The organism is Bacillus cereus group sp. BfR-BA-01381 (assembly GCF_022663555.1).
GTDB classification, from domain to species: domain Bacteria; phylum Bacillota; class Bacilli; order Bacillales; family Bacillaceae_G; genus Bacillus_A; species Bacillus_A pacificus.
This window is the reverse complement of sequence record NZ_JAKUFR010000007.1, coordinates 57,672-102,152: the sequence shown is the minus strand read 5'-3', so window position 1 is coordinate 102,152 and position 44,481 is coordinate 57,672. Positions and strand designations below refer to the sequence as shown.

Here is a 44,481-nt window from a genome sequence, read left to right as displayed (position 1 = left end):
GTTGTGGTGGTTGTGGCAGCTGTGGTAGTTGCTCTAATTGTTTTAATGGTACTTCTGATGCTATTGTAATATATGAATATTGACTACGAATATTCATATAAAATATTAGCTTTATATATGTACATGTCGACAAAGAATATAGCGCCATCGCTAGTGGATATATTCAATCATTCAAGTAAAAGAGTAAATCGTACCTTACTCTTTGTTCATATAGTATAGGATTGTTAGCGGAAATCTAAGACTCTTTATATTGAGAAATCAAGAAGAATCATCTTAAAGAGTCTTATCTTTTTTTCATATATTAAAGAGAAGCTAGAAAAAGCTAACTACTCGACCCTGGGGTATGAAGGGAATAAGAAACTGTATTCTTTGTTATATCCAGAATATTCCTTTTTATTGAAGGGGTAGATATTCATATTAAAATATCATCCAATCAGGAGCATTTTCAAGAGAGTATATTGAAGATGTTATGGGAGCATTGACATCGTTAAAAATGACAGCTCAGTTCATTTTACAACCTGATGGATTAGCATATTTTATTTCTGATCCAACTTCAGATGCTCAATTAAATGCGATGAAGGAGTACCTTGATCGTAGAGATTGGTGGTATAAGTATTTGAAGTAAAACAAAAGGATAGCTTAATCAAAAATAACAGCCGACTCGTTATAAATGATTCAGCTGTTATTTTTTTACTATGACAACAATGCCTCTACTCCGACACCATCTATTAACAATGCTTTTAATGAAGGAGCTATTTTAATTGCTTCTTCAATATCTAAATCTCCAAAATCCACTGTATATAATCCGAATCCTTCTTTTCCATCTACATATAATAATGCTTTTCCGCCCTCATCATCACCGATTGCCAGTGAATTTGGTATATATTTTTGAATATCATGTGCTTCATTCATCTCTATGCAATCAGTAGGGCCCCAAATACGTATGTAAAGTTCATTTTGTACATTAATCTCTGCGTTTGTACAATTTTGGATTACTTCTAAATAATCTAATGGTACATCTATCGATGAGAACTTTTGTAATTCTTGAATGGCCTCTTTACTCGCTGGTGATTCCTGAGCTTCTAAAGTGAAGGCCTCGTTTAATTTTTCTAGAATATTCATTAATGATTAATCCTTTCATACTTTACCTTTAATTTATCAAGCATTTTATACTACTGTTCTAAAGCTTCTGAAATATTTTCTTTCGAGAATCCGGCGTGTTCAAAAATATTTTTTTATGTCTGATGCTTTATCAGCTTTTCTAATAGTATTAGCAAGCTTGAACTGCATTTGTAGTCATTTTAACCCCTTTGCCAACTTTTGCAATTTTCCCAACTGGTGTAAGACCAGCTACTGCCATTCCGCCTGCGAAAATTCTTTCCCAAGTAGAAAGTTTTTCGCCAGTAGAGGGGGCAATACCGTTCCAAGCGCGTCGGATATCATATTCCCCACTTAGTTCACCAGCTATATCCCTAGCTAATTTTTTACCATCAAATCTTTTTTCCTCTGAAGAAGGTCTCCACACATTGCACCTTCTTCCATTGTAACATCTTGATTATCTGCATTGCGGAATTTTTCAGCAATTCGTTTCAAAGCCTCTTCTACTTGTATAATTGAATTGATAGATGTAAAAGCTTTTGGTCTCGCATCATTGAACAATGGAGGAGATATAAAAAAGTGCTAACAAGTTTACAAACGAACTTGCTAACACCTATAAGAAATATACATAAATTATCGCTGAAAAAGTGACAGAGTCTGACCGCAAAGGAATGAAACAGCATTTTATTATTAGCATTCAATATGAATATTCATTTTGGGAAATGACTTATACATTAGAACAGTGGTCGGTGAATAAAGAATCGAAAAAGGTAATAGGATAGTGAAAAGAGGTATGAATATACATATGTATGGTCAATACCTCTTTTATAATCTTTTGTAAAATTATTGTAAATCCCAAATACAATACGTTACTTATATTGTATAATCTTAATGTATTGTATTTATAATATAAAAGGAGGGCTATGTATGAAAATTTCTTTTAACTTTTATCAGAGTCATGTCATTAATATATAAGTCGGATAAGCGGTATTTGCTTCTCTTTTTAAATAATTAAATTATGTGATGATACTTTAGTTTTTTGAGATCAAGAAAAATGAAGAAAGGAAGTAATCATTTTATGGAAAATTTAAAGTTGTTAACATTTGAAAATATAATAGAACCTCTTTTAAACGAAAGCGTATCATTTATATATTTTCCTATTGAATGGCTCGATATTGTAGAGATACATTATAAGACATTTTTATTAACGAGTAAGTTGAAACGATTGAATGAAAGATTATATGATATGTTTTCTGATATATTATTTATTCAGCATAATCCATATGTATTAAATGAAAATACACCATGGATTGTATGTAAAGAACCTATTAGAAAAGAACAACTTGATTATATTTTTCAAAGTTGGTATGAGATTATTCATGATTGGAAACCTAATAAATTAATAGATTCACCAAAATATGAATGGCATTACGATTTAATTTCTAATTTAACAGTATTACATGATAATGAAGTATATTCTAGGTGGGTGCCCGCTTTAATTTCACATATTTTTTGTGAACGGCCTTTACAGTTAGAAAACATACACGAAGAAGATATATATTTTTCTCCTCTTAGATCACAAAATATTTGCGAGGCTATGTCGGAGCCTATTAAAGACGAAAAAACACAAGATTATTTCGCCTATGTATATCGGTTCGAATATATAACGCGCGGAGGAGAGAACATTCCATTATTAAATGTTTCAATAGGAATTCGGAGGTTTTATCAAGAATATAACCATCCAGACATTCCTTTGCTTTTAAGACGAAAACGAGGCATGATTTTAATTTCTACTCCAGAACTTGCATCGAATAATAAAAAAGTTCGGTTTGTAAAACTAAAAGTACAACAAGCTACAAATGGTATAAAGTGGATAAAGATATTTAGAAATTTAAAAGATGATTTTCATATAGGTGGAGAAGTTGAATTGGAGCATATTCTTCAATATCCGAAAGATTATATGCTGGGAGAAAATCTTAGGGTGTTGCTTCCATACAATGAAAGAATATATAAAGTTCAAGGTACTAAAATAAAACCTGGTATAAAAGTAGAGGAAAGAGAGTATTTATTTAAAGGGGTTCAGCAAAAATTCACTTATTTCACATTACTACCAGAATGTAAAAAACTAGCAATAAATAATAAAAATGAAGTATTCCCTTTAATTGCACCAAAAGGATTAGAGACTATAACGTTAGAAATATGGTCTGAAAAAATATCGATGGAAGTAGAACAAGCGTTATTTGAAAGTGAAATTGTGTTAGCTCAAATTAGTGAGTCATCATATATATTAAATGCAGATTCGCCAGTGCTGTTAAAAATAGTAAGATGTAATATTGAAAAGGTATTGCAAAATCCATATAAAATGCAATATTGCCAAAAGTATAAAACGAATTTAGTAGAGGATGTTATGAAAGCGGTTTATGCTACTGCAGGTGAGCGTAATGATGCGACATTGGCGTTAATTGCAATGAAAAATTGTGATGGACGTGAAAAAATTGATCCAAAGCAAATTGTTAGAGAAGGATTTGCACGAACAAACCGTATTTCAGCATTTATTAATTTATTTATAGGTCAAAGTGTATCTCGTAAAACAATTATAAATTGCCTTCTTAGTTTATTAGAACAAAAAGGATTTTTGAAACGTAGTTGGAATAAGATAAATTTACCTTGTACATATGTTAGTTTATCAATTGAACGAATCTCGAAATTTGATTTCTTACCTATTATTTCACAAATAAAAGGTAAAGAAATTTCATATAAATTATATGGGAATACAGATTGGCAAACGATTGATCGTTTATTATTACATGTAAATAAGCATAATACCTTTTTACCACAGCCTTCAAAGCGAAATGATATGGGGATGCAATTTAAACAATTTGTTTCTGAAACATTAAGAGGAATTTTACAACATGCAAAAGAAAGAAGTGAACAAGTATATTTCATTATAGATGCGAATGTAAGAAAACATTGGATAAAAGAGTTACAAAATAAAAAAATTGATATAGATACTTTCCCTGAATTTTTTCCAGATGTGTTAAAAGTCCCAAACTTAAATATTATTAGAATAAATACATCTTTTGATGTGCCAAAATATGGTGCAATAGAATGTGACGATATACTGGATGGTACGAGTTTATATGTAGATGAAAAAGGAATGTATTATAGCACTGGTGAATATTCGCTTAATGGTAGTGAAACATTGCAGCGATACATACTTGAAATTCTACCGCTAGGTATAAAAGCAGTAGAAAGGAATTATATTGCCAAAATGATACATTACATGTGCTGTAATACAAGTATGCTGTTGGAAAAGGATGTACACATGCCGTATTCCATGCATATGGCGAAAGTAATAAAAGGGTATATGACTGATATAGATGCAAGAGAGTTTAAAGAGTTTGATGATGAACTGGATGTAGATATAATAAAGATAGAAAAGAAAGATTCAATTATTCTGCTGTAAATAATAATAGACAAATCCTGTTCCTTATATCGGTCAGGATTTGTCATTTTTTCATGTAAATAAGGATATCATTTGTCATGTATCTTCTCTTTTACGTATTTACTTTATTTGCATACAGGATTAAGATGTTTTTTAGAAATAAAAAACATCTTATTTGGAAAAGTAATATGAATTGATTCAAAAGAAATTTGAAAGGAATGAGGAATTGTGAAGAAGTTAGATGTGCTATTAATGCTATTGAGCGGCCTCTTTCCAGTTGCAGGAATTATGAAGCAAATCCCATTAGAACAATCTTTATATATTGGAGGCCTTTTATTTTTTACTAGTTTCGGTAGTTATTTTGCGAAAAAAATATATTCACGTATATGTAGTTGGATAGCTTATGCGCCATTTATAACATTACTGCTAGTAATTTGGCATCAAGATATTTCAACAAGTTCAATTATAGCGAACGCGAAAATTGCCGCTTGTGTCGCTTTAATTCCATGTTTATTCCGTTTTCGTACATATGGACTTACTTTCGGTTTATTCGCATTATGGGCCGCTTTATTATGGGATATTAAAGAAGTGCAGTCGTTAGTTATACTTGAACGTATGTCGAGTTTAATGACAAGTCATTTCAAATATCTTATGCTTTTAGTTGGTGGACTTATATTAGGTGGATTAATTGCTATGTTATTACACCGTAAAGAAGAGGATTATAAAGAAAATATAACTTTATTTCAACAAAAAAAGAAACGTAAAAAGCGATCATTTAAGATTCCGATCCCAAGATTACCGAAATTTAAGTTAAAATTATTTAAGTTCGGTGGAAAAGTATCGAAACAAAAAACGCCTGAAAAAATACGTGAGCATAATTACGAAGAACCAACTGCAGTTGCAACATATGAAATGACAGAGCAAATACCTCAATATAAAGAAGAGACTGCTCAAGGTCAAACGAGGATGGAACGTCGTAGAAATCGGTATAATGCATAATGAAGTTAAAAGCCCCTTAATGATTAATCAATTTTAAGAAAAATCATTAAGGGGTTTTTATGTTATTAAAAATTGATTGCTAAGGTGAAATTTATAGCATACTCTAAAGTTGAGGGCTTAAATAAAATAATAGGAGGATAAAATGCTTATTATTACATATATTTCTGTCTGTATATTATTTTTAGTTAGCTTTTTACATGTTTATTGGGCTTTTGGAGGTAAGTGGGCGACAAATAGTGTCATTCCAACAAAAGCTGGAGAAAAGGCATTTACACCAGGTACAGGGATGACTTTGTTCATTGCGTTATTACTAAGTATGGCCGCAATAATTTTATTACAACAAACAAATATTATTCATTTTTCATTTCCTACTATTATTGTTCAAATCGGATCTTGGGTTTGTATGATTATTTTTTTCATTAGAGTAATAGGTGAGTTTCATTATTTTGGCATCTTTAAGCGAAAAAAAGATACGCGTTTTGCTAAAATGGATACTGTTTTATATATACCGCTTTGTGCATTTTTATCTTTATCATTCTTACTAGCAATTATTACGTGAACATTAAAATAGTACCTGTTTTCTTGATAATGAATATAAACGTAAAGTGGCAAGTGTAAAAGTGAAAAATCTAGTAGTAAATAAAAAGGATGTAAGCGCCTTTTTATCGAATTATAGATTATTATGAAAGGCGGGTGCACGATGAAGTATGTAAAAGTCAGTATGAATGGTGGAAGTGAACATAAATTTTCGATGACTTTAGAACGGTTTGAAGAACTTATTACGACAGAGAATGGACTATTAGAAAATAAATTAGTTAGTATTGAAAATGTAATGATTAATCCTACTAATATATCCTCTGTAGTTGAAAAAATTGGTGTACCGGCAAAGTTTATGGAAGCTTAAAAATCGGTACATAAAAAACATCCAAGGGGGATGTTTTTTTATGTATAAATATGTTAATTGTACAATGAATTTATGAAGAGAATGTATAGTGATACTTCGTACATGCACAAAAAATAAGTACAAGCATATATTAGATAATGGGACAAGACCTTCGTGTCCTACTTAATACTCAGAAAAAACCTCTATCACATGAGAGCATCTGATTACAGGGTGCTCTTTTTTATTGAGTTCTTTAACTTTCAATTTTAAACATGTCCTTGATGTTAATAAATATTAAAAATAAAATAATAGCAAAAATTAAGTTAGATAAATAGAAATCTTGATGAAATAGTAATTCAAAGATGACATCAAAAGCATATAAAAAGGCGATAGTAGGTAATATACAAATAAATATAAATCTCCAATTTTTTAGATAATGTTTATAATTAGGAAATAATTTCTCCATATACATAGCTCCTATAATTTTTATTTTCTATATAATTATACATTTAAATAAAAAGATTTACAAAAGGTTATTTAGCAATCTTTTTAATACATGATTTGACTAAAAAACTTTTAAAGAGTAACACTTAAATGATACACTATAATCTACGTTATTTTTGAAATGAATAGAGGGATTTACATGATAGATAAAATTAAAAATGCTGTAGAGGATATGCACGAAGATGAAGCAAAACATTTACTTCAAAGTATTCTAATCCAATTAAATTTATTAGAAGAAAAGTATAGTGAAGATACTATTAAAAATTTGATGGATATTTCTAAGCAACTAACGAGTAATACATCTTATAAAAGAAATGTAAAAGAAAGCTTACACGTACATATTGCTTTTGATGATTCAACAGCTGGATGTTTAAAGCATATGCTTGGTCAAGAAGAACGATTGGAAGAGATGGTCGTTGCTTTTTCTGAATTCTTTTCAATTGGGCCGATAAATAAGTTACATATGAATGAAGGGCAACTAGCAAGACAGAAATGGTTAGTAAACAACTTAAATGCTTATGAAAATTATTTTGAAGAAGAGTATTTACCAAGGTTTTTAGAAACTATAGAAGAACTACACGCTATACCTATTGAAACCCCTATTACAATTTGGAAAGCCGATAACGCACATGAACATGTAGGTCTATGTTTTGTAATGGCGCAATTAAAAGATAAGAAAAATATTCGCGTTATGAATACATCTGATGCAAGTAAAAAAATATTAAAACTAGAGTATGCGATTCGTGGAACTGGAGAGTTAGCACCTGAAAGTTTAGCTCTAATTCAAAAAAGTTTTGTAAAATTGCCGTATTTAACTGTAGAGAAACGTACGCAGTTTGAACATGAGTGGGATAGTCTATCGAAAAGTACGGAATTTTTAAGAGTTTGGACAGACAATGAAGTACGTTCTGTACAAGAAAATTATTTTGATCAATTTATTATTGAATGCGCGAAAAGTATAGGTGCTGATCAAGAATTCCTAAAAGCTCCTAGAGTAATTGGTGAAGCACTTGGTCTTGTAGAACAATCAGTTGGCGATACGTTTTTAGAATATCGCTTAAAGGAATTAATTAAACAAGAAGTATTTGAATTTGAAGGTTCATTAGATGAAATGCGTTTCTATAGTGTGAAATTAAGAAAATAATACATCTATTTCGTTTATGAAGAAGCTCGTATTTTTAAATACGAGCTTTATTTTTTGTTGAATTTAGGCTATACATAAGCTTCCCAGAGAGGGCATATCACATATGAATGGTAAAGGAAATGAATGAAAAGAAGGTGATTTATTAATATGTATAACCAGCAAAATTATCCATATGATCAAGCGATGTATTATAATCCACAAAACTACGGGTATGAACCTACAAATGAAGTGAGAGATATTGAACAAGAAGATTACAGACCAGATGATGCGGAAGATGCTCCAACGTCACCACCTCCGTCACAAACGCCGTCGTTACCGTCTACATTTGCTTCTCCTGCACAACCAGGTAATATGAAATCCTGGATGTGTAACTGTCTAGGAAGATGGGGCTATTTACGCTTACATCGTCCTGGTCCTTTCGGAAGGGATTTATGGTTCTTCCCGACTGAAGTGAGAAGAAATGGAGTATCAGGTTACACGTGGCAAGGTGGTCGTCGTCGTAAAGTAAGTTATCGCTATCAACAAATTAGTAATTTTATGTGCTTCGCATAAAGAGAAGTGAGGGAGTGAAACGATTTTACTTTCTCACTTTTTATTTTTCAATATACGAAGTAAGATTTTGATTAAAAATTTACAATATTCTCGTTTTTATTAGAGTATAATGCATATGTTGGGTTGGTTTTCAACAACAAATGAGAGTGAGGGAATACAATGTCAATGAAAAATAAAGTTGGGTTAAGCATAGAGGATGGCATTAATTTAGCTTCAGCTCAGTTTAAAGAAGATGCGTATGAAATTTATAAAGAATCGAGAAAAAAACAACCAATATTATTTGTAAACCAAGTTGAAATCGGTAAAGAATGGCTTATTACTAGATATGAAGATGCTCTGCCACTTTTAAAAGATAATCGTTTAAAAAAAGATTGGACAAATGTGTTTTCTCAAGATACAAAGAACATGTATCTTTCCGTTGATAATAGTGACCACTTAACAACACATATGCTAAATTCAGATCCACCTAACCACAGTCGTTTACGATTTTTAGTTCAAAAAGCTTTTACACCGAAGATGATTGCACAATTAGACGGAAGAATTCAGAGAATAGCAGATGATTTGATAAGTGATATAGAGCGAAAAGGTACATTAAATCTTGTGGACGATTATTCATTTCCATTACCAATTATTGTGATAAGTGAGATGCTCGGTATTCCAAAAGAAGATCAAGCGAAATTTAGAATTTGGTCTCATGCTGTTATTGCATCACCAGAAACACCTGAAGAAATAAAAGAAACTGAAAAACAACTATCTGAGTTTATTACATATCTTCAATATTTAGTTGATATGAAACGAAAAGAGCCAAAAGAAGACTTGGTGAGTGCTTTAATACTTGCAGAGAGTGAAGGGCATAAACTGAGCGCTCGGGAACTATATTCAATGATAATGCTATTAATTGTAGCAGGACATGAGACGACAGTGAATTTAATTACAAATACGGTATTAGCACTTCTTGAAAATCCAAATCAATTACAGTTATTAAAAGATAATCCAAAACTAATTGATTCGGCTATTGAGGAAGGATTACGTTATTATTCTCCAGTTGAGGTTACAACTGCAAGATGGGCAGCAGAACCTTTTCAAATTCACCATCAAACAATACAGAAAGGAGATATGGTTATTATCGCATTGGCTTCAGCGAACCGTGATGAAACTGTGTTTGAAAATCCAGAAATATTTGATATTACACGGGAGAACAACCGTCACATTGCCTTTGGCCATGGTAGTCATTTCTGCTTAGGAGCTCCACTTGCGAGGTTAGAAGCAAAGATTGCTATTACTACTTTGTTCAAACGAATGTCTGACCTACAAATAAAAGGCGATCGTAAAGACATTAAATGGCAAGGTAACTATTTAATGCGTTCTTTAGAGGAATTGCCTTTAACTTTCTAGAATAGTTAAAGGGAGACATGCATACATTGAAAATGTTTTACATAGAGTATGTATGTGTAATTTAAATTCGAAACGGAAGGGTGAAAACATCCCAATGATCAACTAATTCTATTTATAAGAGATCTTCGTTAAAAAACGAAATATTCTTCTGAATAGGGTTAGTCTGTACATTTATAGAAAAGGGATGTATTTCGCTCTGCGAATATATAGTCTTTTTATATGATTTGTGCTGCCTCCTGTTCAGAACATGAAATAGGAGGCTTTTTTATGTCGACAAATGTAGTAACGAAACAAAACAATGGGGTATCACAAGTATTAAAAAATCGGTTTGTGCAAGGGATTTTAGCATCAGCATTATTTTTACAAATTGGAATATGGGTTCGGAACTTTGCGGTATTACTTTACGTAATGGAAATGACAAAAGGTGATGCTTTTGCTATTTCGATGATTTCAGTGGCGGAGTTTGCTCCAATTTTCATCTTTTCCTTTATTGGCGGTACTTTTGCTGATAGGTGGAAGCCGAAGAGGACTATGATATGGTGTGAGACTTTAAGTTCTTTATCAGTATTTGCAGTATTAATTACTCTAATGTTTGGAACGTGGAAAATCGTATTTTTTGTAACGCTCATTTCTGCAATTCTTTCACAGTTTTCTCAACCATCTGGAATGAAATTATTTAAACAGCATTTATCGGCAGAACAAATTCAATTAGCGATGTCTATTTATCAAACAATATTTGCGATATTTATGGTGTTAGGACCGATTCTTGGAACATTTATTTTTCATAGTTTTGGAATTTATATTTCAATCATTATTACAGGTATTGCTTTTTTACTTGCAGCAGCTGTGTTATTATTTCTTCCGAAAGATCTTGAGAATGATAATGAGAAGAAAGAAATCACTCTGTTACAGGAAATGCTTGATGGTATTAAATATGTGAAAAAGAAAAAAGCATTAACTTTGCTAGGGCTTTGTTTTATGGCAGCAGGACTAGGAATTGGTTTAATTCAGCCGTTAGGTATTTTTATTGTAACTGAGCAGTTAGGATTATCAAAAGAGAGTTTACAATGGTTACTAACAGTAAATGGTGCAGGAATGATTGTTGGCGGTGCTTTAGCGATGGTATTTGCAAAAAACGTTGCGCCGCAAAAAATGTTAATTATCGGTATGCTCGGTCAGGCAATCGGCATCGGTATTATAGGTTATTCTACAAATTTATGGGTAACACTCATAGCACAACTTTTTAGTGGGTTAGCTCTTCCATGTATTCAAATAGGTATTAATACGCTTATTATTCAAAATAGCGATACAGATTTTATTGGTCGTGTAAATGGCATTTTAAGTCCATTATTCACTGGTTCAATGGTAGTAACAATGAGTATTGCTGGTTCATTAAAAGAAATGTTCTCATTAAGTACGATGTATGAAGGCACAGCTTTACTATTTATAATTGGATTATTATTTATTTTGCCTATATACAATTTAAAGCCAGTAATAGCGGTAGAAAGTGAAATAAACGGTAAAGGAAGTGCTGTGCAACATGAATCCTAATCCAAATGTTAAATATCCCATTGAAGGAAATAAAAATGTTCACTTTATAAAAAATACAATAACGAAAGCTAATATACTCGCCGGATACTATTCATATTATGATGCGAAAGATGGAGAAACATTTGAAGAGCGTGTAATACATCATTATGAATTTCTTGGAGATCGCCTTATCATTGGAAAGTTTTGTTGTATTGCAAATGGAGTTACCTTTATTATGAACGGAGCGAATCATCGGATGGATGGATTTTCGGCATATCCATTTAATATATTTGGAAATGGGTGGGAGAAGCATACACCTAGTTTGTCTGATCTACCTTACAAAGGGGATACAGTCATAGGTAATGATGTTTGGATTGGTATGGATGCAACAATTATGCCCGGAATCAAAATAGGAGATGGTGCAATCATTGCAGCTAAATCTGTTGTGACTAGAGACGTTGCACCATATACAATTGTTGGTGGAAACCCCGCAAATAAAATAAAGGAACGATTTACAAATACAATAATAGAGGAATTACTGCAAATTCAATGGTGGCATTTTGATATTGAAAAAATAACTGAAAATATAGATGCTATTGTACAAGGGGATATAGAGCCATTAAGAAAGCTAAAAATGGAATAAAAAATGCATAACAAAGAGTATCATACCTCCGAATTTTGTTAATGATAATAGAACGAGGAGGTGTGATACTATGGCACAAGACGTTTTATGTGAAGTAAACAATTGTAAATTTTGGGCTAACGGTAATAAATGTAGCGCAGACGCAATTTATGTAGTAAGTCATAAAGGAAAACAAGCATCGACTACAGAAGAAACAGATTGCAAAACTTTCGATCCGGAAGTATAAATTTTTGAAGGGTAGCCAAATCGTGGTTGCCCTTTTATTAATTATAGTATTGATAATAAATCTCATTTTCATTCACTGTTTTTAACTTTTCTTTTCTTTTTTCATATTTTCTTCATCAGTGATGTGATCCAAAGCAATTCATGTTCAATACGTGATTTACTAAATTCAATGACTTCTGTAATAAAAGATGAGCTAGCATCTAAAGATTGAATAGCAGTAAGCTGTTTATGTAGTACGTTTTGGCGTATTGTTAAAATTTCTTTTCTAGCTTCATAATCAAGTTTTTCAAATAGCGCGATACGAACAAGAAATTCTGCATTGTTTGTCGCGAGTTTTTCGGGAAACTCGCGTAACATTTCAGAAAAGATTTCTTCTCCTGTTTCAGTAATGTCATACATATTTCGGTTTGGTTTTCCGACTTGTGTATGTACCTTTTTCGTTATAGCCCCCATATTCTCAAAACGTCGAAGAGAAGGATAAAGCATATTATGATTTAATTCAAAATTCTCTCCTAACCGATTTTGAATATTTTTCTTTATTTCATACCCATATTTTGGCCCTGACGTCAATTCTGCGAGCAATAAAATATCAACATACATAAAAATCCCCCTTATTTATTTCTCAAGTTCTCCTACGAAAAATCCCCTTTAGTATATGTTAAAATAACATATGTTAGATTATACAACTTTGAATTACCGACCTATCACTTTTATTGTAAAAGAAAAGGGAGGAAAGGACTATGGCTTCGCCTGAAAATGTGATTTTAGTTCATGAAATTTCAAAGCTGAAAACGAAAGAGGAATTGTGGAATCCGTATGAGTGGTATCAATTTATGAGGGATAATCACCCAGTACATTATGATGAAGAGCAAGATGTTTGGAATGTATTTTTGTATGAGGACGTAAATCGTGTTTTATCAGACTATCGCCTGTTTTCAAGTAGAAGGGAGCGAAGACAATTCTCAATCCCTCCTTTAGAAACTCGAATCAATATTAATTCTACTGATCCACCAGAACATCGCAATGTACGTTCTATCGTTTCTAAAGCATTTACTCCAAGGAGTTTAGAACAATGGAAACCTCGAATACAGGCTATCGCAAATGAACTTGTACAACATATTGGAAAATATAGTGAAGTTAATATCGTTGAAGAGTTTGCTGCTCCTTTACCTGTTACTGTTATATCCGATTTGTTAGGAGTGCCAACAACTGACCGCAAAAAAATTAAAGCATGGTCTGATATTTTATTTATGCCGTATAGTAAAGAAAAGTTTAATGATCTGGATGTAGAAAAGGGGATAGCACTAAATGAATTTAAAGCATATCTTCTACCAATCGTTCAGGAAAAGAGATACCATTTAACGGATGATATTATCTCAGATTTAATACGAGCTGAATATGAAGGAGAAAGATTAACTGATGAAGAAATTGTTACTTTTTCATTGGGTTTATTAGCGGCTGGTAATGAAACAACTACAAATTTAATTATTAATAGTTTTTACTGTTTCTTAGTGGATTCACCAGGAACATATAAAGAATTAAGAGAAGAACCTACATTAATTTCAAAAGCAATTGAGGAAGTATTACGCTATCGCTTTCCCATTACATTAGCTAGGAGAATTACAGAGGATACAAATATATTTGGCCCTTTGATGAAAAAGGATCAAATGGTGGTTGCGTGGGTAAGTGCAGCAAATTTAGATGAGAAAAAGTTTTCGCAAGCCTCTAAATTTAATATACACCGAATAGGAAATGAAAAGCATTTAACATTTGGTAAAGGTCCTCACTTTTGCTTAGGGGCACCACTTGCACGTTTAGAAGCTGAGATTGCATTAACTACCTTTATAAATGCTTTTGAAAAGATAGCATTATCTCCATCGTTCAATTTAGAACAATGTATATTGGAAAATGAACAAACTTTGAAATTCTTACCTATCTGCTTAAAAACTCAATAAACTGTTCAGCAAGGTACAAATTTACTGTACCTTGTTTTTTTATTTCTCAATTGTGAAATTTTAGTTGGTTATTTAGTATGGAAGTGTGTGAATAAGAGTAGAGGAGGATGCTTATGTTAACGTGTAATGGAAGTAAGACGTTCCAAACATTTATTAAAGCTGTAACGGATTTAATAAATAGTAATTTGTTAGAAGATCAAATGGTTTGTGGGATTGAAAAATTATTAGAAGAACTTTTAGAAAAGAAAACATGGCTTCCGTTAGAAAAACAGCAGGCGAATTCGGCTCAATATGCACGACACTTATTATATGAAGATCCTTTAAATCGTTTTGAAGTATTAGCTCTTGTATGGAAAGATGGACAATCGACTCCTTTGCATGATCATGATGGCACATGGGGAGTAGAAGGTGTATTTACAGGAAGAATAATGGTGCAGAACTTTATACAAACTAAGCAGCTTGAAAATTCACTTGTTTATTTAACTCATACAGGAAATCTTTATTTGGGAGAAGGAGAAACAGATAAAGTCATTCCACCAGCTGATTGTCACATTCTTGAAATAGATAAAAATGAAAGCGTTGTCACAATTCATATTTACGGAAAACGTTTAGAAAAGTTTAAAGTTTACGTTCCAACTAAAGAAAAAAATGTATACACGTGTGAGACAAAATATATTCGTTATAATTCATAGTTTAAAATCCAAAGCCTTTGCTTTGGATTTTATTTATAATTATTTCTTGACCTGAAACGCTTTTCATAAATTATAAATAAAGAGTGCTTTACGAGAGTGGTATGAAAACGATACCTTTTGTTTAACATGAGCTCGTGTATATATAGAAAGTGGTGAAGAAATAATGAAATTAATCGCAATTGATTTAGATGGAACTCTTCTTTCGGGGAACAAAATGATTAGTAACGAGAATGCAGAAGCAATTCGAAAATGTCAGGAAGTTGGTCATGTTGTAGCAATTTGTACAGGTCGTTCTATCGTCGATATTGAACGATTGTTGTTAGAAGTTAATTTGGATTGTCCAATTATTGCCGAAAATGGTGCGCTTATATATAATGATAAAAAAATGATGAAGAGATATCCAATTCAAAATATGCAGGCGCTCGAGATTGTGAATTATCTTGAAGAAAATGGATTATATTATCAGCTTTATACTAATAAAGGTGTGTACGTACCGGAATATGGAGTAGAGAGTGTACGCAATGAAATCGATTATGTGAAACATTCAAATGAAAATATCGATTTGAAAGAGTTGGAAACGATCGCAGCATTATACCTTGAACATACAGCATTTCTTAGTGCAGAAAGTTGTAAACCAATTGTAGAAACAGATATACATGTGCATAAGCTTTTACCATTTTCTTATGACATGGAAAAATTAAAAAAGTTAAAAGAAACGTTTCTGCATAATACTGATTTAGCAATTACATCTTCATATTGGCATAATTTAGAGATTAATCATCGAGACGCTCAAAAAGGAAATGGACTATATACTTTAGCGGAACATCTAAATATTCCAGTTGAAAATACTGTAGCGATAGGTGATGGGTTAAACGATGTATCCATGATGGAAAAAGCAAATCTATCAATTGCAATGGGGAACGCAGTCGAAGAAATAAAAGCGATGTGTCAATATGAAACTTTGACTAATGAAGAACATGGTGTTGCACATGCTTTATATAAATATGTAATGTAATATAAAAAGAAAAAAAGAATCTAAATAGATTCTTTTTTTCTTTTTATTAGGGGTAAGGTATTCTATGAGATTCATAGAAGCCTTATTACATTTTATTATATAGAATATATTGGAATAAATGTTTATATTTTTCATAGTAATTGTGAAAATTTTATGAACTTTATATTTAATGCATTTTTATAATACAACTAATACGTATGAATTCATGTCAAAACTTAACAAATGTAAGGAGCTAAGGAGAGTTTGTGCAACATAAAAGATCATGATTGGCACAGCTAATAATTAATCGGTGATGAAAAAACTTACTAATTAGAGTTTCAATTTTGTACGGATATATTTTTTCTTTTTAATTGAAAAATAAAATTTGTTCGAATAATTATTCTTCAGCTATATACCTACAGGCACATTCTTCGTATAATGGAGAAGTATGAATTTAAAATTTGTATGAATTTTACATATTGAGGTGAAAAAGGAATGAATGCGCGGCTAATGGAACTTATTGATGTGAGTACAATAGAAACCATGGCAGAACAATTTTATCAATTAACCAACATATCACATCAACTTCTTGATGCTGAAAAAGAATGTATATTTTCATTTGGAATAAATGAAAAGAAAATATGTAAACTTCCCAAACTTGAAATCCCCATTTTTTTATACAATCAATATTTAGGATCTTTTGTTGTATGGTCTCAGAAAAGTGAAATTTTCAATTGCCAAAAATACTTTGAAATGCTTTCAAATTTAATTATAGATGGAGTAATGAAAGGATTTCAAAATAAAAATACAACGTTACTTACTCGAAAAGAGGAGGAACTACATACAATCTTACAAAACATGCCTGTTATGGTTGATGCACTTGATTATAATGGAGATTTTGTTTTGTGGAATCGCGAATGTGAAATTGTGACAGGCTATACTGCGGAAGAGGTAATTGGAAATCCAAACGCACTTCGATTACTGTATCCGGATCATGATTATCGTCACGAGATACAAAAGAAATTTTTGACTCGTGGAAAGAACTTTAGAGACTGGGAAATGCGTTTAACTTGTAAAAATGGTGAAATTAAAACGATAATGTGGTCCAATATATCAGAACAGTTTCCTGTAAGTGGATTTAGTTATTGGGCTGTTGGTGTGGATATTACACATTTAAAAGCAATACAAGAGAAATTAAAACAACAAACGTCTGAATTAGAATTAATTTTTCAGGCTTTACCAGATTTATGTTTCTTAACGGAAGATGATGGAACAATTATTGATTATAAAGCAGGATCCCCTACAAAATTTTACGTACCCGCAGAAGCTTTTATGGGAAAAAAGTTTTACGAAGTATTACCATCTACAGTAGCAAAAAAATTTCAAGAAGCAATTTGTCAAGTGAAAGAAAAAGGGACAAATGTAATTGTGGAATATCCACTTACAATTAATGAAAGTATCGATTTCTTCGAAGCTAGATGTTTACCGTTATTGCATGATAAAATTATGATTATTGTACGTGATATTACAGAGCGGAAAAAGACAGAAGAATTGCTAAATAAATCAGATACACTTGCAGCAATCGGTCAATTAGCAGCTGGTGTTGCTCATGAAGTTAGAAATCCATTAACAGTCATTAAAGGCTTTATACAGCTATTTCAAATTAATAAAGAAGATCAAGAAAAATATTTTGATTTAATGCTTTCTGAAATTGAAAGAATAGAAGCGATTCTTCAAGAATTTTTGTCGATTGCTAAAACAGATGAACTAAGCACCGAAAAGAAAAATATTTATCAAATATTTAAAAATGTCGTTTCGTTAATAAATACAAAAGCAATTATGACAAATATTCAAGTTGAATTATATGCAAATTCTAAAGATATAATCATTGAATGCTCAGAAAATCAACTGAAACAAGTATTTATTAACATTTTGCAAAATTCAATCGAAGCTATGCCAGATGGTGGGAGAATTTCAATTCACATAAAAGAAATAGGAAAAGATGGTATCATTATAAGTGTAATTGATAAAGGAATAGGAATACCTGAAGAACGAATTAAAAGATTAGGCGAACCTTTTTATAGTACGAAAGAAAAAGGTACCGGTATTGGATTGATGTTAAGTTATAAAATTATTGAAAGTCATCAAGGGAATATAAGTATTATGAGTGAGGTTGGCGTCGGAACAACAGTAACGATTTACTTGCCAAAATTTCAGAGTAAAAAGCCTTTATCAGATTATGATGATAGATTTGAATCGATACGTCCAATTATTAACTCTTAAATTATTAAATACCCAATAACCAAAAGCTAAGTTTTTGGTTATTGGGTATTTTTGTATTTAATTTAGAAAACTTTACCTTTTCTTTAGATTTGCTTTAATTTCTATTAAGTTTTTATCAATATATTAGTATTTGTGCAAAGTAATGTATAGAAAATGTGCATTACTTTTAATATATAGATTCAATTATTAATAGAAATACAGTAAGGAGGAGGTTATGACAAGGTGAAAAAACAAGAGAAAAAAAGCGGTAGAGCAGTACCGATGCGGTTAAACATTTTATTCTTATGTGTATTTATATTGTTTTCTGCCATGATTATACAATTAGGTAAAGTACAAATTATCGATGGTGAGACGTATAAAAATGAAGTGAAGAAGAGAGAAAATGCAACCGTAAGCCTTTCTGTGCCGCGGGGAAAAATATTTGACCGAGAAGGGAATCCAGTAGTTGATAATAAGTCTTTACGTACAATTACATATACAAAGATGAAAGGTGTAAAATCAGAAGAAATATTAAAAACAGCAAGACAACTTGCAGACATAATTGAAATACCACAAGAAGATATAGACAAGCTAACTGAGACGGATAAGAAAGATTTTTGGATGCAATTAAATCCGAAACTAACTGAAAAATTAGTATCTAAAAAAGAAATAAATAAGTTCAGAGATAAAGATATTACCGGAAAAAATTTAGATAAAAAAATTGAAGAGTTAAAAAGAAAACGAGTTACAGATAAAAATCTTCAGGATTTAACAGATAAAGATATTAAAGTGTTAGCTATTAAAAGTAAGATGACTTCTGGTTATCAAATGGCTCCTCAAATTATTAAAAAAGATGTTAGTGAAAAGGAATTTACTATAATTAGTGAAGGTTTAGCAAATCTCCCAGGTGTAGATGTGTCGGTTGATTGGGAGAGAGTGTATGTAAATGATGGATTATTCCGATCTGTTCTTGGAAATGTTTCTAATTCCGATGAAGGATTACCAGGTGAGCGATTAGATTACTATTTAGTACGTGATTATAGCCGAAATGATAGAGTTGGAAAAAGTTATATCGAACAACAATACGAAGATGTACTGCATGGTTCAAAAAAAGAAATAAGAAGTGTTGCAGATAAACAAGGTAATACAATAAGAACGGAAACTGTTTCTGAGGGAAAGAGTGGTAAGAATTTAACTTTAACAATAGATATGGAGTTGCAGAAAAAAGTAGAAGAAAGTATTGAAAAAATATTAAAGATATATAAAGGGTCAGAATCTATGTTGGACCGTGCTTTCGTTGTGATGATGAATCCGAAAAACGGACAAGTATTATCCATGGCTGGAAAAAGACTTGTAGAAAAAGACGGGAAAACAGAAGTTGAAGACTATGCATTAGGCACAATGACTAGTTCATATGAGCTTGGATCAACAGTGAAAGGTGCGACAGTTTTAACTGGATTTGAAACAAAAGCTATAACTCCAGGTACATATTTTTATGATGCACCCATGAAGTTTAAAGGAACTAAGGAAAAAAAGTCTTGGAAAGATTTTGGTAATATTGATGATTTAAGAGCGTTACAAGTCTCTTCAAACGTTTATATGTTTCATACTGCATTAAAAATTGCTGGTGTGGATTATGTGAAAAATAGTTCATTAAACATTAAGCAGGAGTACTTTGATAAAATGAGGTATTATTTCGGGCAATTTGGATTAGGTGTTCCAACGGGTATCGATTTACCGAATGAAACAGCTGGACAAATTGGTAAAAAAGATAATCAACCTGGGTTTTTATTAGACTACTCAATTGGCCAGTATGACACATATACACCACTCCAGCTCGTACAGTATATTTCAACAATCTCAAACGGTGGATATCGAATGAAGCCACAAATTGTTCAAGAGGTAAGAGAGCAAACGTCGCAAAAAGATGAGATTGGTAAAGTGGTACATGCAGTAGAGCCAATCGTTTTAAATAAAATAGATATGAAAGAGGAATATATAAATCAAGTAAAAGAAGGATTTAGAAGGGTATTCCAAGAAGGTGATGGAACAGGAGTAAGGGCGTTCCAAAAAGCCTCTTATAAACCAGCAGGTAAAACAGGGACAGCACAGACAGTTTACGGTGGAGAAAGTGATATCGGAAGAAATGAAAAGGGTGAAAGAAGAAAATGTTATAATTTAACGTTAGCAGGATATGCGCCATATGATAATCCTGAAGTAGCATTCTCTGTGGTTGTGCCGTGGGTTATTAATGATAAATCTGGTATTAACTCTGATATTGGAAAAGAAGTTTTAGATGCTTATTTTGAATTGAAAAATAAGCGGTTGACTGGAGAAACTACAAAAATAGATAGCTCTCAAGAAGATTAAAAAATACGAAAAGTTATAGAAACTAGGGTCGTCTTATGTAGGAATAAATTCAAAATGGGTGATAGAGATGTAAAATCAAACTATCAACTATTCACGCTTTATAAAATTAATCATATATTGATAGCATAGGACAAGCTGAAAAGCTTATTCTAACCTCACAGAACACTCCTTATCACGGGTTGGCATCTACTTATGTAGATGCCTTTTTTAATTTAAACACTAACAATTATTTATCAACCTAAAGTAGTAAGCATATTAGGACTATTAGGTGAAGATTGACGGTAATAATTACAGTATGCTTAATAAGCGAATTGAAATGTAAGGAGTGAGAAATAAGTGCTAAATATTTTAGTGGTTAATTTTCCAGCAGAGGGACATGTAAATCCTACATTAAGTTTAGTCAAAGCCTATACTGAACGGGGTGATCACGTACATTATATTACGACAGAACAATTTAAAGACAGAATTGAAGATTTGGGAGCTACTGTATATACACATCCAGATTTATTAAAGGAGATTTCTATTGACTCTGAAACTCCAGATGGGCTGAATTCTTTCTTTCGTGTACATGTTCAAACTTCTTTATATATATTAGAAATTACGAAACAATTATGTGAAAACATACATTTTGATTTCGTAATTTATGATATATTTGGCGCTGGAGAGTTAGTAAAGGAATATTTACAAATTCCAGGCATAGTTTCTTCTCCTATATTTTTAATTCCTCCAAAATTTTTGGAGACATTACCTTTTCATCCAAATGCAGAAATAACATTTCAACCCGATGAAATTTCTGAACAGTTACTATATCAAATGGAACATGGATTTGGAGTAAAGCCTAAAAATAATCTTCAATTTATGCATAACAAGGGAGATATTACTCTTGTGTACACAAGTCGTTATTTTCAACCGAATAGTGATTTATTTGGAAGAAATAACATTTTTATTGGGCCGAGTATTTCAAAACGTAAAACAAATGTAGAGTTTCCACTTGAATTGCTTAAAGGTAAAGAAGTTATATATATTTCAATGGGGACACTGCTTGAAGGACTTGAACCATTCTTTAATATGTGCATTGATGCTTTTTCGGATTTTGATGGAATAGTTGTAATGGCAATTGGTGATAGAAATGATCGTTCTGAAATTAAGAAAGCGCCAGACAATTTTATAATTGCTCCATACGTACCTCAATCAGAAGTATTAAGTGAAGCAGGTGTTTTTATTACACATGGCGGTATGAACAGTGTACACGATGCTATTCATTTTAATGTCCCGTTTGTCATCATTCCACATGATAAAGACCAGCCAATGATAGCACAAAGATTAACTGAGCTTGAAGCAGCGCATCGGTTATTGAAAGAGAATGTTAATGTGCAAACGTTAAAAGAAGCGGTAACCGATGTTCTTTCAAATGAAAAGTATAAGCATGGAATACGAAAACTGAAAGATAGTTTTTTAGAATGTGGTGGTTCAAAAGAAGCAATTGCAGTGATTACATCTTTTTTAAATAAATAGTTTAGACAATATAAAAGCATAGAGGCTGTACCTTTATGCTTTTATATAATTATCCTGCAAACTGCACAGCAGTATTTGCATGTAAAAAAGCAGTATCAAAAACAGGAACAGTAAGATCGTTTTGGGAAATGAGCAATGGTATTTCGGTGCAACCTAGTAGTATACCTTCTGCACCATTTTGAATTAATGATTTTGTAATTTGTAATAGCTTTTCTTTTGATGTTTCTGAAATAATTCCTTTACTTAATTCATTTAAAATAACATGATGAATAAAATTTCTTTCCTCTTTATTGGGGATGATTGTCTCAATGTTATAATTCGCTAGTCGTGATTTATAGAAGTCTTGTTCCATCGTTTGTTTCGTACCCAATAATCCGATACGCTTTATATTCTGTTCTACCATTACTTTAGCACTTACATCACCGATATGAAGAAGAGGAATGGATATTGCACTTTCTACTTCTTCAGCAAATAAATGGACCGTATTGGAACACATTAATAAACATTCAGCTCCGGATTTTTCAACCTTCTTTGCAACGGTGACTAATTCGTTTTTCACTTCTTCATATTGGTTATTTTGTAATAAAGTAGTTACTTCACCAAAGTCCATGCTATATAAAACAAGCTTTGCATTTTGATCGTATTGAGAGAGTGTAAGTGTATTAATATGTTTATAGTATAATAATGTAGATTCCCAACTTAGTCCACCAATTAAACCGATTACTTTCATCGTACATTCCTCCCGTAACTATTTTGAATTCATTATTTCACAATTCCGATAAGAATACAATGATTTAAATGTACTATTAAACAAAAAATAAAAATAATTAGAAAAGTATTGAAAATTATTTTTTTTAATGCCATAATACGAATTACAAATTAATACTTATCCAGAGAGGTGGAGGGAACGGCCCTATGAAACCTCAGCAACCCCTATATATATTTATAGGAAGGTGCTAATTCCGCAGAGAACACGATGTGTTTTTTGGAAGATAAGAGGATTCTTGAACGTGAAAGAAAATGACCTCTTATGTAAGAGGTCATTTTTTGTTGTATAGAAAGGGAGTGTCGATGCATAATTCATTTTCAAAATAAATATAGAGTAATAAAAGTTGACTATTAAGAGAGGAGAATTGTAATGAACAAATTATCAACAAAATTAGTAGTGGCAATTGGAATTGGAGCAGCATTATACGGGATATTAGGACTTTGGGGATTTTCTATTGCACCCAATACATTTATTAAACCTGCGTTAGCTATTTTAACCATTTTTGGTGCGTTATTTGGCCCAGTGGCAGGGCTGTTAATAGGACTTATCGGTCATACCGTAACAGATACAATTGCTGGCTGGGGTATTTGGTGGGGCTGGGTTTTTAGTTCAGGCATTATCGGCTTTGCAATGGGGCTTATTCAAAAAAGAGTTGGCTTTAGTGTGAAAAACGGGACATATAATAAAGGAGATATTTCCTATTTAGCTATTACTGGGTTAATTGGTATTGTCATTGCTATTATATTTGCTGGGGCGTTCGATATTATTGTGATGGGAGAACCGTTTGACAAAATTGTTATACAAGTATTAGGTGCAACAATTGCTGATGTTATTGTATTTTTAGTTCTTGGATTGCCAATTACAATAGGGTTAGCTAAATCTAATAAGAAACATACACATTTAAAAATTGAAAAGTAGGGATGTTAACATGCAACCAATTATTTCTTTTGAACAATTCAACTTTCAATATAAGCATGCAGCGCAGCCTACTGTTAAAGACGTTACATTTCATATATATCCTGGGGAAAAAGTGCTGATTGCTGGGCGAAGTGGTTCAGGGAAATCGACATTAGCTCATTGTATGAATGGGCTAATCCCATTTTCTTATGAAGGGACTAGTACTGGTACTATTTTAATTGCCGGAAAAGACCCAAGGAAAGGAAGTATTTTTGAACAGAGTAAACAGGTTGGAACAATTTTGCAAGATCAAGATGCACAATTTATTGGTCTTACAGTAGAGGAAGATGTAGCTATTTATTTAGAAAATGAATGCGTAAATGAAGATGATATGAAAAAGATTGTTTCGGAATCATTAAAAAAGGTAAAGATGCATAATTTTCATAAACAAAGTCCACATGAATTATCAGGAGGACAAAAACAAACGGTTTCTTTAGCAGGTCTGTTAACAACAAATGCTGATATATTATTGTTCGATGAACCGTTAGCAAATTTAGATCCAGTTAGTAGCTTACATACAGTAGAACTTATTAAAGATATACATAAACAATATAATAAAACAATTGTAATAATTGAACATCGAATAGAAGAAATGTTAAACCTAGATTTAGATAAAATCATTTTAATTGATGAAGGAGAAATTGTTGCGATAGGCATACCAGAAAAGATTTTAGCATCAAATATATTACCATCTATCGGATTAAGAGAACCTATGTACATAGAAGGCTTAAAGAGATTGTATTTTGACAGTAATAATGACGTAATATACCCACTTGAAAATCTTCAAAGGGAAAGTGTTAGTGGAGTAATAAATGAGTGGATGGAGAAGCAAACTTTTTGTAAAGATACTCCTACAAAAAAAGAATTATTGAAAGTAGAGAATTTGTCATTCTCATATCCTAATAAACAAAAAGTATTAGACAATGTAAATTTCTCTCTATTTAAAGGGGAAATAGTAGCACTCCTAGGACATAATGGAGCTGGAAAATCAACACTAGCTCATAGTCTTATAGGGATAAACAAAACAAAAAATGATAGGATTTTAATTGATGGAGTAAATATCAATTCTTGGTCTATTCGTAAACGCGGTGAGGTTATATCTTATGTGATGCAAAATCCAAATCATATGATTACACAAGCTACTGTAATGGAAGAAATTTCATTTTCATTAAAATTAAAAAAATTTTCGAAGGAAGAAATTAAGCTTAGAGCAGAGGAAACATTAAAAATTTGTGGCTTGTATCCATTTCGAAATTGGCCAATTCAGGCATTAAGTTATGGGCAAAAAAAGAGATTAACGATTGCATCTGTACTAACAACAAATCCAAAACTTATCATATTAGATGAACCGACAGCGGGACAAGATTATTATCATTATAAACAATTTATGACGTTTATTAGAAAACTAGCTGCAAAGGGAATATCCTTTATTTTTATCACACACGATATGAATCTCGCATTAGAATATGCAGACAGAGCAATAGTTCTAAAGGAAGGAGAAGTTATTGCGAATAATACTGCATCTATTGTATTAGGTCATCCAGAAACGTTAAAAAGAGCGAACTTAAAGGAGAGTTCTTTATTTAAACTCGTTAAATTTAGTGGTATTGCAAATCCTGAAAGGTTTATGGAACTTTATTTTGATGATATTAGGAGGGAGGAAGGTGTATAATACATATTTTCATCGCATGGACGGATCAGTGAAATTGTTATTATTTATTTTTTGTATGACACTTACTTTTTTATTTTTTGATTTTCGCATATTGCTATTTATATTTATGATTGGATGTATCGGACTTCTAGTTGCTAAAATTCCATTTCGTAAAATTTTTATTGTTTTTACTGTTATATTTACATTTAGTTTATTAAATTCTGTTATGATCTTATTTATTACACCAACCCATGGATCTGAATTAACCGGATCATATACTTCATTTGTGTATATTGGATATGCAACAATTACATACGAAACATTATTTTATGCAGCTACACTTTCGTTAAAGTATTTTACGTTATTACCATTTACACTTATTTTTATTTATACGACTGATCCAAGCAAATTTGTGAGTAGCTTAAGTAAATTTCGAATTCATTATAAAATTACTTATGCGATAAATATTGCATTACGTTATATACCTGATATTCAGTCCGAATATAAAGTTATTAAACATGCCCAAGAGGCGAGAGGAGTAGCTTTTGAAAAAGGAGAAGCAAGTTTATGGATCCGCATGCAAAACCGTGTCTTAATTTTCTGGCCTTTAATTATTCATTCTTTAGAGAGAATCGATACAGTTTCAAATGCAATGGATTTAAGAGGATTTGGAAAGAAGGATACACGTACGTGGTTCTATACAAATAAAGCGAAAAGCGGGGATTTCATTGCTTTATTTGTAGGTGTTTTTATTTTAATTGCTGCAGTATATTTAAAGTTACATGTATTTCAAAATTTTTGGTATCCGTTTTAAAGCACTCTCAAATGAGTGCTTTTACTTATTTTTATATAGACATGCTCAAAAAAGGGATATTTACATAATGTATAATACGAACCAGTTAAAATGATCAACTACCTATTAGTTTTCAAACCAAAAGGAGGAGAAAATATGAGTTACGGTGGTTCTTGTGGTTTTGGTGGAGGTTTTGCTTTATTAGTTGTGTTATTTATTTTATTAATTATCGTTGGATGCAGCTGTTGGGGCGGAGGGTACTAATTTTTAATTAGTCTCCACAAATGTAAAACTAAAAAACATAGAAGATACTTATGTATCGAAACAAATAAAAAAGGAGCATAATTGCTCCTTTTTTATTTGTTGTTAGATGCGTTTGTATTACATTTCGGAAATGTAATTGTCAAAGTAGTACCTTTATTCATAACGCTTCGGATTTTCAAATTACCTTGCATCGTTTCAATGATCTTAACAGCAACCATTGTGCCTAAACCTGTACCTTTCGTTTTTGTACTAAAATACGGTTCGCCAAAGCGATTTATTTGCTCTTGTGACATACCAATTCCGCTATCTTCAATTCGTATGATAACTTTATTATTACTAATAGAAGAGGAGATATTTAAAGTGCCACCATTAGGCATTGCTTCAATACCATTTTTTATTAAGTTTAAAAAGCATTGCTGAAAGTGCTGTTTATTACCAACTATTGTTGCATTGGAGAAATCTTTCGTAATATGTACCGTATTCATATTACATAAGGGCACTATCATATTAATAACTCTATTTAACTCTTGTTCGACTGAAATATGATCTAATTTTTCTGGAGCAGGTTTGGCAAATGTTAAATAGTCATCAATAATTTCTTGAGCACGATTTAATTCTTCAAGTATATGGTCAATATATTTGTCTCTCGATTCGGGAGTTAAATTGGATGTTTTCAAAAGTTGTGTAAATCCTTTTACGACAGTTAAAGGGTTTCTTACTTCATGTGATATACTAGCAGCGAGTTGGCTAACAATCTCCATTTTCTCCATTTTAATTAATTTTGATCGCATACATACTGCATCTTTTATAACTTCATTTATATAAACAATAAATAGCATTAGAGTAGTCGGTAATATTATGAAGTAAATAATATACAAATTATTTACTTCAAAATTTGATAAAGTTAAGACAATTACAGTTGTAAATATTGCTAGGAAAAAGGTTAAAAACATGGAAAAAGCTACTTTTATTTTTCTATTATATGTATTAAATTTTGCGGATGCGAATGCTGTAATGATAAACATTATTCCGTAAACAATGACAGTTAGCATATTAAATCCATAAAATAAAAATCTTGTAATTAATAAAATTGTAAACAATATGATACCGACAGGGAATCCACCATAGAGTGTACCAATTATGACTGGGATTTGTCTTAAATCATGAATACAACTCTCATCCATATAGATAGGGTATCTCATACATAGAATAAGTGGGATACTCGAACAAAGAGTAATAAGTAGTGTTTTATATTTCTTTAAATAGCGCCCGCTATCGTATATAAAATAAAAAATAAATATACTAATTAGAATGTAAAGAAGATTATTTAATACGTTTTGATTAATATAAACAAAGTTCATAATATATTTGCCTCGTTATTTTGAATTTCCATTTCATATATATTATACATGATTATAGTAGAAACTTTTTGCTTTTAATAATATAAGTTTATATTTTTTCAGTATTAGCCATGTTTAGCCACTCTTCATAAAATGTTTCAACCGATACATATCGTTCCATTCGGTTTTCATTTACAGCACGATACGCTATTTCATATAAATCCCTACTTGCTTCCCATTTTGTAAAGGAGCGATCTTTTCCACCACCTAAAATTGCGAAAGCCATTGCACCCATATTAAATACATTTGTTCTCGCATCAATCATAGCGTTTAGCTCGAATTCTTCAGGAGACATAAAGCGTGAGGAACCCCATAATCTTCCCATTTTATTTACGTATGGTTTTTTAGAATATAAATCAATATCACAAATTTTCGTTTCATTTGTATTAAAATTATACATAATACTACCATCATAAAAATCTATCGCTACATAGTTTTTCTTTTCGACATATGTATGGAAAGAAAAAATGGAATTTAAGGATTGAACTCGTTTTCTAACAGGTAAATGCTTAAATTTATAAAATGGAGAGTTTGGATTTTTATATTTCTCAGGAGGCGGGAAACTCCAGTGCGAATGAAGACATTCGCCATCAAACCAATCGAAAATTAATACATATCCAGATTGAACTGGAAAATGTTCAATTAGTTTTATAAGCGAGTTATGCTTTAATTCCTCATATAGGGAAACTGAATTTTTTAACCGTTCAATAGCGTCGTTTATTGTTCCTTCGTATGCAATTGTTTGTGCCCCTGCGTATTTAATGAATTTTTTATGGCCATTTTTTTCAACACCAAAACTTATATTACCTGAATCTTGCTGGTCAAAAACTGCAAATACGGTTCCTAATTTCAAGAGCCAATCAAAATTATGATGTTCTTTTAATTGGAATGTTATTTGATTTAACTGAATTTCAACTGGTTTAGCTTCCATAATATACCTCGCATTTATTATAATTAAGTTGTATATTTCAGTATTCGACATATTTTGTAAAAATCCTATGTTAATCACATGAAATTTTATAAATATAATGATGAATACTTATAGGAGTATGAATAAAATGGAACAACAAATCGTTATTAAATCGTATGAAAAAGAGTGGCATGAAGAGTATTTAAAAGAAAAGGAAAAATTTATTTCTTTATTCGGAGGAGATTGTATTGCTATTGAACATATAGGGAGCACATCTGTACAAGGGTTAGGAGCGAAACCTTTAATTGATATGATGATTGGCGTAACAGATTTGCAAATTATCGAAAAGTGGATTGAAGATTTATTAAAAATTGGATATGAGTACGTTCCAAAAGAAACACCTAATTGGCGTTTTTTTAGAAAGGGAAAATGGAGAGCGGGTACTCATCATTTACATGTTTATATTTATAATAGTGACGAATGGAAAAACAATCTTTTATTTCGGGACTTTCTAATAAAGCATGAATGGGCACGTAAAGAATATAGAGAACTAAAAGAGAGACTTGCAGCTACATATCCTTTTGATCGTGTTTCTTATACAAATGCAAAAGCACCGTTTATTCAAAAAATAATAAAGGAAGCTAAACAATTTAAGTGATCTTGAAATTCTCATTTTATTTTAATCTTGTTCTCATGTTCCTTTCTTTTTTATTTGATATTCTGCTGGTTACAGAAACTTTTTAAGAAAGGAGCTTAAATGAAATGGAAAAGCTACTAAAACATAAATCTTTTCATTTATTTGTAAAAATTATAGGCTTTACTATTATTTTTTGTAGTGTAGCATTGTTACTTATTAATGTAATTTACGGCAACGTATTAAATGTGAAAGCGTTAAATAAGAAATTAGGTTCTTTCGGTGAATATGGGACGATTTTAGCTGCATCATTATGGTTTTTACGTCATGTATGGTTATTTTTTAAAAAGAAAAATATAATTGGGGTTAAATTGATAAAAGACTTATATTTGTTCATTAAAAAATTTCACGTATTCATTGGATATACTGTATTAGCTGTATCAATTACTCACGGTGGTTATTTTTTATTAAAAGGAAGTCGACATATACTTATATTTTATAGTGGTATATTCTCCCTTTTCATTTTAATCATACTAGGTGTCATTGGACTTTTCTTACAGAAACATAATAAAAAAACAAACTTGATATTGTATAGAAAAGCACATCAAATTATTGCAATTATATTTGGAGTAGGATTACTGATTCATTTAACTGTATAGGGGGCATTGCTGTTGCAACACATATTAATCATTGAAGATGAAGAAAGTTTAGCTGATTTTTTAGAGTTAGAACTAAAGTATGAAGGATATAAAGTCGATATACAGTTTGATGGGCGGAAGGGTTTAGAAGCTGCACTTGAAACAAATTATGACCTTATTCTACTGGATTTAATGCTACCAGGATTAAATGGAATAGAAGTGTGTCGTAGATTAAGGGCAACTAAAAATACACCAATTATTATGCTAACTGCACGCGATAGTATTATGGATCGCGTGACAGGATTAGATAGCGGAGCCGATGATTATCTTCCGAAACCATTTGCAATTGAAGAGCTGTTGGCACGTATGAGGGTTATATTTAGACGGGAAGAACATATAGAAAACAAGCATGTTTCATCTCTTACGTTCAAAGATTTACAGCTCCAGATTGAATCTCGAACTATTACAAAAGGAAATGAAGAAATCGAACTTACAAATAAAGAATTTGAACTTTTGCTTATGTTTATGAAAAATATTAATAGAGTACTTACCCGTGATGTTTTATTGGATCAAGTATGGGGATATGATGCAATGGTTGAGACGAATATCGTTGATGTATACGTTCGTTATTTACGTAACAAGTTACATAGTGTAGATAAGGAGGAATATATCCAAACGGTCCGCGGTGCTGGATATATAATGAAATGATTAAAAATATTGTGCATCGAATTCGAAATCTACCTATAAAGTGGAAATTAACACTTTGGTCCACTACACTAGTATTTCTTCTATTCATTTTATATAGCGCTTTGCAGTTTATTGTAATTAATAGGTGGACTATAGATTATGAACAGAAACAAATAAATAGGCAAGTGACAGAAATAGCGGCATATTACCAAGATAAAAGTGATACCCTTTCGATTAAAACGTTTGAAAGCAGTAAAGATTTCTTAAATAATATGATTGATAAGCATCAAATGATTCGTGTTATCGGCATTGATGGAAAACCAATTGTTACTGTTTCGCGAGATTTTAATGAGACATGGATAAAGCCAAAACAAGTTTTACAAGATGAATCATTTATAAAAAGACATGTTGAAGATCGCATATTAGTTAAACGTATACCAATTCAAACAAAAGAGTTTACTGGCACGATTGAACTTACGAAAAACTTAGAGGCTTTTGATCATTTATTAAAAATTATTTTAGTGGTAATGATTATTGCCGGAATATGTGGATTAATCCTTAGTTTTTTAGGTGGGGTACTAATCACGAAAAAGCTATTATCAAATATTCAAAATATAACAAATACGATGGAGCGTATTAAGAAAAATGGGCTAAATGAACGGGTTCCAGTACGTGAAAATAATGATGAACTTGCAAAATTATCGTTTCTTTTTAACGAAATGATGGACGAAGTAGAAACTTCTTTTACACAACAGAAACAGTTTGTAGAAGACGCATCTCATGAGTTAAGAACGCCATTAACAATTATTCAAGGGCACTTATCGATGTTAAATCGGTGGGGAAAAAATGATCCGGCAGTTTTAGATAAATCGCTTCAATCTAGTTTAAAAGAAGTCGATCGTTTAAATAAGTTAGTTTTAGAATTGCTAGAACTATCAAGAGCTGAATCAGAACAAATGCATCTAATTGCAGCTGAGCCAGTCCATGTAAATAGTATATTAAAACAAGTTACACAAAACTTTGCTGTACTTCAAACAGAATTTCAATTTGATATGAAATTCGATGGGAAAGCAGCATTTGTCTCAATACCCTCATCTTACTTAGAACAAATTCTTATTATCGTAATGGATAACGCAGTGAAGTATACAAAAGAAGATAATCGATATATTTGTATTGAATCTAGTGTGCAGTCAGGAAAAGTTAACATTCGTATTATAGATCATGGAGCGGGAATACCTGAAGGTGATTTGCCTTTTGTTCTTAACCGTTTTTATCGAGTGGACAAAGCAAGAAGTCGAAAACAAGGTGGAAACGGTCTAGGTTTGTCTATCGCAAAACGACTTGTAGAGAAATACAACGGAACTATTCGAATAGAGAGTAAAGAAGGTGAAGGAACAATCGTTACGATTATACTGCCTACCGTTTCACTTTAATACATTGAAAAGAAGGGATGTTTTTACATTCCTTCTTTTTTATAGTCAAATTACTTTGTTTATTTCGAACTTTCTAGTACATTAGAATTATTAAGGGGGAATAAAAATGAAAGCTATCGTACAACAATATAAAGCAGGATTTGAAGGGGTAGAATATAAAGTATTACCTGAGAGAAATCCTAGCGCTGGAGAAGTGAAAGTAAAATTAAAATCAGCAGGATTAAATCATCGAGATTTATTTATAATGAATAATAGAAAAGAAATGCAAGTACCATTAGTTCTAGGATCAGATGGTGCAGGTATTATTACGGAAATTGGAGAAGGTGTTTCAAGGACTTTATTGCAAAATGAGGTTATAATTAATCCTAGTATTGGATGGGATCATATTGCTGAAATACCCGAGTTACCAGAAGTGTTAGGTGGGCCGAAAGATGGAACGTTTGCTGAATATGTGATAGTGCCCGCTGAAAATGTAGTGGCAAAACCGTCATATCTTACATGGGAAGAGTCTGGTGTTTTATCTTTATCGGCACTAACTGCATATAGAGCGCTTTTCACAAAGGGTAGATTAAAGCGTGGCGAACATGTTTTAATTCCGGGGATAGGCGGCGGTGTAGCGACGTTTGCTATGTTATTTGCAAAAGCAATTGGCACAAAAGTAAGTGTTACTTCAAGGGTAGAGAACAAAAGGAAGCTTGCCGAAACATATGGCGCAGACTTTTCCTTTAATAGTTCTGGAAATTGGGAAGAGAGTTTGTGCGGAGAAAAAGTAGATTTAATAATTGATAGTATAGGGCCAGCAACATTCTTAAAATATTTTGATGTATTAAAACAAAATGGGAGAATTGTTAATTTTGGTGCAAGCTCAGGAGATAACATTGAATTGCCTTTACGAGCGTTATTCTATAATCAAATTGATATTATGGGGACATCTATGGGGAGCCGTGAAGAATTTAATGAGATGATTAAGTTTATAGAGAAATATAAGATTAAACCAATTATGGATAAAGTGTATTCGTTGGAAGAAGCGACTCAAGCGTTAAGACGTATGGAACAAGGCGAACAATTCGGTAATATTGCACTTCGTATGTATTAAAAATATGATTTTGCAACAAGTATATTTAAGTAACTATGTTATGTATTCTACACATAAAAAGCATATGATTCATATTGTTTTAAAGGTTTTTCAGCTTTATACATAATTGGCCGTTATAATTAGTCTTAATATTGTCAAATAAGTGATAGTAAAATGAGAATTTGATGAGAAAAGTTTCAGCCCATTTTCATATTGATGTTATATACTGTGTAGATCAAGAAAGCTTTTATGCAAGGAGAGAGTATTATGAATTACACAGTATTTCAATGGTTTAATAATTTTGCTGGATCGTCCAAACTATTAGATTCGCTAATGATCGCTATTACAAATAGTGCTGCATATGTAGCGATTTTATTTATGCTTATCTTATGGTTTAATAATGGAAAGAAAGTTAATGCAATAAAAAAACAATACACAGTGTTATATACGACACTTTCAGTCATTATCGCATTACTAGTAAATGTTGTGATACATGCGGTATATTACCATCCACGTCCGTTTGTATCACATGATGTACATCAATTAGTGCCACATGCAGCAGACTCATCATTTGTTAGTGATCATTCAGTACTTGTATTTTCTATTGCATTTGTATTTTTGCTTAGAGGAGAAAAACTTAAATATGTCGCTCTTATTTGGGCAGTATTAGTCGGTGTTTCACGTATGTACGTAGGTGTTCATTATCCTTTAGATATACTGGGTGCTGCTTTCTTAACATTTATCACAAGTGGCTTAGTAGTGCAAAGTACACGTACGTTTGAGCCGATAGCGAAATTTGTATTTAAAACGTACGCGTTGGTAGCGAAACGTATTCCTTTTTTAGCGAAATATAATCATTTAGCTTAATTTTATAAATAACTATTTGTAGGTTTGTTTGAAAGTTCTCCTTTGGAAATCCAGAGGGGAACTTTTTATTGTGCACAAGATAAGGGCCATATGTATTAAAAGAGTGACAAAATAATACTGAGTTAGCATTAAAAGTCTTTATGAAATTTGTAATTTATAATAAATCAACCATCTCATGACGGAATATTCGTAAATTTCACACACCGTAATATAAATAGATAAAAAAATAGAAACAGAAACAATAACTACTTTCAGACTGTTTTAAAGGAATTGAAAGGAAATGTTCGAAACATATAGTAGTGAAAGTAAAAACTACATATTTTGTAGCACATCTTTGTAGTAATTCATGGTGAAAGAAAGGAGCGAAATATGCATAAACTTCAAACGAATAAAGGCGCGCGGTATTTTATGATTGCTTTTATTGTTTTGTTTCTTATTATGCTTTTGCGTTTTTTCTATATTCAAGCAGTAGGAGTCGTGCATAATGTGGATGTAAAGGATTTAGCAAATGAACAACATAATAAAAATGGTGTTTTGGAAGCGAATCGTGGCACGATTTATGATCAAACTGGAAAAGTGCTCGTTCAAGATTCAACAACGTATCGTGTTGTTGTGAATTTGAAAGGTAATGACAAAGTGAAGAATAAAGATGAAACTGCAGAGCAATTAGCTACTGTGCTTGAAATTGATAAAGAGGACGTATTAAAAAATTTCCATGAGGGGCGTACGCAAGTTGAAATCGGAAAAGTTGGCCGGAATTTGTCTAGGGAAAAGAAAGAACAAATTAAAAAATTGAAAATCCCGGGTGTTTCTTTTATGCCTGAGAAAGCAAGAGTGTATCCAAATGAAGATTTTGCATCTTATATACTTGGTTTTGCTAGACCAGACGATAAAGGAAATACAGAAGGGAAGTTTGGACTTGAAAAAAGTTTAGATAAATATTTGCGCTCGATAAATGGGAATATAGAATATGTGGGAGCACGAGGAGGTATCCCGCTTACAAATGATATAGGAAAAATAGAACCCGCTAAACATGGAAATAACGTATATCTTACGCTTGATAAACAAATTAATAGTTTTTTAGAAGAAGCGATGAATAAGGCGCAAGAGCACTATGATCCTTCTATGTTAGTAGGTATTATAGCGGATCCAAAGACTGGGAAAGTTTTAGCTATGTCTAGTAAACCTAGTTTTAACCCTAATAAAGGGGATATTGAATACTTTTTAAATGATCCAATCGCAAATGCATATGAACCAGGTTCAACGATGAAAGTATTTACGTTAGCTGCTGCAATCAATGAAGGTGTATATAACGGGAAAGAATATTTTCAATCCGGCAAGTATTCAGTAGGTTCAGCGGATATAAAAGATCATAATGGTGGGTTTGGATGGGGATCTATAACATTTGATGAAGGTTTTGAAAGGTCATCAAACGTAGCTTTTTCTATTTTAGAAGATCAGTTATTAAAACCAAATAAATTTAAGCAATATATGAATAAATTTGGTTTTAACCAAAAAACGGGAATAGATTTACCTGGTGAAAGTAAAAATACTTTACTATTAAATACACAAATTCAACAAGTAACAACTTCTTTCGGACAAGGTTCTACAGTAACTCCAATTCAATTAATCCAAGCTGCTACGGCTATAGCAAATGACGGGAAAATGATGCAACCATATATTGTTGACAAAGTTGTAAATCCAACAAACAAGCAAGTTATTATGGAAAATCAACCGAAAGAAGTTGGCAATCCGATAAAAAAAGAGACTGCGGACAAGGTAAGAGACTTAATGGAGCGTGTTATTACGTCTTCAAAAGGTACAGGTACAATGTATAAAGTCGATGGTTACCCAATAGGAGGCAAGACAGGAACAGCCCAAATTCCGAATCCTGAAAATGGACGATATATGGAAGGAAAAGAAAATTATATTTTTTCATTTTTAGGTATGGCTCCAATTGATGACCCAGAGTTAATTATATATTTAGCTATTAAGCAGCCAAAGTTAAAGGGAGATGAATATGGAGCCCAGCCACTCGCTGAAATATTTAAACCAGTTGTGAAAAATAGTCTTGAATATTTAAAGGTGAAACCATATACAGAACAACAAATGGCCGATGCAACGAAAAAATCCCAATTAAAAGTGCAAAACTATGTGAATCAATCAATAGATACGGTAGAGAATAATGTGAAAAAAGAGAAACTCCAACCGATAATTTTAGGAGAAGGAAAAATAAAAAAACAATATCCGCAGTCTGGTGAAGTAATGAGTGAAGGTGATCGTATATTTTTATTAGGAAACAACGCAACAATGCCCAATTTACAAGGTTGGTCAATGCGTGATGTTATGTATTTTTCTAAACTATTAAAATTAGATTTAAAAACTTCAGGTACGGGATATGTAACAAATCAAAGTATTGAAAAAGGACAAGCTATACAAGAAGGCGATGCATTAGAACTAAAATTAGAACCACCGTTACAACCGTTAGCAGAGGCAAATACAAATTAATTCAAGCAATGTGAAGGGTCTATATACAATAGGCTCTTTTTTTATAGAGTTTAGTAATTTCACGCACCGTAATTTTTATAAAAAGTAATAAATAAGAAACTTAACAGTTACTAAAACAAAAAAACTTACATATATTGAAATTAGAACGATTGTTCAATTTTTTTGTATTAAACGACGGAAGGAGTCTACATTGAATAAAAGACGATACGATAGCGATTTAGCCAAAGAAATAATAGCAGAGAAGGCGACAGAATTATTTTCCTTAAAAGGATATACAAGAACTTCAATTGATAACATTGCAAAAGCCTCTGGTTATAGTAAAGGACATATATATTACCATTATAAAAATAAAGAAGAATTATTTGTTTATTTAGCTAAAGACAGTATGAGAAATTGGCACAATAAATGGGAAATAGCAGAAAAACAGTATACAAACGCTACTGGGAAATTATATGGGATAGCTAAATTTGTACTTTATAATTACAAAACGCCATTATTAAGAGCAGGACAAGAACTTGCTTCTGATCCGAGCGCGAATCCTTCTACAATTCAACAACTCTATGGTTTAGCTGTTATCCCTTTAAAAACATATCAAAACATTTTGGATGAAGGTATACAAAGTGGTGAATTTTATATAGAAAATGTTGAGGATTCAAGTCTTTTATTAGGTTCATGGCTAGGTGGATTATGTCAATTCATTCATTCATTTGAAACAGAGAAATTAGAAGTTTTATTTAATGAAGCCATTACGATTTTTTTACTCTCTATTTCAAACAAACATGCGTAGCATTACAAGCGAATTAGAACGATTGTTCAAATCTTTACACTAGTCCGTTTTCATTATATGTATTAACAACAGGAGGTTTTTTATATGGATGAACAAAGAGTCGCGATTGTAACTGGCGGAGCTTCTGGTATCGGTAAAGCTTTAGCTATTCAATTAGCAAATAAAGATATATTTGTAATTATCGCAGATATTAATGAAACAAGTGGTCAAGAGCTTGTGAATAATATAAAAAATAATAATCAACTAGCTAGGTTCGAATATTTAGATGTTACTAACGCTGGATCCGTAGAGGAACTTATTATAAAAATAGTTAATGAGTTTGGTAGAATTGATTATATGTTTAATAATGCAGGAATTGCTATGTATGGAGAAGTATTCGATATGTCTTTAGATAATTGGAAACATATTATTGAAATAAACTTATTAGGAGTAATTTACGGGACACAATTGGCTTACCAATTCATGAAAAAACAAGGATTTGGTCATATCATTAATACTGCGTCTGCAACAGGTTTAGGACCTGCTCCACTTTGTACCGCGTACGCAACAACAAAACATGCTATCGTCGGTTTAACCACTTCATTACATTATGAGGCAGAAGAATATGGTGTAAATGTAAGTGTACTTTGTCCAACTTTTGTAGATACACCCATATTTGAAAAATCAATTGCAATTAATATGAATAAGGACCAAATTATAAAACAACTAAAAACAAATAAGCCGATTTCAGCAGACAAGTTTGCTGAAATTGCACTGAAAGCTATTCATAAAAATAAATTAGTTATATGTCCAATGCCGTTAAAAAAAACAATGGATGTATTCTTCACTTTATTTCCTTATCTTCATAAAAAGCTAATGCGTTTCGTATGCCGAATTGGTCGAAAAGCAAAAATGACCCAACTATAAATATCTGATTATTTTTTATTTACAGTTAAAATAAATTGTGATAATATGGAAAAATCAAATGCAGTGAAGAGAAGAGTAAATAAGATGAATTTTTCACAGAGAGCTCCATTTAGCTGAAAAGGAGTAAAAATTCTTTATTGAACCAAGCCTCTGAGCAGCGCATCGGAATCTATTAATAGAGGGTGGTGTGACGGGAGCTCCCGTTATAGAGCTATGGTATAAGCATGAATCAAAATGCAGTACCTGATAAGGTTAATATGGTGACATATTAACAAACTAGGGTGGCACCGCGATGATAAATCTCGTCCCTAAGACTAAAGTCTTGGGGGTGGGATTTTTTTATTGGTTAAAAATAATTTGGAAAGCGGGGCCGAAAATGAAAAACTTACTTAACGATTGGAAATATCCTTTATTATTACTGTCCGGAGTTGGTATTGCAAATTTAGGGGCATGGATTTACTTAATAGCACTAAACGTACTTGTCTATAATATGGGTGGCTCAGCCCTAGCTGTTGCTACTTTATATGTAATTAAACCATTAGCCGCTTTATTAACAAACGCTTGGTCAGGGAGTATGATTGATCGTTTAAATAAACGAAAATTAATGATTCACCTCGATATATATCGTGCGGTATTTATCGCTATTTTACCTTTACTTCCATCACTTTGGATGGTTTATGTATTCGTATTCTTTATTAGTATGGCTAATGCAATTTACGAGCCAACTGCTATGACATATATGACTAAATTAATTCCAGTTGAGAAAAGACAACGTTTCAACTCATTGCGTAGTTTAATAGGATCTGGTGCATTTTTAATTGGTCCAGCGATAGCGGGAGTATTGTTAATAGCAAGTACACCAGAATTTGCAATATATATAAATGCTATAGCGTTTCTCTTATCAGGAGTAATTACATTGCTATTACCTAATCTTGATAAAAAATCCGATATGCATACATCAAATGACAAGTTATCTTTAGCTGTACTAAAAAAAGATTGGAACATCGTTTTAAATTTTAGTAAAAAATCTTTGTATATCGTTTTTGTGTACTTCTTATTTCAAGGGATGATGGTTTTAGCTACCGCAAATGATTCGCTTGAATTGTCATTTGCTAAAGAAATTCTATTGTTAACAGATAGTGAATATGGATTTTTAGTTAGTGCCGGCGGGGCTGGAATTATTTTAGGAGCTATAACAAATACAATTTTATCTAAAAAATTAGCGCCTTCATTTTTAATTGGAATAGGATCATTATTCATTGCAATTGGTTATTTAATTTATGCTTTTTCAAATGGGTTCGTAATGGCTGCTATCGGATTTCTTATTTTATCTTTCTCTATGGCATATGCAAATACAGGATATTATACCTTTTATCAAAACAATGTTCCCGTTCACATAATGGGACGGATTGGAAGTATATATGGACTAGTAATTGCCGGCATAACCATTTTGATTACGATTCTATTCGGAGTTGCAACTCAATTTATTTCTATACAACTTGTAGTTATTGTAGGATCATTGGTAATGTTACTTATAACTATTATATTGTGTGTATTTACTTTATTACCTTCAAAATCCAAGGTATATCATGCTGAATCATTAGATTCCAAATAATTTTTTCTTCCATTTTTCAATTAGTATACATCACTAGAGGATTCTTCCATCTATATATTGAATAATAATTAGGTGGAAGAATCTCTTCTGTATATGACGGTGACAAGTATGATTAATACAAAGGATGTAGCACAGGAAATTATTATATCTAGATTTAGATTGTTCAATTGATTATATGTCTAAAGCAACGAAGTAGGAGTTAAAAAATTAATAAAAATATAGAGGGAGCTTTTAGATTACATGGATATTAAGATTAGAGCATATAAAAAATCTGATGAAACCGGTTGGGTACGTTGCCGTGTGTTATCTTTTTTAGATACAGCATATTACGATAACGTATTTAGAGAGAAAGAAAAATATGAAAATCCTGCAATTGAATTAGTAGCTGTATACGAAAATCAAATTGTGGGTTTAATAGATATTGAATATGAATTAGAAGAACGTACGGTATGTTCAAGAGGGACAGGTCTTGGCGGCATGATTTGGCATATTGCAGTTCATCCGGATTTCCGTAGAATGAAAATTGGTAATCAACTATTAAATGAGGCAGAAAAGTTAGCGAAAGAATTTAACCTAAATCGCCTGGAAGCATGGACTAGGGACAACCTATGGGTACATGGATGGTATGAAAAGAACGGATTTGTAAACGTAGATTCGTATTTACACGTATATAGCGATCATACAGACGAGATAAAAGGCGTAATGAAAAGTAATATTGATCAGTTATATCCGGTTCAAACATTTGCTCATTATACAGGTGAAAATAAAGAAGACATAAGAAAACAATTTAAACGAGTTCATGATTGTTTTTGTTTTGAAAAACATTTTAGTTGACTAGAAAACCTTTATTTTATAAATAAAGGTACTAAAGACGTACGGGTAAAAAGTACGTCTTTTTATTTTTAAAAATAATGCTTCAGACTGATGGGAAATCAAATTCCACATCATACAATTAAAAGTAGCTATCGTATTTCAATTATGAAATGAAAAGAAGAGAATATAATTTTTAAAGGCAAACAACTATATAGGAGGACTTTAAATGGATATTGTACTTGTTATTCTTATTATTGTTTTGCTGCAAGGGAAAGAGCGAAAAGTCAAAAAAATCGCATTTGGCTTGTTCCAGTTTTGTTGGGCTTTGTAACAATCCAGTCCATTATTCATATGGGACAAATAACTTTGCTGCAAGGACTACTATTTGTTGCAACGCTTGGAATTGGCTTAGGTCTTGGAATTATACGGGGAAAAGTTTTAACATTTCGATTAGATAGTGAAACGGGTCATGTATTACGAAAAGGAAATTGGTTAAGCACAATGATTCTTCTTGTTATTTTAGGTGCGAAAATTGTAATTAAGCAAAGTATGTTTTCAGGTAGTACACATTCCACATTAATGGTTGTAACGAATGCCTTTTTATGTATCACATTAGGTACGGTAATAAGTAGACGATATTATATTTGGAAAAAATATAATGAGTTAATACAAAAAGTGTAAATACATTTATCCCTTGTTTAACAATGCTGTGAACGGTAATACTAAATAACATTGAACTTTTATAACAAGGGATGATCATATGATATTCATTTACACTGATTTCGGCGGAACACATTCAACTGCACTCGCTGCAGCTTATCATTTGAATAAATTGCCAACTGACCGTAAGTTAACGAAAGAAGAAATATTAAATGTAGATTACTTTAATAAATTGAAAACCGAAGATATGGGGAAAATTATTTTTCATGGAATAGATGAAAATGGTAATCCTGTATATACAATTGGGTGCGGGGCATCTAAAGTCGTTGTACCTGCGATGAAGCATTTAGGAGAAATTTTGCAAAAACATTATCAAAGTCATGAAAAGATCGTTTTTTCTAATACATCACCAACTGTACCTTTACCAATGACTTTTGGCGGTCTGTTTTCTAGAAGATTTCATATTGACTTTATTGGTGTACCACTACTCGTATGGGGTGCAAAACTTAGCTGTGATAACATACAAAGACTTGTTAGTTATACGAAAGAAGCAGGTCGCTTGACGAATGATTATGTTGTGATTTTAGATAATGAAACTTTTAAATAATGTATGAGAAAAAGAAAATCGAGCAAATTTCTTGATTTTCTTTTTAATTTGTGAAAAAGACAAGAAATATTCACATTTATCATCTATCTACTATAGCCAAAACAATAAAGTCCTGTTACTATTACAGGGATATTCTCTTTTCATAACATAAATATATAGAAAAATTAGAAAAGAGGAATTGAATTAAGGGAGGAACAACATGAAGCGTGTTGCTTGGATTACTGATAGTACAACTGCGAGTTTTACAACAGAAGGAGATAACTTTGTTATCCCAATTGAAGTTATTATTGATGGTGTGTCGTATAAAGATTGTGAAGAAGGTGTGCGTGAGCGCGTTTATAATGCTTTAAACGAAGGTAAAACTGTCACTACATCACAACCTAACATAGGGGAAATGGTAGAGTTATTTTCGAAATGCAAAGAAGAATATGAAGAGGGATTTGCAGTTGCTATTAGCGGAAAAGTAAGTGGAACCTATCAAAACATGAAGTTAGCTGCAGAAATGGCAGGTTTCCCATTAACGGTATTAGATAGCGAAACAACAAGTTATCCAATGGATGAACTAATTAGAAAAGCGAAATCGTTATACAATGATGGTATGACTTTACAAGATATACACAAAACATTAGTAGATGAAAAAAGAAGACCTTTCCACGTATTCCCGAAAAGTTTAAAGGGTCTTTACGCAAGTGGACGTGTAAAGGGAGTTCAATTTTTACTTGGAAGTTTATTAAGTGTTAACTTAATATTAGAAGTAAAAGGTGGCGAGCTTTTACTTGAAAAGAAAGTTCGCAAAATCCAAAAATGTCGAGAATACATTAAAAATGAACTTGAAAAAGAATTACCAAAAGTACTTCACATGTTCCATGCTAACGATAAACCTGGAGCTGAAGAATGGATTGCAGATATTAGACAAGCATTCCCGGAAATGGATTTCAAACTATATCCATTACCAATTTCATTTGCGGTACATGCAGGTGAAGGTACAATAGCAATTAGTTATTAAGAAGAAAACCCGTGAATGATTCGCGGGTTTTTTATTTAATTAAATTGGAATCGGAGGCATATTACGTCGGCATTAATCAAAAAAGCTCATTTTATCGTTTTGGAGAGCAACCACAATTCCTTGACTTGATTTGAAATTAAAAATATAAACCTTTTCCTACTGGCTGAACAGTTTCTAATACAATATCAACCATTTCTTCATTAAGCAGGGTCCTTATAATCCAAGCTGAGAGTTCTTGAGCAGCGAAACAACCTGCAGCAGTCGATATATTTCCTTCGTTTACGAAACTTTTTTCAATAACCTCTACGCCAAATTCTTTAAGCTGTTCTACTGCGGATGGATATGTAGTTGCTTTTTTGCCAGTGAGCAATTTTTTAGCTCCTAATAGTAGTGAACCAGAACACATAGATCCTATTAATTGTCTTTGAGGATCTACATGAATGCTATTAATATATTCTTGGTTTTTATATAAATCTTGCACACCTTTACCGCTTGCAAATATTACAGCGTCAGCAGAAGGAAGATCAGATATACTTGCTGTCATGGGAATACGTAAGCCAGACATGGATATATGAGTTTTTTCCGTTCCTAAAAGCTGGACATCCCAATCAGAAATACCGCCAACTAAACGTACACGATTTAATAAATCCCATGGTAGGAAAACATCAATATCAGTAAAGTTATCGAAACAGACTATTGCAATTTTCATTTTCTAATCCTCCATTACTGTTATTAACAGTGCCAATTTAATCTTCTAATAAAAAAATGTTTTAACAACTCATTCTAACTCCATATATACGTCCCTTTGTTTACAATATAAACTTCTCCTTTTTATGTTCTATATCAAGTTATAAATCCCTGTATATTACACGTATATGAAGGAGGTGTAGTGATTTTTTAACTTCTCTAAATATAAAAAGATATAAAATTTTTTTCTTGGGTTCTATCAATTTTTTTGTACAAAACCAAAATCTGTAGCAATAACTCGTAAGGTATTGTGGATGAGGATTTTTAATATTCTCAAGGAAATAGGTGTAATTTATCACACATACCAATAGAAATAAAAAAGTCATCCTTTCTTATAAATCCACAGATAGAAACACGTTTTTAGGGGGCATTGTATCATTAGCTTACTAATCTATATATAATATGATTTTTATAATTTCCGTAAAATAATTTTGACGTATTTATTTTTTCAATATAGAATAATATTCATCCATCCAAATTTAACCAATATTATACAAAAGATATATCTTTTTAGTTTTAAGGGAAAGGTTAATATGAAAGTAAAGAAA

General features: G+C 31.8%; 40 protein-coding genes, 5 pseudogenes, 1 riboswitch and 1 other annotated feature. Of the genes and pseudogenes, 37 read left to right on the top strand and 8 right to left on the bottom strand.

The genetic code is table 11. The features are described 5' to 3' along the window. Both MR079_RS04315 and MR079_RS04310 read left to right on the top strand, forming a co-directional pair. A pseudogene (locus tag MR079_RS04315) lies at positions 1-83 on the top strand (heterocycloanthracin/sonorensin family bacteriocin); the annotation flags it as partial. A gap of 338 nt (positions 84-421) precedes the next feature. Next, positions 422-625: pseudogene (locus tag MR079_RS04310) on the top strand (N-acetylmuramoyl-L-alanine amidase C-terminal domain-containing protein); the annotation flags it as partial. Between the two features lie 68 nt (positions 626-693). On the opposite strand, the gene MR079_RS04305 reads toward MR079_RS04310, so the two are convergent. Both MR079_RS04305 and MR079_RS04300 read right to left on the bottom strand, forming a co-directional pair. Then, positions 694-1,122, bottom strand: coding sequence for an SMI1/KNR4 family protein (locus MR079_RS04305; protein WP_242293594.1), 429 nt, complete (start codon positions 1,120-1,122; stop codon positions 694-696). Positions 1,123-1,276: 154 nt separating this feature from the next. Then, positions 1,277-1,671 (bottom strand): annotated as a pseudogene (locus MR079_RS04300) (pre-toxin TG domain-containing protein); the annotation flags it as partial. Positions 1,672-1,733: 62 nt separating this feature from the next. Here MR079_RS04300 and MR079_RS04295 point away from each other — a divergent pair. From MR079_RS04295 to MR079_RS04275, 5 genes and pseudogenes are all read left to right on the top strand, one after another. Beyond that, positions 1,734-1,880 (top strand): annotated as a pseudogene (locus MR079_RS04295) (TenA family transcriptional regulator); the annotation flags it as partial. A 296-nt stretch (positions 1,881-2,176) separates the two neighbouring features. Next, complete coding sequence (locus tag MR079_RS04290) at positions 2,177-4,564, top strand: RNaseH domain-containing protein (RefSeq protein WP_242293593.1); 2,388 nt, start codon at positions 2,177-2,179, stop codon at positions 4,562-4,564. A 207-nt stretch (positions 4,565-4,771) separates the two neighbouring features. Then, positions 4,772-5,542: a DUF3959 family protein gene (locus tag MR079_RS04285; RefSeq protein ID WP_242293592.1), complete on the top strand. Its 771-nt coding sequence runs from the start codon at positions 4,772-4,774 to the stop codon at positions 5,540-5,542. A 142-nt stretch (positions 5,543-5,684) separates the two neighbouring features. Continuing rightward, a complete protein-coding gene (locus MR079_RS04280; RefSeq protein ID WP_139865694.1) occupies positions 5,685-6,101 on the top strand; it encodes a DUF3995 domain-containing protein in 417 nt (138 codons plus the stop codon). A 141-nt stretch (positions 6,102-6,242) separates the two neighbouring features. Beyond that, a complete protein-coding gene (locus MR079_RS04275) occupies positions 6,243-6,446 on the top strand; it encodes a hypothetical protein (protein ID WP_000878375.1) in 204 nt (67 codons plus the stop codon). Between the two features lie 232 nt (positions 6,447-6,678). Here MR079_RS04275 and MR079_RS04270 read toward each other — a convergent pair whose 3' ends face one another. Further along, positions 6,679-6,891 carry a hypothetical protein gene (locus MR079_RS04270; RefSeq protein WP_139865695.1) on the bottom strand — a complete coding sequence of 71 codons (213 nt, stop codon included), beginning with the start codon at positions 6,889-6,891 and terminating at the stop codon, positions 6,679-6,681. A gap of 177 nt (positions 6,892-7,068) precedes the next feature. On the opposite strand from MR079_RS04270, the gene MR079_RS04265 reads away from it, so the two are divergent. From MR079_RS04265 to MR079_RS04240, 6 genes are all read left to right on the top strand, one after another. Beyond that, positions 7,069-8,073: a DUF1835 domain-containing protein gene (locus MR079_RS04265; protein ID WP_139865696.1), complete on the top strand. Its 1,005-nt coding sequence runs from the start codon at positions 7,069-7,071 to the stop codon at positions 8,071-8,073. A gap of 147 nt (positions 8,074-8,220) precedes the next feature. Further along, the gene (locus tag MR079_RS04260; protein ID WP_139865697.1) at positions 8,221-8,625 is read left to right on the top strand and encodes a hypothetical protein; all 405 of its coding nucleotides are present in this window, start codon (positions 8,221-8,223) and stop codon (positions 8,623-8,625) included. A 159-nt stretch (positions 8,626-8,784) separates the two neighbouring features. Further along, entirely contained in the window at positions 8,785-10,020 is a 1,236-nt protein-coding gene (locus MR079_RS04255; RefSeq protein ID WP_139865698.1) for a cytochrome P450 family protein, read from the top strand. 267 nt (positions 10,021-10,287) lie between these two features. Next, positions 10,288-11,571: an MFS transporter gene (locus tag MR079_RS04250; RefSeq protein ID WP_139865699.1), complete on the top strand. Its 1,284-nt coding sequence runs from the start codon at positions 10,288-10,290 to the stop codon at positions 11,569-11,571. Continuing rightward, the gene (locus MR079_RS04245; RefSeq protein ID WP_139865700.1) at positions 11,561-12,193 is read left to right on the top strand and encodes a Vat family streptogramin A O-acetyltransferase; all 633 of its coding nucleotides are present in this window, start codon (positions 11,561-11,563) and stop codon (positions 12,191-12,193) included. The genes MR079_RS04250 and MR079_RS04245 overlap by 11 nt, the downstream gene beginning before the upstream one ends. A gap of 70 nt (positions 12,194-12,263) precedes the next feature. Next, positions 12,264-12,419, top strand: coding sequence for a DUF1540 domain-containing protein (locus tag MR079_RS04240; protein WP_000046091.1), 156 nt, complete (start codon positions 12,264-12,266; stop codon positions 12,417-12,419). 101 nt (positions 12,420-12,520) lie between these two features. Here the strand turns inward: MR079_RS04240 and MR079_RS04235 are convergent, their stop codons facing one another. After that, a complete protein-coding gene (locus MR079_RS04235) occupies positions 12,521-13,018 on the bottom strand; it encodes a PadR family transcriptional regulator (protein WP_062822557.1) in 498 nt (165 codons plus the stop codon). Positions 13,019-13,158: 140 nt separating this feature from the next. Between MR079_RS04235 and MR079_RS04230 the strand changes: the two genes are divergently transcribed. The 6 genes from MR079_RS04230 to MR079_RS04205 all read left to right on the top strand — a co-directional run bounded on the left by MR079_RS04230 (position 13,159) and on the right by MR079_RS04205 (position 22,206). After that, positions 13,159-14,373, top strand: a complete 1,215-nt coding sequence (locus tag MR079_RS04230) for a cytochrome P450 (protein WP_000158000.1) — start codon at positions 13,159-13,161, stop codon at positions 14,371-14,373. 113 nt (positions 14,374-14,486) lie between these two features. Further along, a complete protein-coding gene (locus MR079_RS04225; protein WP_242293591.1) occupies positions 14,487-15,065 on the top strand; it encodes a cysteine dioxygenase family protein in 579 nt (192 codons plus the stop codon). 163 nt (positions 15,066-15,228) lie between these two features. Then, positions 15,229-16,080 carry a Cof-type HAD-IIB family hydrolase gene (locus tag MR079_RS04220; RefSeq protein ID WP_139865702.1) on the top strand — a complete coding sequence of 284 codons (852 nt, stop codon included), beginning with the start codon at positions 15,229-15,231 and terminating at the stop codon, positions 16,078-16,080. A 474-nt stretch (positions 16,081-16,554) separates the two neighbouring features. Next, a complete protein-coding gene (locus tag MR079_RS04215) occupies positions 16,555-18,342 on the top strand; it encodes an ATP-binding protein (RefSeq protein WP_242293590.1) in 1,788 nt (595 codons plus the stop codon). A gap of 222 nt (positions 18,343-18,564) precedes the next feature. Then, positions 18,565-20,691: a peptidoglycan D,D-transpeptidase FtsI family protein gene (locus MR079_RS04210; protein WP_242293589.1), complete on the top strand. Its 2,127-nt coding sequence runs from the start codon at positions 18,565-18,567 to the stop codon at positions 20,689-20,691. Positions 20,692-21,027: 336 nt separating this feature from the next. Beyond that, complete coding sequence (locus MR079_RS04205) at positions 21,028-22,206, top strand: macrolide family glycosyltransferase (protein ID WP_242293588.1); 1,179 nt, start codon at positions 21,028-21,030, stop codon at positions 22,204-22,206. Positions 22,207-22,255: 49 nt separating this feature from the next. On the opposite strand, the gene MR079_RS04200 is transcribed toward MR079_RS04205, so the two are convergent. After that, the gene (locus tag MR079_RS04200; protein WP_242293587.1) at positions 22,256-22,936 is read right to left on the bottom strand and encodes an aspartate/glutamate racemase family protein; all 681 of its coding nucleotides are present in this window, start codon (positions 22,934-22,936) and stop codon (positions 22,256-22,258) included. Positions 22,937-23,089: 153 nt separating this feature from the next. Then, positions 23,090-23,205, top strand: a riboswitch (SAM riboswitch). A 139-nt stretch (positions 23,206-23,344) separates the two neighbouring features. Here MR079_RS04200 and MR079_RS04195 point away from each other — a divergent pair. The 4 genes from MR079_RS04195 to MR079_RS04180 all read left to right on the top strand — a co-directional run bounded on the left by MR079_RS04195 (position 23,345) and on the right by MR079_RS04180 (position 26,640). After that, the gene (locus tag MR079_RS04195) at positions 23,345-23,893 is read left to right on the top strand and encodes an ECF-type riboflavin transporter substrate-binding protein (protein ID WP_001038197.1); all 549 of its coding nucleotides are present in this window, start codon (positions 23,345-23,347) and stop codon (positions 23,891-23,893) included. 10 nt (positions 23,894-23,903) lie between these two features. Next, complete coding sequence (locus MR079_RS04190; protein ID WP_242293586.1) at positions 23,904-25,604, top strand: ABC transporter ATP-binding protein; 1,701 nt, start codon at positions 23,904-23,906, stop codon at positions 25,602-25,604. Beyond that, a complete protein-coding gene (locus MR079_RS04185; protein ID WP_242293585.1) occupies positions 25,597-26,397 on the top strand; it encodes an energy-coupling factor transporter transmembrane component T family protein in 801 nt (266 codons plus the stop codon). The genes MR079_RS04190 and MR079_RS04185 overlap by 8 nt, the downstream gene beginning before the upstream one ends. A 135-nt stretch (positions 26,398-26,532) precedes the next feature. Then, positions 26,533-26,640, top strand: coding sequence for a YjcZ family sporulation protein (locus MR079_RS04180; RefSeq protein ID WP_000120182.1), 108 nt, complete (start codon positions 26,533-26,535; stop codon positions 26,638-26,640). Between the two features lie 92 nt (positions 26,641-26,732). Here MR079_RS04180 and MR079_RS04175 read toward each other — a convergent pair whose 3' ends face one another. Both MR079_RS04175 and MR079_RS04170 read right to left on the bottom strand, forming a co-directional pair. Beyond that, complete coding sequence (locus MR079_RS04175; RefSeq protein WP_046647226.1) at positions 26,733-28,001, bottom strand: sensor histidine kinase; 1,269 nt, start codon at positions 27,999-28,001, stop codon at positions 26,733-26,735. An 88-nt stretch (positions 28,002-28,089) separates the two neighbouring features. Beyond that, positions 28,090-28,971 (bottom strand): protein kinase family protein, encoded by an 882-nt coding sequence (locus MR079_RS04170; protein ID WP_000387625.1) that lies wholly within the window; start codon positions 28,969-28,971, stop codon positions 28,090-28,092. A 127-nt stretch (positions 28,972-29,098) separates the two neighbouring features. Between MR079_RS04170 and MR079_RS04165 the strand changes: the two genes are divergently transcribed. From MR079_RS04165 to MR079_RS04100, 14 genes and pseudogenes are all read left to right on the top strand, one after another. After that, entirely contained in the window at positions 29,099-29,608 is a 510-nt protein-coding gene (locus tag MR079_RS04165) for a GrpB family protein (protein WP_242293584.1), read from the top strand. 104 nt (positions 29,609-29,712) lie between these two features. Beyond that, positions 29,713-30,243 (top strand): hypothetical protein, encoded by a 531-nt coding sequence (locus tag MR079_RS04160; RefSeq protein ID WP_242293583.1) that lies wholly within the window; start codon positions 29,713-29,715, stop codon positions 30,241-30,243. Between the two features lie 12 nt (positions 30,244-30,255). Next, positions 30,256-30,930, top strand: a complete 675-nt coding sequence (locus tag MR079_RS04155) for a response regulator transcription factor (protein WP_242293582.1) — start codon at positions 30,256-30,258, stop codon at positions 30,928-30,930. Beyond that, complete coding sequence (locus MR079_RS04150) at positions 30,927-32,342, top strand: HAMP domain-containing sensor histidine kinase (protein ID WP_242293581.1); 1,416 nt, start codon at positions 30,927-30,929, stop codon at positions 32,340-32,342. The genes MR079_RS04155 and MR079_RS04150 overlap by 4 nt, the downstream gene beginning before the upstream one ends. A 106-nt stretch (positions 32,343-32,448) precedes the next feature. Beyond that, positions 32,449-33,438, top strand: coding sequence for a zinc-binding dehydrogenase (locus tag MR079_RS04145; RefSeq protein ID WP_242293580.1), 990 nt, complete (start codon positions 32,449-32,451; stop codon positions 33,436-33,438). Positions 33,439-33,684: 246 nt separating this feature from the next. After that, positions 33,685-34,284 (top strand): undecaprenyl-diphosphatase, encoded by a 600-nt coding sequence (locus MR079_RS04140; RefSeq protein ID WP_139865714.1) that lies wholly within the window; start codon positions 33,685-33,687, stop codon positions 34,282-34,284. 369 nt (positions 34,285-34,653) lie between these two features. Continuing rightward, positions 34,654-36,792, top strand: coding sequence for a penicillin-binding protein (locus MR079_RS04135; RefSeq protein ID WP_242293579.1), 2,139 nt, complete (start codon positions 34,654-34,656; stop codon positions 36,790-36,792). Between the two features lie 190 nt (positions 36,793-36,982). Further along, positions 36,983-37,579 carry a TetR/AcrR family transcriptional regulator gene (locus MR079_RS04130; protein WP_139865716.1) on the top strand — a complete coding sequence of 199 codons (597 nt, stop codon included), beginning with the start codon at positions 36,983-36,985 and terminating at the stop codon, positions 37,577-37,579. 84 nt (positions 37,580-37,663) lie between these two features. Further along, positions 37,664-38,485, top strand: a complete 822-nt coding sequence (locus MR079_RS04125) for an SDR family NAD(P)-dependent oxidoreductase (RefSeq protein ID WP_000344381.1) — start codon at positions 37,664-37,666, stop codon at positions 38,483-38,485. 54 nt (positions 38,486-38,539) lie between these two features. Beyond that, positions 38,540-38,798, top strand: a binding site (T-box leader). A 63-nt stretch (positions 38,799-38,861) separates the two neighbouring features. Further along, the gene (locus MR079_RS04120; protein ID WP_242293578.1) at positions 38,862-40,100 is read left to right on the top strand and encodes an MFS transporter; all 1,239 of its coding nucleotides are present in this window, start codon (positions 38,862-38,864) and stop codon (positions 40,098-40,100) included. 240 nt (positions 40,101-40,340) lie between these two features. Beyond that, a complete protein-coding gene (locus MR079_RS04115; protein WP_242293577.1) occupies positions 40,341-40,934 on the top strand; it encodes a GNAT family N-acetyltransferase in 594 nt (197 codons plus the stop codon). 205 nt (positions 40,935-41,139) lie between these two features. Continuing rightward, positions 41,140-41,594, top strand: a pseudogene (locus MR079_RS04110) (CcdC protein domain-containing protein). Positions 41,595-41,673: 79 nt separating this feature from the next. Continuing rightward, positions 41,674-42,180, top strand: coding sequence for a DUF3189 family protein (locus MR079_RS04105; RefSeq protein WP_016717602.1), 507 nt, complete (start codon positions 41,674-41,676; stop codon positions 42,178-42,180). 199 nt (positions 42,181-42,379) lie between these two features. Further along, the gene (locus tag MR079_RS04100) at positions 42,380-43,186 is read left to right on the top strand and encodes a DegV family protein (protein WP_000831949.1); all 807 of its coding nucleotides are present in this window, start codon (positions 42,380-42,382) and stop codon (positions 43,184-43,186) included. 136 nt (positions 43,187-43,322) lie between these two features. Here MR079_RS04100 and MR079_RS04095 read toward each other — a convergent pair whose 3' ends face one another. Then, positions 43,323-43,895: a DJ-1/PfpI family protein gene (locus tag MR079_RS04095; RefSeq protein ID WP_242293576.1), complete on the bottom strand. Its 573-nt coding sequence runs from the start codon at positions 43,893-43,895 to the stop codon at positions 43,323-43,325. Between the last annotated feature and the right edge of the window lie 586 nt (positions 43,896-44,481).

Coding starts and splice junctions, on each gene's coding strand:
- MR079_RS04305 (WP_242293594.1), bottom strand. CDS start 1,122: ATGAATATTCTAGAAAAATTAAACGAGGCCTTCACTTTAGAAGCTCAG.
- MR079_RS04290 (WP_242293593.1), top strand. CDS start 2,177: ATGGAAAATTTAAAGTTGTTAACATTTGAAAATATAATAGAACCTCTT.
- MR079_RS04280 (WP_139865694.1), top strand. CDS start 5,685: ATGCTTATTATTACATATATTTCTGTCTGTATATTATTTTTAGTTAGC.
- MR079_RS04275 (WP_000878375.1), top strand. CDS start 6,243: ATGAAGTATGTAAAAGTCAGTATGAATGGTGGAAGTGAACATAAATTT.
- MR079_RS04270 (WP_139865695.1), bottom strand. CDS start 6,891: ATGGAGAAATTATTTCCTAATTATAAACATTATCTAAAAAATTGGAGA.
- MR079_RS04265 (WP_139865696.1), top strand. CDS start 7,069: ATGATAGATAAAATTAAAAATGCTGTAGAGGATATGCACGAAGATGAA.
- MR079_RS04260 (WP_139865697.1), top strand. CDS start 8,221: ATGTATAACCAGCAAAATTATCCATATGATCAAGCGATGTATTATAAT.
- MR079_RS04255 (WP_139865698.1), top strand. CDS start 8,785: ATGTCAATGAAAAATAAAGTTGGGTTAAGCATAGAGGATGGCATTAAT.
- MR079_RS04250 (WP_139865699.1), top strand. CDS start 10,288: ATGTCGACAAATGTAGTAACGAAACAAAACAATGGGGTATCACAAGTA.
- MR079_RS04245 (WP_139865700.1), top strand. CDS start 11,561: ATGAATCCTAATCCAAATGTTAAATATCCCATTGAAGGAAATAAAAAT.
- MR079_RS04240 (WP_000046091.1), top strand. CDS start 12,264: ATGGCACAAGACGTTTTATGTGAAGTAAACAATTGTAAATTTTGGGCT.
- MR079_RS04235 (WP_062822557.1), bottom strand. CDS start 13,018: ATGTATGTTGATATTTTATTGCTCGCAGAATTGACGTCAGGGCCAAAA.
- MR079_RS04230 (WP_000158000.1), top strand. CDS start 13,159: ATGGCTTCGCCTGAAAATGTGATTTTAGTTCATGAAATTTCAAAGCTG.
- MR079_RS04225 (WP_242293591.1), top strand. CDS start 14,487: ATGTTAACGTGTAATGGAAGTAAGACGTTCCAAACATTTATTAAAGCT.
- MR079_RS04220 (WP_139865702.1), top strand. CDS start 15,229: ATGAAATTAATCGCAATTGATTTAGATGGAACTCTTCTTTCGGGGAAC.
- MR079_RS04215 (WP_242293590.1), top strand. CDS start 16,555: ATGAATGCGCGGCTAATGGAACTTATTGATGTGAGTACAATAGAAACC.
- MR079_RS04200 (WP_242293587.1), bottom strand. CDS start 22,936: ATGAAAGTAATCGGTTTAATTGGTGGACTAAGTTGGGAATCTACATTA.
- MR079_RS04195 (WP_001038197.1), top strand. CDS start 23,345: ATGAACAAATTATCAACAAAATTAGTAGTGGCAATTGGAATTGGAGCA.
- MR079_RS04190 (WP_242293586.1), top strand. CDS start 23,904: ATGCAACCAATTATTTCTTTTGAACAATTCAACTTTCAATATAAGCAT.
- MR079_RS04180 (WP_000120182.1), top strand. CDS start 26,533: ATGAGTTACGGTGGTTCTTGTGGTTTTGGTGGAGGTTTTGCTTTATTA.
- MR079_RS04175 (WP_046647226.1), bottom strand. CDS start 28,001: ATGAACTTTGTTTATATTAATCAAAACGTATTAAATAATCTTCTTTAC.
- MR079_RS04170 (WP_000387625.1), bottom strand. CDS start 28,971: ATGGAAGCTAAACCAGTTGAAATTCAGTTAAATCAAATAACATTCCAA.
- MR079_RS04165 (WP_242293584.1), top strand. CDS start 29,099: ATGGAACAACAAATCGTTATTAAATCGTATGAAAAAGAGTGGCATGAA.
- MR079_RS04160 (WP_242293583.1), top strand. CDS start 29,713: ATGGAAAAGCTACTAAAACATAAATCTTTTCATTTATTTGTAAAAATT.
- MR079_RS04150 (WP_242293581.1), top strand. CDS start 30,927: ATGATTAAAAATATTGTGCATCGAATTCGAAATCTACCTATAAAGTGG.
- MR079_RS04145 (WP_242293580.1), top strand. CDS start 32,449: ATGAAAGCTATCGTACAACAATATAAAGCAGGATTTGAAGGGGTAGAA.
- MR079_RS04140 (WP_139865714.1), top strand. CDS start 33,685: ATGAATTACACAGTATTTCAATGGTTTAATAATTTTGCTGGATCGTCC.
- MR079_RS04135 (WP_242293579.1), top strand. CDS start 34,654: ATGCATAAACTTCAAACGAATAAAGGCGCGCGGTATTTTATGATTGCT.
- MR079_RS04125 (WP_000344381.1), top strand. CDS start 37,664: ATGGATGAACAAAGAGTCGCGATTGTAACTGGCGGAGCTTCTGGTATC.
- MR079_RS04120 (WP_242293578.1), top strand. CDS start 38,862: ATGAAAAACTTACTTAACGATTGGAAATATCCTTTATTATTACTGTCC.
- MR079_RS04115 (WP_242293577.1), top strand. CDS start 40,341: ATGGATATTAAGATTAGAGCATATAAAAAATCTGATGAAACCGGTTGG.
- MR079_RS04105 (WP_016717602.1), top strand. CDS start 41,674: ATGATATTCATTTACACTGATTTCGGCGGAACACATTCAACTGCACTC.
- MR079_RS04100 (WP_000831949.1), top strand. CDS start 42,380: ATGAAGCGTGTTGCTTGGATTACTGATAGTACAACTGCGAGTTTTACA.
- MR079_RS04095 (WP_242293576.1), bottom strand. CDS start 43,895: ATGAAAATTGCAATAGTCTGTTTCGATAACTTTACTGATATTGATGTT.